The following is a 56,734-nucleotide window of genomic DNA, read 5'->3' as shown; positions in this document are numbered from 1 at the left end:
CGGCATTGTTGACCAGCACGTCGAGCCCGCCATACTGCGCCACCACCGTGGCCACCAGCCGCCGGCAGTCGAACTCGTCGGACACGTCGACGCGCCACACGCCGACGTCGGCGGCCGGGTGCTGGCGGCGGATGCGCTCCGCCAGCGCCTGCAGCATGTCGACACGGCGCGCCGCCAGCGCAAGCCGCGCACCCTGCTGCGCCAGCAGCAGGGCCAGTTCGGCGCCAATGCCGTCGGACGCGCCGGTGATCAGCACGACCTTGCCAGTGAATGGAGCAAAGGCGGCCATGACTTCAATCCAGCAGGTCGGGCTGTTCCTTGACGATGCGGGCGTACAGCGGCTGGAACTGGAACCAGCCCGCCTGCGCGGTGCCGACGATCGAGTACGCCTGGCGCGCCGCGGCGTCGGAGATCACCTTCAGCGGCGCATTGGTGCGCGCGGCGGCGGCCTCGGCCAGCAACTGCACCTGGCATGAGCGCTCCATGGTGATGAACCACCAGGCAGCTTCGTCCACCGTCTTGCCCACTGTCAGCAAGCCATGGTTCTGCAGGATCGCGGCCTTGTTGCTGCCCAGCGCGTTGGCGATGCGCTGGCCTTCGTCCAACTCCACCACCACGCCGCCGAAATCGTCGTAGAGGGCATGATCGTTGTAGAAGGCGCACACGTCCTGCGTCAGCGGGTCGAGCGTGCGGCCCAGCGTGGACCAGGCGCGGCCATAGGTGCTGTGCGAGTGCGCGGCGGCGACCGCGTCTTCACGGGTCTGGTGCACGCGCGAATGGATGGCAAAGGCCGCGGCGTTGACCGGGTAATCACCTTCGACCACGTCGCCATGGTGATCGCAGCGGATCAGGTTGGACACCTTGACCTGGCTGAAATGCACGCCGAACGGGTTGACCCAGAACGTATCCGGAAACTCGGGATCGCGCGCGGTGATGTGGCCGGCCACGCCTTCGTCGAAGCCGAACTTGGAAAACAAACGGAAGGCCGCGGCCAGCCGCTGCTTGCGGTGCAGGCGCTCCTCTGCCGGTGTATCGAACTTCGGCGGGCGCGGCAGTACGCGGTACTTGGCCTTGACCGCTTCGGACAGGCCGGCGGCCATTTCGTCCTGGTCGGCCTGGGGCCTGGTGCTTTCTGCAGGGGCGTTCATGGGGAATCTCCTTGTTCGTAGTTGGTTTGCCCCCCTCTCCCGCGTGCGGGAGGGGTCGGGGGAGAGGGCGGGCGCTCGTTACGCCTGCGTGCCGGACAACACCACGGGCTTCGCTCCAAGTGCCTCCTAGCTAAGCCACCCCTCTCCCCGGCCCTCTCCCCCTGAGGGGAGAGGGAGAGACAGCCGTCGTCATGGCGCGCGGCTCTGGCCCGCTCGGCGGCTTCGGTGCATGCCTCTGGTTAAACCAGCTTGACCAGTTGCTTGCCGAAATTCTTGCCCTTGAGCAGGCCCATGAACGCTTCCGGCGCGCTCGCCAGGCCTTGCGCAATGCTCTCGCGGAACTTGAGCTTGCCTTGCGCCACCGCGGTGCCGAGCTCTTGCAGCGCTTGCGGCCACACGTCCATGTGCTCGGACACGATGAAGCCTTCCACGGTCAGGCGCGACACCAGGATCAGCTGCGGGTTCTTCAGCGGCATCGGCTGGCCATCGTAGCCAGCGATCATGCCGCAGATGGCGATGCGGCCAAAGGCGTTCATGCGGGCCAGCACGGTGTCGAGGATCTCGCCGCCGACGTTCTCGAAGTAGCCATCCACGCCATCCGGGGTGGCTTCCTTGAACATCGTGTACAGCTCCTTGCTGTCCTTGGCCGCCTTGTAGTCAACGCAGGCATCGAAGCCGAGTTCATTGACCACGTAGTCGCACTTGTCCTTGCCGCCGGCAAAGCCGACCACGCGGCAGCCCTGGAGCTTGGCCAGCTGGCCCACCACGCTGCCGACCGCGCCGGAGGCCGCGCTCACCACGATGGTCTTGCCGGCCTTCGGCTGGATGATCTTGTTCAAGCCATACCAGGCCGTGACGCCGGGCATGCCGACCGAGCCGAGGTAGGCCGACAGCGGAATATGGGTGGTATCGACCTTCTGGATGCCGATGCCATTGGTGACGCCCATTTCCTGCCAGCCGAACATGCCGACCACCTTGTCGCCGACTGCGTACTTGGGGTTCTTCGTCGCCACGATCTCGCCAACCGTGCCGCCGATCATCACGTCGCCCAGCGGCTGCGGGGTGGCGTACGACTTGCCCTCGTTCATGCGGCCGCGCATATACGGATCGAGCGACAGGAAATGATTGCGGACCAGCACCTCGCCTTCGCCGATCTCGGGCACAGGCACCTCTTCCAGGCGGAAGTTGTCAGGGGTCACGGCGCCGGTGGGACGCGATGCCAGGACGATGCGCTTGTAGGTGTTCGACATGATGGCTTCCTTACAGTGAAATGGACAAGGACACTCGCCCTTTGCCGTTCGTTGTGGGTCGTTGCCGGCTAGCTGGTCAGCTTGCCGGCTTGTTTGGTTATTTCATCAATGACAGCGCCAGTGCCCGATACGCGCGATGCGTGACGGGGTCGTTGGCGCCGTTGGCCGCGATGGGATGCGAGGCGTAGCGCACGATGGTGAGTTCCGCCTTGGGATCGACGTAAATACGCTGGCCGTGGATGCCACGTGCCTCGAACACGCCGTGGTCGTCGTTCGAGACCCACCACATCGAACGGTAGCTCCAGCCGGGCAAGGTGGCATAGCCAGCCTTGGCAAACTTGGCGGGATCGCCGCCGCGGCGGATGTCCGCCACCACTTCGGCCGGGATAACCTGCTGGCCATTGAAGCGGCCGCCGTTGCGCATGGTCTCGCCAAAGCGGGCCAGGTCGCGCAGCGTGGTATTCAGGCCGCCGCCACCGGACTCGCTGCCGATGCTGTCCACCATGAAGTAGGCATCGTTCTCCGCGCCCATTTTTTGCCAGACGCGCTCGGAAAGCAGCTTGGCCAGCGACTGCCCGGACACGCGCTTGACGATCCAGGCCAGGACTTCGGCATTGACGGTCTTGTAGGCGAAGGCCTGGTCATGCTCGCCTTCCTTCTTCAAGGTGGCCAGGAATTCGTAGAACGTCTTGGGTCCGGCATAGCCGGGCTCGCGCGGCATCATGCCGCCGGCGCGGCTGTAGTCCCAGATCTCGGCCTTGGGCTCGGCATAGTTTTCGGAATACTTGACGCCCACCGTCATGTCCATGACTTCGCGCACAGTCGCATCGCCGTAGGCGGTGCCCGCCATCTCCGGCAGGTAGCGCGTAACGGGCGCGGCGGGATCCAGCTTGCCGTCCGCCACCAGCATGGCAGCCAGCGTGCCGACGAAGGACTTGGTGACCGACATGGCGATGTGCGGCGTATGGTCGTCCAGCGCGCCGAAGTACTTCTCGTAGACGACCCGGCCCTTGTGCATCACCAGGATGCCGTCGGTATAGGTCAGGCCGAGCATGTCGCTGAACGTGCGGCGGGTGCCGTCGGCATCGGTGAACGGCACGCCACCGATATCGCGCTCGGCACGCGGCAGTGCCGAAACCGGGCCGCGCCCGTGCCAGACCGAGGCTGTCGGGACCAGTTCGCGGATATGCGAAAAGCTCCAGCGCGTGCGCGGGAAGCCGTTGCTGGCAGGAGTGAAGCTGATGACCTTGGCGGCTGCGGGAGGAAAGCCCTGCATCCAGCCCGCCGCAACGGGATCGGTGGCGGCCGCGTCCGGGAACACTGGCGCGGCAGGTGCCGCAACCGGCGCGCCGGCCGAAGGAACAGGTGCATTCTGGGCTTGGCCCGGCTGATACATGGCAAGGGCTCCTGCGCCGAAGGCGGCGAGCACGGTCAGTTTCAATCGCCGCGTGGCGGCAATCCGTTCAAACAGCATCTTGTCTCCATTTTTGTTTTACAGCTGCTGCGCGCCGCCGGCTCTGGTGACCCTGCCGGTCTTGTAGCTAATATCCCCTCTCTGCCCCGCGGCCTCAGCCGTCCGCGCCGGTATCCGAAGCGCCGCTTGCCGCCCGCTGCGGCGGCACGCGCTTGACGAACTTGAACGTGCCCGACCCGCGCGACACGGTCTTGCCATCGGCGTCGACGATCTCCGCCTCGCAAAAGGCCATGGTGCTGGTACGGTGCACGCACTGGCCGCGCGCGATGAGCTTGCCGCGGCCAGGCGCCATGAAACTGGTCTTCATCTCGATGGTGACCACCCCGCGGCCATCGGGATCGGCGGCGCGGCCGGCGATGGCCATGGCCACGTCGAGCAGCGTCATCAGCACGCCGCCATGGGCCATATCCCAGCTGTTCTGGTGACGCGTTTCCAGCGCCAGTTCGATCTCGCTGCCCTCCTTGTCCATGCGGGTGCATTGCACGCCGAGATCGGCAAGGAAGGGAATCTTGAGGGGAAATCCGTTGGTTTTAGTCATAGTTGCTAGTGTGGCGAAGACGGTACGGCTGGCCGGCTGGCGAGGCGAAAAAGCCCCGCCCTGCATGAGCCAACCGCATTGGAGCATGGACTTTATACCGCGCTCACGCCGCCATCCACCGCCAGCACCTGGCCGGTGATGTGCTTGCCGGCGGCGCTGGCGAACAGCAGCGCCGCGCCCTTCAGGTCTTCGTCGTCGCCCAGCCGGTGCAGCGGCACCGACGCGCACATGGCATCCACCCCAAGGCGGTCCAGCGAGCCCTGCGTCATCTTGGAGGGGAAGAAGCCCGGCGCCAGCGCGTTCACCGTGATGTTGTGCTCGCCCCACTCGGCCGCCAGCGTGCGGGTAAAGTTCACCACCGCGCCCTTGGAGGTGTTGTAGGCAATGGTTTCCATCGATCCCGGCGGGTTGCCCGCCAGGCCGGCGATGGAGGCCACGTTGATGATGCGGCCATAGCGGCGCGGAATCATCGACAGCTTGCCGATGCGCTGCGACAGCAGGAACACGCCGCGGATATTCAGGTTCATCACCTTGTCCCAGGCTTCCACCGGGTGATCTTCGGCAGGCGCGCCCCAGGTGGCGCCGGCATTGTTGACCAGGATGTCGATATGGCCCAGCTTGGCCAGTGCCTCGTCGGCCAGGCGCACGATATCCGCATCGCGCGCGCCGTCGGCGGCGATCCACTCGGCATCGATGCCAAGCGCCTTGAGGTGGGCTTGCGCCGCTTGCAGCTCATCGGCCTTGCGCGCCGACAGCACGATGCGCGCGCCCTGCTCGCCAAGCGCTTCGGCAATCTGCAGGCCAAGCCCGCGCGAGCCGCCGGTGATCAGTGCCGTCTTGCCCTTCAGGTCGAACAATTGCTGGATGGTGTTCATGGTGTCTCCCGATTTGGTTTGGCGCGCGCGCAGATCGATGCGCGCGCTCGTTCATCTTGCTTGGATGCCGCTCAGAACCAGGCGTCCTGCATGTCCAGCGTGGTGCGGTCCAGCGAGGCCAGCAGGTCTAGCTGCGGGCCCACCTTGGGCAACTCCCAGCGGAAGAAGTACGCCGCCGCCGCCAGCTTGCCGCGATAGAAGTCCTGGTCTTCCTGGCCCTTGGCTCCCGCCAGTGCGGCCTGCGCCACCAGTTCCTGCTCCAGCCACGTCCACGACAGCACGACATGGCCGAAGGCTTCCAGGTAGACCGAGGCGTTGGCCAGCGTCACCGTGGCGTCGCCCGCCGCCCACAACGCCTGCGTGACTTGCGCCACGCGCTTGACGGCGGCGCCCAGCGCCTTGGCGTGGCTGCCCAGCGCGGCATCGCCGCTGGCCAGGGCGCGGCCGATGGTGGCCTGGATCTCTTCGCCCAGCACTTTGAAGGCCGCGCCGTCCTTCATCACCACCTTGCGGCCCAGCAGGTCCAGGCCCTGGATGCCGTGCGTGCCTTCATGGATCGGGTTGAGGCGGTTGTCGCGGTAGAACTGCTCGACGTTGTACTCGCGGGTGTAGCCGTAGCCGCCATGCACCTGGATGGCCAGGTTGTTGGCTTCCAGGCACCACTGCGACGGCCAGCTCTTGGCGATCGGCGTGAGGATATCGAGCAGCAGTGCCAGGCGTTCATGCTCGGCACCCTGCGCAGCACGCTCCTGGTCCACCAGTTGCGCGCAATACAGGTTGAGCGCCAGCCCGCCTTCCACATAGCTCTTCTGCGCCAGCAGCATGCGGCGGATATCCGCGTGCTCCACCAGCCGCACCTGCGGGCTGGCCGGATCCTTGCCGCCGGGGCCGATCGGGCGGCCTTGCGGGCGGTTGCGCGCGTAATCGACCGAATGCAGGTAGCCGGTATAGCCCAGCATGACCGCGCCCAGGCCCACGCCGATGCGGGCCTCGTTCATCATATGGAACATGCAGGCCAGGCCCTTGTGGGCCTCGCCCACCAGGTAACCAATGGCCCCCGCCTTGCCGCCCGGTTTGTACTTCATGCCTTCGCCGAAGTTCAGCAGGCAGTTGGTGGTGCCGCGATAGCCCATCTTGTGGTTCAGGCCGGCCAGCACCACGTCGTTGTGCTCGCCCAGGCTGCCGTCGGCGTTGACCAGGTATTTCGGCACGATGAACAACGAGATGCCCTTCACGCCCGGGATCAGCTTGCCGTCCGGGCCGGGGATCTTGGCCAGCACGAGGTGGACGATATTGTCGGAGAGCTCATGCTCGCCGGCAGAAATCCACATCTTGTTGCCGCGCAGGCGGTATTGCTGGCCGAGCGGCGATTCGCCCTCGTAGTCGGCGCGCGTGGTGATGTCCGACAGCGACGAGCCCGCCTGCGGCTCGGACAGGCACATGGTGCCGAAGAAGCGGCCTTCCATCTCCGGCTTGACGAAGGTCTCCACCTGCGCCGGCGTGCCGTGCGTGAGCAGCAGGTTGGCGTTGCCGATGGTCAGGAAGGGATAGGAGCTGGTGCCGACGTTGGCGCCCTTGAAGTAGGCAAAGCCGGCCTTCTCCACCACCACGGGCAGTTGCATGCCGCCGATGTCGTAGTCCTGCCCGGCGGCCATCAGGCCGGCCTCGCAGAAGGCCTTTAGCGCGGTCTTGACCTCGGGGATGATGCTGACGGTCTCACCGTCGAAATGCGGCTCTTGCTGGTCGTTCTTCTTGTTATGTGGCGCGAACAGGTCGGCGGCGATCTTCTCGCAGGTATCGAGCGCGGCGTCGAAGGTCTCGCGGGAATGGTCGGCGTAGCGCGGAATACGGGTCAGCCCCTCGACCTTGAGCCATTCGTACAGCACGAAGTTCAGGTCACGGCGGGAAAGGATCAGCGACATGGCAGGAAACGGCTCCCAGACTGAAAGGGAAAATCAAAGATGCGCGACCCGTCGGCGGCGGCATCAACTGCAAGCCTCGCGGCGGGGATCATCGCTGTCTCCACAACGGCGCGCTCTCATGGCGCACCGCAAATTCTGTATCTCTAAACGGCGCGGGGAAAGAAAAAGGCGCTCGCGCGCCCGTCTCTTTCCCGCCGTGCCTAGCTGCCTTCGCCCAGGCGGGCGATCAGCGTGTCGCCGATCGCCGGGCGCAGGTAGTTGATCTTGTACTCGGAGGTCACCACCGGCGCGTCCAGCTCGGCGCCGACCAGCACCGGGAAGGGCTGGCTGACCAGCACCTCCCGGCCACGGGCCAGCATCGGGTCGGCCGGATCGCGCACGGTAACGTGCCGCCTCAGAAGACTTCGAACAGGCCGGCAGCACCCTGGCCGCCGCCGATGCACATGGTCACCACCACGTACTTCGCGCCACGGCGCTTGCCTTCGATCAGCGCATGGCCGACCAGGCGGGCGCCCGACACACCATAGGGATGGCCCACCGCGATGGCGCCGCCATTGACGTTCAGGCGGTCCATGGGGATGCCCAGGGTGTCGGCGCAGTACAGCACCTGCACGGCGAAGGCTTCGTTGAGCTCCCACAGGCCGATGTCGGCAACCGTCAGGCCGGCCTTCTTCAGCAGCTTGGGCACCGCGAACACCGGGCCGATGCCCATTTCGTCAGGCTCGCAGCCGGCCACGGCAAAGCCGCGGAACGCGCCCAGCGGCTGCAGGCCGCGGGCCTCGGCCACCTTCGAATCCATGACCACGACCGCCGAAGCACCGTCGGAGAACTGCGATGCATTGCCTGCCGAGACCACGCCGCCGGGCATGGCGGTGCGGATCTTCGACACGGCTTCCAGCGTGGTATCGCCGCGGATGCCTTCGTCGGCCGAGACCGTGACTTCCTTGGTCATCAGCTGGCCGGTCGCCTTGTCGGCCACGCCCGCGAGCACCGTGATCGGCACGATTTCGTCGTTGAACTTGCCGGCTTCCAGGGCCGCGAACGCGCGCTGCTGGCTGCGCACGCCGTACTCGTCCTGGCGCTCGCGCGAGATGTTGTAGCGCTTGGCCACGTTCTCGGCAGTTTGCAGCATGTTCCAGTAGATTTCCGGCTTGTTCTTGGTTAGCCAGCTTTCCTGGATCATGTGGCGGTTCATTTCCTGCTGCACGCAGGAGATGCTCTCCACGCCACCGGCCACGAAGATGTCGCCTTCATCGGCAATCACGCGTTGCGCGGCCATGGCGATGGTTTGCAGGCCGGACGAGCAGAAACGGTTCACGGTGGCGCCGGGCACGGTAACCGGGCAGCCCGCGCGCAGCGCGATCTGGCGCGCGATATTGGCGCCAGTGGCCCCTTCCGGGTTGGCACAGCCCATCAGCACGTCTTCCACTTCGCCGGCGTCGATCTTGGCGCGCGCAATGGCGTGCTGGACCGCATGGCCGCCCAGGGTCGCGCCGTGGGTCATGTTGAAAGCACCCTTCCAGCTTTTGGCCAGGCCGGTACGTGCGGTGGAAACGATGACTGCCTCTTTCATGTCTTGCTCCTCGGTATCTCTGGTATCTGGTGACCTGCGGCGTGCGTTCACGTCCGGCAGTGTCATGCAATATGTCGTTGGCTGGGTTCAGCCGCGTCAGCTCGGGTTGGCTTGGCGATTCTTCGGTTTCAGGACAGCAGCGCAGCCGATTGCACGCGTCGCACGCCCGCGGCTTCCAGGTCTTGCCACGCACGCGCCAGCGACCCGTCGAGGTCGATGGCGCGGCAGGCATCCTCGACCACGACGGCCTCGAACCCCGCCGCGCGGGCATCCAGCGCGCTCCAGGCAACGCAGTAATCCGTTGCCAGTCCCACGCAAAACACCCGGCGCACGCCACGCTCGCGCAGATAGCCCGCGAGCCCCGTCGGGGTGGCGCGGTCGGCCTCCATGAAGGCCGAGTAGCTATCCACCTCGCGGTGATGGCCCTTGCGGATCACCATCTGCGCGTGCTGCACTTCCAGCCCGGCATGCAGCGCCGCGCCGTAGGTGCCCTGCACGCAATGCGTGGGCCACAGGACTTGCTGGCCATAGGGCAACGCCACGGTCTGGAACGGCTGCGTGCCGGCATGGTTGGCGGCAAACGAAACGTGATCGGCGGGATGCCAGTCCTGGGTCAGCACCACTCGCGCAAACGCCGTCGCGAGGCGGTTGATCACGGGGACGACTTCATTGCCATGCGCCACGGCAAGCGCGCCGCCCGGCATGAAGTCGTTCTGCACGTCGATGACCAGCAGGCAATCTTCGGGGCCGTATTGCTTGGCCATGCCGCTACTCCTCGCTTGGTGACCGGTTTGCGATCAGTGATGAGAACCCCGCGCGGCCTGACTGCGCCGCGCGAAATCGCCTTGGCTATGCTTAGCCGTTGAAGCCCTTGCCTTCGCCAGCCAACTTGACCAGCAGCGGGGCTGCTTGCCAGGCTTCGCCGTGGTAGCCCTTGGCATAACGCGCCATCGACTGCGCCACATTGAACAGGCCAACCTGGTCCGCGTACAGCATCGGGCCACCGCGGAACAGCGGGAAACCGTAGCCGGTCAGGTAGACCATGTCGATATCCGAGGCCTTGGAGGCAATGCCTTCTTCCAGTATCTTGGCGCCTTCGTTGACCAGCGCGAACACCAGGCGCTCGACGATTTCCTCATCGGAGATCTTGCGGCGGGTGATGCCCAGGTCCTTGGAATGCTGCACGATCATGTCGTTGACCTGCTGGTTCGGGTACGGCTTGCGGTCGCCCGCCTTGTAGTCGTACCAGCCCGCGCCTGTCTTCTGGCCATAGCGACCCAGTTCGCACAGCAGGTCGGCGGTCTTGGAGTACTGGATTTCCGGCTTGTCGATCGCGCGGCGCTTGCGGATCGCCCAGCCGATGTCGTTGCCGGCCAGGTCGCCCATGCGGAACGGGCCCATGGCAAAGCCGAACTTCTCGATGGCCTTGTCCACCTGCTCCGGCAGCGCGCCTTCGTCCAGCAGGTAGCCAGCCTGGCGGCTGTACTGCTCGATCATGCGGTTGCCGATAAAGCCGTCGCACACGCCCGATACCACGGCGGTCTTCTTGATCTTCTTGGCGACCTGCATGACGGTTGCCAGCACGTCCTTGCCCGTCTTTTCGCCGCGCACCACTTCCAGCAGCTTCATCACGTTGGCCGGGCTGAAGAAGTGCATGCCGACCACGTCTTGCGGACGTTTGGTGAAGGAGGCGATCTTGTTGACGTCCAGCGTGGAGGTGTTCGAAGCCAGGATCGCGCCCTGCTTCATCACTTCATCCAGCTTCTTGAAGACGATCTCCTTGACGCCCATTTCCTCGAACACGGCCTCGATGACCATGTCCGCGTCCTTGATCTCGTCATAGGACAGCGTGGTGGTCAGCAGGCCCATGCGCTGCTCGACCTTCTCTTGCGTGAGCTTGCCCTTCTTGGCGCTGTTTTCGTAATTCTTGCGGATCGTGGCCACGCCGCGGTCCAGCGCTTCCTGCTTGGTTTCCAGCATGATCACCGGCACGCCGGCGTTCAGGAAGTTCATGGTGATGCCGCCGCCCATGGTGCCGGCGCCGATCACGGCGACCTTCTCGATCTTGCGGGTTGCGGTGCCTTCCGGCACGTCAGGAATCTTGCTGGCGGCGCGTTCGCCAAAGAAGGCGTGACGCAGCGCGCGCGATTCCGGCGTGGTGATCAGGTACATGAAGCCCTCGCGCTCGGCCTTCAGGCCAGCTTCGAACGGCTTGAGCGAGGCGGCTACGGCATCCACGCACTTCAGCGGCGCCGGGAAGTTCTTGGCAACGGCTGCCACGGTATTGCGCGAGAAAGCGATAAAGCCTTCCGCGTTCTCGTGCTTGACCTTCAGGTCGCGCACCTTGGGATACGGGCCGGGGTTGGCCGCCGCCGTCTTGGCAAACGCCACGGCTGCGGGCAGCACGTCACCGTCGACGATCTCGTCGAACAGCTTGGTGCCGGCGAATTTTTCGCTGGGGATGGCGTTGCCCGACACGATCATGTTCAGGGCGGCTTCCAGGCCGATCACGCGCGGCAGGCGCTGCGTGCCGCCAGCGCCGGGCAGCAGGCCCAGCTTCACTTCCGGCAGGGCGATCTGCGCGCCCTTCGAAGCCACACGGTAGTTACAGCCCAGCGCCAGTTCCAGGCCACCGCCCATGGCGACGGAATGGATCGCCGCCACGACGGGCTTGCTAGATCCTTCCACGACCTTGATCACCGAGTGCAGCGTCGGCTCCTGGGTGGCCTTGGGCGTATTGAATTCACGGATGTCGGCGCCGCCCGAGAAGGCTTTGCCGGCGCCGGTAATGACGATGGCCTTGACGGCCGCATCGTCCAGCGCACGGGTCATGCCTTCGACGATGCCAAGCCGGGTGCTGAGACCCAGGCCATTGACGGGGGGATTGTCGAGCGTGATGACGGCGACGCCGTCCTGAACCTGATACTGCGCTGTCATGCTGGTTCCTTTGGTAACTAGAACTAGAAGGTGTCTCGGGATTCGAATTCTCGAATTATGTTTTTCCGCGGGGCCCAAAACCACCGCCCGGCCACCGGGGAAGCACTGTGCTTGCCCCCCCTCGGCCCGTGCCCACCCTATCGCGAGCGGATCAAGCATACACAAAATAGCACGGTCGTTCAATTTCATTTTGGGGCTTCGCTGGCACCACCATGCGCCTCATTCATGGCGGATCGCGCCGGCGTGCATTCAGGCTGCCAAAGGCCACCAAAAAGCTAGGGTAAGCCCGGAGTCTCATGACCCCTACAGCACATTATCCAGTTCCTGAGGATGGCCTCTAGTCACAGTAGGCGACTTTCCTGACATAAACCGCCGCAACCCTCGGATTTACCCGGATAACCCGCTAAACTCGCGCCCTTTGCCCGCTCGGGTGCCCCACAAGGCGTCACCCGCTCCGAAGTCGCGGCCCCGCCCGCCGAAGTTCCAGTGACCCTGATGTCTTCCCAACCTCATCCTCACCAGCACCCCGTCGTCGAGCACGACGACCTGCAGCGCAAACTCAAGGCCCGCCACCTGACCATGATCGCCATCGGCGGCGCGGTCGGCACCGGGCTGTTCGTAGCCTCCGGCGCGTCGATCTCCCAGGCGGGGCCCGGTGGCGCACTGCTGATGTACTGCCTGATCGGGCTCATGGTGTACTGCCTGATGACCAGCCTGGGCGAGCTCGCCGTGCATATGCCGGTGGCCGGCTCTTTCGTCACCTACAGCGCGCTGTACGTAGAAGAAGGCTTTGGCTTCGCGCTCGGCTGGAGTTACTGGTTCAGCCTCGCGGTCACGATTGCCGTGGAGCTGGCGGCGGCTCAACTAGTGATGCAGTACTGGTTTCCGCACGTCTCCGGCGTGGTGTGGAGCGCGGGCTTCCTGCTGCTGATGTTTGGCCTCAATGCCTTCTCGGTACGCGGCTTCGGCGAGGCCGAGTACTGGTTCGCCCTGATCAAGGTGGCCACGATCCTGATCTTCCTGGCTGCCGGCCTGATGATGATCTTCGGCATCATGCAAGGTGGCCCGCAGTCCGGCTGGCACAACTTCACGCTGGGCGATGCCCCCTTCGTTGGCGGCATCCCCGCCATGTTCGGCGTGGCCATGATCGCCGGGTTCTCCTTCCAGGGCACGGAAACGGTCGGTGTGGCCGCCGGCGAAGCCGCCGACCCGGCACGCACCATCCCGCGCGCCATCCGCCAGACCTTCTGGCGCATCTTGCTGTTCTACGTGCTGGCGATCCTGATCATCGGCGTGCTAATCCCCTACACCGACCCCAGCCTGCTGCGCAACGACGTCACCGACATCGGCGTCAGCCCCTTCGCGCTGGTGTTCCGCCACGCCGGCCTGGCCTTCGCCGCCGGCCTGATGAATGCCGTGGTGCTGACCGCCCTGCTCTCCGCCGGCACCTCCAGCATGTACGCCTCCACCCGGATACTCTACGGGCTGGCGGTCAGCGGGCGGGCGCCGCGCGCGCTGGCGCGGCTCTCCGCCAGCGGCGTGCCCTACGTCGCGCTGTTCGCCACCACCGCCGTCGGCGCCCTGTGCTTTCTCAGCTCGCTGTTTGGCGACAAGGCGGTCTACCTGTGGCTGCTGAACACGTCCGGCATGACTGGCTTTATCGCCTGGCTTGGTATCGCCATCAGCCACTACCGCTTTCGCCGGGGGCTGGTGCACCAGGGCTACAAGCCGTCCGACCTGGCTTACCGCTCGCCGCTCTACCCGTTTGGACCCATCTTTGCCATCGTGCTGTGCGTGGTGATCGTGCTTGGCCAGAACTACCAGGCCTTCTCCGACGTGCGCGGGCGCTGGCTGGAGATTGTCGGCACCTACATCGGCGTGCCGCTGTTCCTGGTTCTCTGGCTTGGCTATCGGCTGGTCAAGAAGACGCGGCTGATCGACTACGAAGATATGCCGTTCAACTGCAAGCGGGCAGCCGAGGCAGGGCCGGCTGCGGCTTCACTGCCAAGGCACGCGTCCACCGACAGCAATGCCGCATAACGCGCCAGATCCACATTGCCGCCGCTGATGATGATGCCAACACGCTTGCCCTGCAGCGCTAGCCCCGCATAGCGCGCGGCCGCAAGGCCAAGGCAGCCGGTCGGCTCGACCACCAGCTTCATGGCCTGCGCGAACATGCGCATGCATTCAAGCAGCGCATGGTCCGGCACGGCGAGGATGTCGGTCACGCCGCGGCGGATCAGCCCGAACGTCAGCGCGCCAAGATGCTGGGCGCGCGCGCCGTCGGCAATCGTGTCGGGTGGCTCGATATGCACGATGGCGCCACGGCGAAGCGACTGCTGCCCATGATTGCCGGCCTGCGGCTCGACGCCGTACAGCAGGCAACAGGGCGAGAGCTGTTCCTTCACCAGGGCGGCGCCCCCAAGCAGCCCCCCGCCCCCCTGGCAAACGAACAAGGCATCGAGCGGGCCGGTTTCCTCCAGCAATTCGCGCGTGACCGTACCTTGCCCGGCAATGACATCGGCATGGTCGTAGGGCGGGATCAGGGTCATCCCATGTTCTTCCGCCAGGCGCCGCGTGATCGCTTCGCGGTCGTCCACCTGGCGGTCGTACAAGACCACCTGCGCGCCGCAGGCACGGGTCGCCTCCACCTTGGACGCCGCCGCGTCACGAGGCATCACCACCACCACCGGAATGCCAAGCACCTGCCCGGCAAGCGCAATGCCTTGCGCGTGGTTGCCGCCGGAGAACGCGACCGCGCCGCGGCGGCGCTGCCCGGCATCGAAGCGCGCCAGCGCATTGAAGGCGCCGCGAAACTTGAAGGCGCCGGTACGTTGCAGGTTCTCGCACTTGAAGAACAGCTCGGCGCCGACCCAGGCATCCATCGCGGGCGAACGCAGCACCGGTGTGCGCCACGCGTGCCCGGCCAGCCGGCTCGCGGCGGCCACCACATCGTCATAGGTCGGCAGGGCTGCGTGCATCGGCCGACTCACTCCGCCGCCTCGTCGGTGGGACGCTTCCACGCGGCCAGCACCTCGGGCGATGGCGTCAGCGCGAGGTTGATGCCGCGCGTGCCGATCGGCTGCTGGAACCAGCGCTTCTGTAATGCCACCACCTCAGGGCCGGCGAAGACCGAGGTCAACGTCTGGTCGACAAGCTCCTTCCATTCCGGATCGGATTTCGGCAGCATCAGCGCGTTGCGCTCCGTGGAAAGCGCCGGCCCGACGACCGTGTATTGCGACGGGGCCTTTGAATTGGCGCGCAGGCCATACAGCACCACATCATCCAGCACGAAGGCCTGGGCACGGCCGGTCTCCAGCAACAGGAAGGACTCGTTATGGTCCTTCGCGTACACGTCGTTGTAGGCGTACTGGGTCTTGAGCCGGCGCACGTGGCGATCGCCGGTGGAGCCCGCGCTGGTGACCACGACCTTGCCGCGCAGGTCGTTGAGAGATTGAATGCCGGAATCCTCGCGAACCAGCATGCGGACCACAGACACATAGTGCGATACGCTAAATGCGACCTGCTTCTGGCGCTCGACCGTATTGGTGTTGGGCGCGCAGTCCACGGTCACCAGACCGTTCATCACCGCCGGCACGCGGCTCTGCGCCGTCAGCGGCAGCCAGCGCACCTTCAGGTCCTTCAGGCCGAGCTTCTGGCGCGCGGCCTCGGCCACACGCAGGCACAAATCCACGGCGTAGCCCGAAGGCTGGCCCTTGATGTCGGAGAAAGAAAACGGCAGCGCGCCCTCGCGATAGCCCATCGTGATCGTGCCGGATTCCCGGATCTGCTCCAGGATCGGGTTCTGGGCGCGCGCGGACTGGAGGCTGGCCAAAGCAGCGAGGGCGGTCAGCGCCACGAATGCGCGCGCTGTGAATGAGACGGGAAAGGACATGGCAGGTACTCGGGCAAAGTGCGTAGCGTATTGCGCACTCCGCCCCAGCGAAACAATATCTTTCTTATAAGAGCATGCCCGGCATTCTCATAAGCAAATTGCTTTTCCGTGCGATCAAGCCATGCGCGCCGGGGAAGGTATCGCTGGTGCGACCGGTTCGCCGTGACCGGCGGCCACATCGACGCAGAGCGGGTCAAACTCTTCTTCGGTCCCGAGCTCTCCCTCCCATTTGGCAACGACGGCAGTGGCAATGCTATTGCCCAGGACATTGGTCGCCGTGCGCCCCATATCCAGGAACTGATCGATTCCCATCACCAGCAACAGCCCAGCCTCCGGCAAGCCGAACATCGGCAAGATGGCTGCTACCACCACCAGCGAGCCACGCGGGACCGCGGCCATGCCCTTGCTGCTGACCATCAGGATCAGCAGCATGGTGATCTGGTGCCCGAGCGACATATGGATATCGAAGGCCTGCGCGATAAAGACCGCCGCAAACGCCTGATACACCATGGAACCGTCGAGGTTGAAGGAGTATCCCAGCGGCAGGACAAAGCCGACCAGGCGCTTCTTCACCCCGAAGCGCTGCAGCCGCTCGATCATCTTCGGGTAAGCCGCCTCGCTGCTGGCGGTGGAAAAGGCAATCATCATGGGTTCGCGGATACCCTTTGCCAGATCGAACATACGCCCCTTGAGAACCACATAGCCCGCGATAAAGAGCACGGCCCACAGGGCCAGCAAAGCGAGATAGAACGCGCCAATGAACTTGCCATAGGTCACCAGTACGTCAAGGCCCTGCACGGTGATGGCCGCGGCAAGCGCCGCAAAGATGCCGACCGGCGCGAACAACATCACCGTATTCGTGATGCGCAGCATCACGTGCATCAGTTCGTCGACGGACCGCTTCAGGAATTGGCCCGAGCCACCGGTCGTCTTGCCCAGCGCAATGCCGAAGAAAAGCGAAAAGATCAGGATCTGCATGATCTCATTGGTCGCCATGGCCTCGAAGATGCTCTTCGGGAAAATATGCGTGATGAACTCTTTCAAGTTGAGTGCGCCGGTCTTGAGATTCGTGCTTGCGCCGGCGTCCGGCAGAGCCATGTTCAGGCTGACACCGGGTTGCGCCAGGTTCACGAACAGCAGTCCGATGCTCAGCGACACGAGTGACGCGAGGAGGAACCATGTCAAGGCCTTGGCGCCGATGCGGCCAATTGCCTTGGTGTCGTCCATGCTCGCGATGCCCGAGACCAGGGTCGCAAACACGAGCGGGGCGATGATCATCTTGATCATGCGCAGAAAGATCTCGGTGATGATCGAGAAATTCCCGGCAATCGTCTTGGCCGCTGCCGCGTCGGCCGCCATGCGGTGACAGGCATAGCCGACGATGACACCCAGGACCATGCTGAGCATGATCCAGCGGGTAAGTTTGTTAGTGGTTTTCAAAGCTTCGCCTCCTGGCCAGTTTCCAATATCGACGCACAGTGCATCCCGCCCATGTCGATAAGACAGATTATCCAACACTAGATAAAACGTCAACACAATGAAAACCCGAAGTGTTTCGGCAAGATGAGTGCACAGCGCCGGCGACAGGCGCACGCAGGCGCATGCCTTCGGGCAACGGCAGCAAAGCGGAAACAATGGAGGGAATGGAGGGAATGGCCAGAGCGAGGCCAGGCATGCGATAGCGATACCGAGTGGGGATCCCGGTGAAGGCAAACGCCATCGCGCGCGCAGCCTGATGGACAGGCTCACACGAATGGCGATCGGTAGGAATGGTCGAATCTGTTCCTGGCTGTGATGCCGCCGACCCCGGCAATCACGCCGCCGGGGCCAACGTCACCTGCGCCACGCGGCATGGCCGGGCGGTGCCATGCGCACCGCCCGGCCCGCGCGCGGATCGGGCCAATCAGCCAGCAAGCAACGCGGCGAACCGGTCGATATCGATGTTCCCGCCGCTGATGAGGACACCCACGCGCTTGCCTTGCAGTTCGGCCTTCATGGCACGCACGGCGGCAAAGCCGAGGCAGCCGGTGGGCTCCACCACCAGCTTCATGCGCGACGCGAAAAAGCGCATGCAGTCGACCAGCTCGTCGTCGGTCGCGGTAACGATGTCATCGACATCGCGGCGAATGATCTCGAACGTGTAGTTGCCAAGGTGCTGCGTCTGCGCGCCGTCGGCGATGGTCTTGGGTGTCTCGATATGCACGATCGAGCCAGTGCGGAACGACTGCTGGCCGTCGTTGCCAGCGGCAGGCTCCACGCCGTAGATCTTGCATTGGGGAGACAGCGCGCGCGCGGACAACGCGGACCCGGAAAGCAGCCCGCCGCCGCCAAGGCAGACAAACAGGGCATCCAGCTCGCCGGTTTCCTCGAACAACTCCTTGGCGGCGGTGCCCTGCCCGGCGATGACATCCGGGTGGTCATACGGCGGGATCAGCGTCAGGCCCTGTTCCTCGGCCAGCTTGCGGCCGATTGCCTCGCGGTCCTCGGTATAGCGGTCATAGATCACCACCTTGCCGCCGTAGCCCTTGGTCGCGGCAACCTTCGCGGCCGGCGCGTCATGCGGCATGATGATCGTCGCCGGCATGCCGAGCAGGGAGGCCGAGAGCGCGATGGCCTGCGCGTGGTTACCCGAGGAAAAGGCCACCACCCCCGCCCGCCTCTGGCCTTCGTCGAACTTCGACAACGCGTTGAAGGCGCCACGAAACTTGAAAGCGCCCATGCGTTGCAGGTTCTCGCACTTGAAGAACAGCTCAGCGCCCACTTCCTTGTCCGCGGTGCGCGAGCGCATGACGGGGGTGCGGTGCGCGTAGCCCTCAAGCCGCGCAGCGGCGGCTGACACATCATCAAAGGTCGGTAGATTCAGCATGATCGTAAGTCTCGTTTGAGTAAAAAGGCTACCAGGGCCAGTGGATGCTGGTGCCAGCTTGCGCGGTGGCGGCTCGCCGCTGGAGCAGGCGAGCCACGGTCAGGTCCTGCAAGGCCAGGCCTGTCATATCAAAGACGGTAATGTCGGTATCGTGGCGCTCAACTTGCACCTTGCCGCCCAGCACGTCGCCGATTTCCGTGCAAGGCGTATCCGGCGCCCACTGCATTTCGCCGATCTGGCGGGCCTGGTCCCGATCGTCGACAAACAGCCGCGCGCGCGCCAGCAGGCCGTCGGGCAACTCGCGCTTGCCACGCGTGTCCGCGCCCACGCAGTTCAGGTGCGTGCCTGGCTGCACGGCTTGCAGGTCGAACAGCGCACCGCCGCCAGGCGTAGCGGTGATGACTACGTCGCTGCCCGCCACTGCCGCATTGCGCTCAGGGGCATGGGAGATCTCACAGCGCTCGGCAAAGGCGCGCTCGAACGCCGCGTCGGGCTGGCCTGTTACCGTAACGTATTGAACCTGATTGAGCGAGGGCAGCAGCGCAAGGGCAAACGTCAACTGAATCCGCGCCTGCACGCCGGTGCCGAACAGACACAGGCGCTCGCTGTCCTGGCGTGCCAGCCACTGAAGCCCAAGGCCGCCGGCGGCACCGGTGCGCATCGTGGTGACGGCGTTGCCATCGATCATGCACACTGGCCGCCCGGTTGCCGGATCGATCAGCATGATCGTGGCCTGATGCGGCTCGCCGCCCACCTCGCGGTTGGCCGGCCAGAATCCAGCCGCCTTGAAACCCAGCAGGCCTTGCGACTGGACGTCGCCGGACTTGATGCCGAACACGCCACCGGTCGCCAGCGGCTCCCGAACCAGCGGAAAGACACGGCCCTCTGCCTGACTATGCAGGGCAAAGGCTTCGCTCACCGCCTCCATGGCATCTGCCGGCTGCAGCAGTGACTCGACCTGGTTCTTGTCGAGCAGGAGCAAGCGCGCTTCACTTGGCATAGCTGTACACCGTAGCCCGCGACACGCCGAGATGCAGCGCCACGATTTCCATGGCGCGGCGCACCTCCATGAACCCCGCCTTCTTGAGCTCGCGCAGCAACGCACGCCTGTCTTCGGCCTTGAGGGATCGCGGCGTGGTGGCCAGCCGTGCGGCAAACTGGTCGATGCGGGCCCGGATGGCATCTGCGCCGGCCGGGTCGAGCGACTCCTTCATGGCTGCGCCCGCGTCCACGCTGCCAAACTGGCCCAGCACGTTCTGCAAGCTGCGGAACAGCGTCAGGTCGACGTTCATGCACAGGGCGGCCACATAGCCCCCGGCCGAATCCTTGATGCCGATCGACGTGCTCTTGGCCTGCCGCCCGTCGGCGAACTGATTCGCATAGTTGGCGATCACCTGCGGATACTCGGGGTCGGCGATACGGGCAAGGCCCAGCTCGGTTGCGGGGTCTCCCACCTGACGGCCCGACAGGTTGTTATGGATGGCGAGAATGGCGTGCTTGGGGTCCAGCAGATCGTGAACAACCACCTCGCAAAAGGGCGCGAAGGTCTCGCTCAAACCTTGGGCCACCTGCTTGAGTTGCTCGAGCAGCGCTTGCTGCTCGGGCGTGCGTTCTGGTGTACGTTTTTTCATATGGACAGGTTATCCAAATGTAGATAATTCGTCAACATCAGGATTGATCACAACACCGACTGGCAAAAATCTGATCCATCACTTGAAAACTGGCAAAAATCATAAGCGGCTAAGAAAAAACCTCACCACCACCATCTGGCCATCGCCGTATAAAGTTACCTAAAAGTAACTTCTTACAAAAAAGAGGATGCGTCATGCAATAATGCGAAAAAACATGGGGCGATGAGAAAAATATGAGCGCAGTGGGGTATGAGTTTCTTCGTCGAACAGGTGAGTTGACTGCGTTTGCCCTAGCGCAGCCAGCGCGAATACAGCCGGTCACAAAGGTGATGCCAGGCAACGGACTGCTGGCCATTCCGGCACAGGTGGCACCACAATCAGCCCAGCCGCTGGATCACGTTCTGTTCGCCTTGAAGCACGAAGGGGTCAATCTCCAAATCCTGGCTCAAGCGCTCCCAACAATCCCCGCGGCGCAAATGCTTGCAGCGCTGCACCAAACACCTAATGGCCAATACATCCGGGTCGCGGCGTTTCTCTGGGAACACTTCAGTGGCCAGCGGCTTGAGGGTCGGCCGGAGATCACGGTCGGCTATGTGAGCGTATTCGATCCAGCTCGCTATATCACGGGCCCCTCGCGCCGCGATGCACGGTGGCGGGTAGATTTCAACGGACTAGGCTCCCTGGCTTACTGCGCCACGGTCGAACGCACACCGGCGATCGAGGCGGGGATCGCCTCCGACATCCTGGGGCGTGCCAACGCGTTCCTGAAGAGCCTCGGACCTGCCATGCTTGACCGTGCGCTAGCCTGGGCCTATCTGCATGAAACAGAGGATTCCTATGCGATTGAGCATGAGGCCCCGAGCGAAGACAAGGCTCGTGCCTTTGTCCAGCTCCTTCGCCAAGCCCATGAAGGCCAACGCCTTACCGAGGACTACCTGGCTGAATTGCAGTCGTCGACCGTGCTCAACCCGCTCGATCAGGCCGTGCAGTTCCGGGGCGAGCAGAACTGGCTCCGAGGGCCAGGGCGCGGCGCTAGTGGCGTAACGTACGTGCCGCCATGGCCGGAATTGGTCGAGCCACTCATGGACGCGTGGATGGCGTTCGCCAACGACGCACCGAGCCAGACCGACCCCATCGTTGCTGCGAGCATCGCGTCGTTCGGCTTTGTCTTCATTCATCCGTTCATGGATGGCAATGGACGGCTGTCGCGATTCCTCTTTCACAAAGCCCTGTGCACGTCCGGGAAGCTGGCGAAGGGACTGCTCCTGCCTGTGTCAGTCGCCATGAAGCGAAATGAGGCGGACTATCTTGTTGCGCTCCAATCGTACTCACGCCAGGCCCGTGAGCGGGTGAGGGTTACCTGGATCGACGAAGGCGAATACCAGTTCGAGTTCAAGACGGACGATTCGATCTTTCGCTACTGGGATGCCACGCATTGCGTCGAATTCGGTTTCCGGATGGCGGCGCAGGCACTGGATGTGGAGTTGCGCCAGGAAACGGTTTTCCTTGGGCGCTATGATCAGGTGATGCGGCGGGTGAACGAGCGAATCGACGTCCGCGGCAATGATCTGGCGACGCTGGTGGTCATCTGCCTCGACAACGATGGCGTCATCTCCAAGAAGCGGCGCAAGCGTTTTTCCGATCGCGTTCCGCAAGCCTCCTTCGACGTGATTGAAGCGGCTGTCCGAAAGGTACTGGATGACGCTGGCGACGAGGACACCAACAGCGAATGAAGGCGCTGCATAGAGACAGGCACCAGCGCCCCGGCACCGGCGCGGCGTCCGTAATGCAGGCGCCGCGTCATGTCCTTGCCTCAGGCCGGCTCGAAGCGCTCCCCCTTGAATACCCGCACCGGGGCGCCGCGCTCCACCTGATGGTGCAGCAAGCGCCGCTGGGCGCGTTGGGCGAGCGTGCTCTGGTCCGCCTGCTGCGCCAGCTTGTGCGCAATCAGCAACGTGGCAATGCGCTTGTTGGCATGCTGGCTGCGCTCGGACTGCACCCTGACGCTGATGCCGGTCGCCACATGGATGGCGCGCACAGCCGACTCGGTACGGTTCACGTGCTGCCCGCCTGGCCCGGAGGCCCGGCAGGTCTCAAAGCGGATCTCGCCCGCCAGGGCTGGCGACGGCGCAGCGCAACGCGCCACGCCGATAAACCAGTTCTTGCGCGCATGCCGGGGCCGGTAAGGGCTCTGGCAAGTCCATTGCACTGTGCCCTCCCACTGGCGCGCCAAGTCCGGCGCCGGCTCGCCATCCAGGCTCACCAGCACCGAGCGCAGGGTGCCCGCGCGCTCGCCACCCTCCTCGTCGATGATCTCGATCTGCACGCCGCAAAGCGTCGCCTCGTGCAGCAGGCGCCGGAGCGCCCGGCTGACTGCCAGGCAGCATTCGGATGGCCCTTGCGCCGCGGAAAGTTGTAGCAGGATCATCGGCAGCACTCCCCGCTGGTCTTGTATGTGAGCACGGGGCGCAGGCGCGCCAGCGGCCTTGCCAGGCCCGCGTCGCAAAGCGCCGCCACCACGCTCTCGATGGGCTTGTAGGCTTGCGGCGCCTCCTCGTAGATCAGTTGCCGGTCGCGGCAGATCACGCGGCTGTCAAAGCGCGTCCGGCTTAGTTGCTCGACGGTAAAGCGCCCCGACAAGCGGCTCTTGCACTCGCCGCGCATCCATTTGCGGCCCGCGCCGTGCGCCAGCGACAACAAGCTGCGCGCATCGGCGACCGGCTCGACCAGGTAGCTGTAATCTCCCCGCGAGCCCGGGATCACCACCGGGCCGGCATCGGCCGGCGTGGCGCCCTTGCGGTGCAGCCAGCCGGCAATGCCGTCGATCGTGGCCGCGGCCAGGAAGTTGTGGTCGACGTCGAGCACCCGCTCGCCGCCGCCCCGCAGCCGGTCCAGCATGCGGCGCGCGACCAGCTCGCGGTTGCCTTGCGCGAAACGCATCGCCTGCGCATGCCTGGCCAGATAGTCGGCGCCATCCTGGCTGCCGCCGCTCAAGCCACTGTGGCCGAAGCGCTCGATCTGAGCTTGCAGGATTGCCTGGCCGAGCCCGCGCGAGCCGCTGTGCACCAGCAGCACCAGCCGGCGGCGTTCCAGCCCGAGCGCCGCCACCGCGGCTTCGTCGAGAATCTCGTCGATCTGCTGCACTTCGGCAAAGTGATTGCCCCCGCCGATCGTGCCCAGCGCGTGCTCGTGCCCCACGCCTTGCAGCGACTGGCTGGCCACGACCTGCGCCACGGCCTCGGCCCATGACGCGTCGAGCGGCCCATCGATATTGCCGAGCCGCTTCTCCAGCTGGTCCGCGCCGATCCTGGTCGCGTCCAGCTCCGTGCGCCACAGCGCCATGCCGCAGCCGATGTCATTGCCGACCAGCGCAGGATAAAGCCGGCCGCTGGAGAAAAAGGCCGCGCCCACCGGATAGCCCCGGCCAGGATGCAAGTCAGGCATGCCGGCGACTCGCTCCATGCCGGCGAGACTAGCGGTGTGGTGAAGTTGTTGGATCGCGTCGCCTTCGATCCAGGTGTGGTCCGACGCGATCAGCGATACGCGTTCGGACAGATGCTTGATGCCATTGCCCATATACCATCCAGATAAGAGAAAGAATCTGATGTGGCAGGCCGGAGCCGGGCAATGCAACTCACCGCGCAACGCGATGCCAATTTGGCAATGCGCTTGCGCGGCGGAACGATTAAACCTGGCGCGGCCTGCAAGGATGCGTCGACGTTTTCATGGTGTGCTCTCCTTTGCAGTGCGATTGATGAATGAAGGGAAACGATCGTAATGCGCAATGGCGTGATCTGGCAATGTTGACGATCAGATCAGCGCGCGCGGCTGTTGTCAGACCGAGACACTTATCTGTCACGCGAGCGTCACGCCTTCATCACGCCACCGTCACGTGGCCCATGCATCGTAGCGGTCTTTCGACACCACTTTTCTCCTACATGCGCATCCTCCCGTCCGCGACCGTCATTGCCGTTATCGCCGTCACCGCTGCGGCCTGGGCTTTGCCCGCCGCGGCCCAGGCCACAGCCCCTGCCGCTTACCCCGCCACCCTCGCCGGCCACGCCATCCTGCCCGCGCAGAGCTATATCGCCGCGCCCAAGGACGCGCCGCAGGACCTGCAGGAGAGCGGCAAGTTCACCACCGGCGCGCGCGTGGAAAAGATCGGTGCGGTGGAAGGCCAGTCGAACAACCGGCCGACGGGCGTCTCGCTGCCCTTCAAGGGCCAGCCGCTGCAAGGCCATTCCGGCATCAAGCACATGGCGGACGGCAGCTTCTGGGTGCTGACCGACAACGGCGCCGGCAGCAAGGCCAACTCGCCGGACTTCATGCTCTACCTGAATCACTACAAGGTGGACTTCAAGAGCGGCAAGCTCCATCGCCTGGGCACTGTGTTCCTGCACGATCCGGACAAGAAGGTGCCCTTCCGCGTCGTCCACGAAGGCACCAGGCAACGCTACCTGACCGGTTCGGACTTCGACACGGAAAGCTTCCAGTTCGCCGGCGGCGCGCTGTGGATCGGCGACGAGTTCGGGCCCTTCCTGATCAAGGCCGACCTGCAAGGCAAGGTGCTGGCCGTGTACGACACGCTGGTCGACGGCAAGGTCGTCCGCTCGCCGGACCATCCCGCCGTGACCACGCCGGGCGTGCCGGGCGGCGCGGTGGACTTCCAGGTCAAGCGCTCCAAGGGCTTCGAAGGCATGGCCTCATCACCGGACGGCAGCAAGCTCTACGCGCTGCTGGAAGGCCCCGTGTGGAGCGCCGAAACCAAGGATTTTGAGCGTATCGGCGGCAAGGAAGCCCTGCGGGTGCTGGAGTTCGACACCCAGGCCGGCAAGTGGACGGGCCGCTCATGGAAGTACCCGCTGGAAGCCAATGGCAACGCCATCGGCGACTTCAACATGATCGACGCCAGCACCGGCCTCATCATCGAGCGCGATAACGGCGAAGGCACGGCCGACAAAGCCTGCCCCGAAGGCCAGAAGCGCAACGACTGCTTCTCGGATATCGCCAAGTTCAAGCGCATCTACAAGATCGAACTGAGCGACGCCAACGCGGGCGGCCCGGTGCGCAAGATCGGCTACATCGACCTGCTCAATATCGCCGACCCCGACAAGCTGGCCCGCAAGCCGCTCAATGAAGGCGTGCTCAAGTTCCCGTTCTTCACCATCGAGAACGTGGATGTGGTCGACCCGACCCATATCGTGGTCGGCAACGACAACAACCTGCCCTTCTCCAGCAGCCGCGAGCCTAACAAGGCCGACGACAATGAACTGGTGCTGCTTGAGGTCGGTGAGTTCCTGAGGGCGAAGTAATTGGCCTCAGGGCAGTGCCGGCGCACGAGCCGGCGTGGATGGGTGTCCCGGGCTAACGAGGACACCCATCCGGCCTACACTTCCAGCCATTCCTTGCGAATGGCGGCATTGGCCTTCAGGTCCCCAGGCGTGCCCTCGAACACAATGTGCCCGTGCCCCATCACATAGACCCGCTGCGAGATATCCAGCGCGATAGCCAGCTTCTGCTCGATCAGCAGCACCGACACGCCACGCTCCTTCAAGACCTTCAGGTAATCGCCCACCAGCGCGACGATCATCGGGGCCAGCCCTTCGGTAGGCTCGTCGATCAGCACCAGGTCGGGGTCGCCCATCAGGGTGCGGCACAGCGTGAGCATCTGCTGCTCGCCGCCGGAGAGCACGCCGGCTGACGTATTCTCGCGCTCCTTCAGGCGCGGGAACATGTTGTACATGTCCTGCACCGTCCAGCGAGGCTTGGACTGGCGCGGATTGCGCTTCTCCCCGAGCTGCAGGTTCTGGCGCACCGTGAGCGTGGGAAAGATATCGCGGTTCTCCGGCACGTAGCCCACGCCCAGGTGGGCGATCTCGAAGGTGCGCCGCCCGAGGATCTCTTCGTCGCGAAAGCGCACCGAGCCCTCCGCCTTGACCATGCCGAGGATGGCCTTGGCCATGGTCGAGCGCCCCACCCCGTTGCGGCCCAGCAGCGCGACGATCTCGCCTTCGTCGATATGCGCGTCGACGCCGTGGAGGATATGGCTTTTGCCGTAGTAGGCGTGCAGGCCCTGCACGTCCAGCATGCGCTTGCCCATCAGTGCGCTCCCTCAGTAGCAGGTTCGTCCAGGGTCGTGCCCAGGTAGGCTTCCTTGACCTTGCGGTTGGCGCGGATGGCCTCGGGCGTGTCGGTGGCGATGACCTCGCCGTAGACCAGCACCGAGATCCGGTCGGCCAGCCCGAACACCACGCTCATGTCGTGCTCCACCATCACCAGGGTCTTGCCCACGGTGACGCGGCGGATCAGTTCCACCGCATGGTCGGACTCCGAGCGGCTCATGCCGGCCGTGGGCTCGTCCAGCAGGATCACCTCGGCGCCGCCGGCGATGGTGATGCCGATCTCCAGCGCGCGCTGTTCCGCATAGGTCAGCAGGCTGGCCTGGGTGCTATGGCGGTGCTGCAGCCCGATCAGCTCCAGCACTTCGTCCGCCCGCTCGCGCGCGTCGCGCAGCTCGGACAGGCGATGCCAGAACGAATACTTGTAGCCCAATGACCAGAGCACCGCGCAGCGCAGGTTTTCGAACACCGACAAGCGGTGAAAGATATTGGTGATCTGGAAGCTGCGCGACAGTCCCATGCGGTTGATCACGAATGGCTGCAGCCCGCCGATCTCCTGCCCATTCAGCCTGACCGTGCCCGAGCTTGGCGCGAAGCGCCCCGAGATCAGGTTGAAGGTGGTCGATTTACCGGCGCCGTTGGGGCCGATCAGCGCATGCCGCTCCCCCTTGGGGATGCTCAGGTTGACGCCCCGGATGATCTCGGTCTGGCCGAATTTCTTGCGTACGTCGTTCAGTTCCAGTGCGGCGCTCATGCCGTGCCTCCCGCCATTTCGGCCTGTACCTTGTCCCACGTGGCGCGCACCCGCGCGCGCGCGGCGCGGCAAGCCAGCAGGCCGGCCACCCACAACGCTGCGGCCACCAGCCACGGCTTCACCGTCGCGGCGTCGAAGCCGATGCGCAACAGCGACATCTCCGTCCCGTTGGCGCTGTCCACCTGCACCTTGTAGACCAGCTCCACGGTGAGGATCACCGCGGCGAGCAGCACCAGCCCGGCAGCCGCGGCGCGGCCGTAGTCGGGCAACATGGCGCGCAGCTTGCCGCGCGCGAGCAGCGGCACCTGCATCATCAGCAAGCTGGCGATGCCGCCCGGCACGAACATGACCATCAGCACGAAAAACAGGCCAAGGTACAGCAGCCAGGCCTTGGTCAGGTCCGACAGCGCCACCGCGAACAGGATGAACACCACCGCGCCGATCACCGGCCCGAAGAACACGCCCGCGCCGCCAATGAAGGCTGCCAGCAGCACCCCGCCGGAGCGCACCGCACTGACGTTCTCGGCCGACACGATCTCGAAGTTGATGGCCGACAGCGCCCCCGAGATGCCGGCGAAGAACGCCGACAGGATCAGCACCAGGTAACGCACGCGCTGCGTGTTGTAGCCGATGAATTCCACCCGTTCCGGGTTGTCACGCACCGCGTTGGCAATGCGGCCGAGCGGCGTCTGGGTCCAGGCGTACATGGCCACCATCGACAACAGGCACCACACCGCGATCAGGTAGTACACCTGGCGCCCGGGTCCGTAGGTGATGCCGAACACGGGGTCTCCCACCATGCGGTTGGTGGAGATGCCGCCCTCGCCGCCGAAGAAATCCGGGAACATCAGCGAGCTGGCAAATACCATTTCCCCGATGCCCATGGTGATCATCGCGAAGGTGGTGCCGGACTTCTTGGTGGTGACATAGCCGAACAGCACGCCGAAGAAGGCGCCGGCCAGGCCGCCCACCACCGGCAGCAGCGACACCGGCAGCCATACCTTGCCCGCCCCCACCATATTGAGCACGTGGATGGCGATGAAGGCGCCCAGGCCCGCGTACACCGCATGGCCAAACGACAGCATGCCGGTCTGCCCGAGCAGCATGTTGTAGGACAGCGCGAAAATAATCATGATGCCCATCTGGGACATCAGCGTGATGGCGAACCCGCCGGTGAAGAACAGCGGCATCACCAGCATCAGGGCCGCGGTCAGGCCCCAGATCGCCCAGCGTGCCAGGTTCATCGGGCGGTAGCGCATGGTGCTGCCGGTCACAACCGTCTCGCGGCGTTGTTGCATTGTCGTCTCCATGCTCATGCTATCAACCCTCCCTGGTGCCCATCAAACCACGCGGGCGGAAGATCAGCATCACCACCAGCAACAGATACGGCAGTACCGGGGCAACCTGCGCCACCGTGAGCTTCCATAGCGAGGACAGCGGCGTGCTGTCGGTAACCTGCAGGCCGATCGAGCCCAGCAGGCCAGCCAGCGAGGCGTCAAGCGTGACGGCAAAGGTCTGCAGTACGCCGATCAGCAGCGAGGCAATGAACGCCCCCACTAAAGACCCCATGCCGCCCACCACCGCCACCACGAAGATGATCGACCCCACCGCCGCCGCCATCGACGGCTCGGTGATAAAGGCATTGCCGCCGATCACGCCGGCCAGCCCCGCCAGCGCAGCGCCACCACCGAACACCATCATGAACACGCGCGGCACATTATGGCCAAGCGCCTCGACCATTTCCGGATGCGTCAGCGCGGCCTGGATCACCAGCCCGATGCGGGTGCGGGTGAGCACCAGGTAGATCGCCACCAGCATGGCCAGCGACACCACCATCATGAAGGCGCGGTACTTGGGGAACGAGGAGGTGAATACGGTAAACAGCGGCCCGTCCAGCTCTGCCGGGATGCGGTAGGGTACGGCGGCAAGGCCCCATACCAGCTTCACGCCTTCCTCGATCAGGTAAGCCAGGCCGAAGGTGAACAGCAGCTCCGCCACGTGCCCGTATTTGTGCACGGTGCGCAGCCCGAAGCGCTCCACCAGCGCGCCAGCGCCGGCCACCAGCAGCGGCGCGAAGATCAGCGCGGGCCAGAAGCCGATCTTGCTGGCAATGGTGTAGGCGAAGTACGCGCCCAGCATGTAGAAGCTGGCGTGCGCGAAGTTCAGCACGCCCATCATGCTGAAGATCAGCGTAAGCCCGGAAGAGAGCATGAACAGCAACAGCCCGTAGCTGACGCCGTTCAATAGGGAAATGACGAAGAATTCCACAACTTATCCTTCATTCTGACGCACGTGGCCAGTTGGCGGCCACCGATCGGCCGGTCGGAGAACGGGCGCGCGCGGGTGAGCGCCGCCCACCCGAAAGCGGCATGCGTCGCGCCGGGTCGACCGAAGTATGCAGGATCGGGTGGCGCGCCGGAACTGGCCGCGCCATCCGCCGCGCGCGAGCTTAGCCCGGGCGCTTCATCTGGCAGGAAGTCGGCTGCGCTGCCACGTACTGATCCATCAGCGCATCGGTCTTCCAGCCAAAGCCGGTGTTTTCCTGGTCGAACTTGACCTCCTTGCCGTCAACCTTGGTCCAGGTAGCCACCACCAGCGATTGCTGGGCCTGGTGATCCGAGCCGCGCATCTCCACCGTGCCATTCAGGCTTTCGGCCTTGAGGCCTTCGAGCGCCTTGGCCACCTTGACCGGATCCGTCGACTTGACGTCCGTGAACGCCTTGCCCAGCATGGCGATGCCGGTGTATGCGGCCATCACGTAGAAGTCATCGTTGTACTTCTTCTTGAAGCCTTCGATGACGTCCGCGCCCTTGAAGCCCTTGTTGTTGGGGTTGTAGTAGCCGACGTACTTGACGTGCCCGGCTTCCGACGGACCCATGGCGGTCGGCACGCCGGTGGTGGCGGCGTAGTAGGTGTAGTAGTTGGTGCTCAGGCCCGCGTCCTTGCCGGCCTTGATCAGCAGCGCGAGGTCGCTGCCCCAGTTACCGGTGATCACCGTGTCGGCCCCGGAGGCCTTGATCTTGGCCGCATAAGGGGCAAAGTCCTTGACCTGCGCCAGCGGGTGCAGGTCTTCGCCGACGATCTGGATGTCCGGACGCTTGCGCTTCAGGTATTCCTTGGCGGCGCGCGCCACCTGGTGGCCGAAGGAGTAGTTCTGATTGATCAGGTAGACCTTCTTGACGCTGGGATCCTTGGCCAGGTAAGTGGTCAGCGCCTCCATCTTCATGTCGGAATTGGCGTCCAGGCGGAAGTGCCAGTAGTTGCACTTGCCGTTGGTCATGTCCGGATCCACCGCGGCGTAGTTCAGGTAGACGATCTCCTTGCCCGGATTACGCTCGTTGTGCTTGGCCACCGCGTCTTCCAGCGCCAGGCCCACGGAGGAGCCGTTGCCCTGCACGATATAGCGGATGCCCTGGTCCACCGCCTGCTTGAGGATGGTCAGGCTTTCCTGTGGCGAGAGCTTGTTGTCAAAGCCAACCACTTCAAACTTGTTCCCGCCCCCCCAGTTCTTCTGGTTGGCGATGTCCGCGACAAACTGCCAGCTCTTTAGCTGGTTCTGCCCCACCGGCGCCATCAGGCCGGACAGCGGGTCGATAAAGGCGATCTTCACCGTATCGGCAGCCGCAACCCCGGAACCCATTGCCGCGAAAATGGCCGTAGCTGCCACGAGCGGACGCAATCTGATCATGCTTGTCTCCTTCGGTTTTATTGTTGGCTGTGGTTGATCCCGATTCGCGGCGGCGCTCTCTCCCAAGACCGCGCGCGCCGCAAACCTGTCCTGCAATCGCCGGCATCAACGCCCGGCAAGCATTGGCGGCTCTATGGCCGCCTTGGGGTCAGGCCGCCGGCAGGCGGTAGTCCTTGAACTGCTCGCGCAGCTTGAGTTTCTGCATCTTGCCGGTAGCGGTGAGCGGAATCTCGGTGACAAAGGCAACGTCGTCGGGGATCCACCATTTGGCGACCTTGCCTTCGAAGTACGTCAGCAATTCCTCGCGCGTCACCTCGGCGCCGGCCTTCTTCATCACCACCAGCAGCGGGCGCTCGTCCCACTTGGGGTGATAGCAGGAAATGCAGGCCGCCATATGCACCGCCGGGTGGGCGGCCGCCACGTTCTCGATATCGATCGAGGAGATCCACTCGCCGCCGGACTTGATCACGTCCTTGCTGCGGTCGGTGATCTGCATGTAGCCGTCGGGGTCGATGGTGGCCACGTCGCCCGTGGGGAACCAGCCATCCACCAGCGGCGACGCGTCGTTGCGGTAGTAGTGCTCGATCACCCAGGGGCCGCGCACGTGCAGGTCGCCGAACGCCTTGCCATCCCAGGGCAGCTCGTTGCCGTCGCCGTCGACGATCTTCATGTCCACGCCGTAGATCACGCGGCCCTGCTTTTCCTGGATCTTCTGCTGTTCGTCTTCCGGCAGGTCATTGTGGCGCGCCAGCAGCTTGCAGGACGTGCCCAGCGGGGACATCTCCGTCATGCCCCAGGCGTGAATGGTCTCCACGCCGAGCGCCTTGAGCGCGCGGATCATGGCGGGCGGCGCCGCCGAGCCGCCGATCACGGTGCGATTGAAGGTGGAGAACTTGAGATTGTTGGCCTGCACATGCTGCAGCAGGCCCAGCCATACCGTGGGCACGCCGGCCGAGAAGGTCACCTTCTCCTTCTCGAACAGCTCGTAGACCGAAGCACCGTCCAGCTTGGCGCCCGGCAGCACCAGCTTGGCGCCCACCAGCGGCACCGAATACGGCAGACCCCAGGCGTTGACGTGGAACATCGGCACCACGGGCAGGATCACGTCACGCGCCGAGCAGCCCAGCGCGTCCGGCAGCGCCGATGCGTAGGAGTGCAGCACGGTGGAGCGATGCGAATACAGCGCGCCCTTGGGGTTGCCGGTGGTGCCGGAGGTGTAGCACAGGCTGGAGGCCGTGTTCTCATCGAACTGCGGCCACGTGTAGTTGCCGTCCTGCGCGTCGATCAGGTCCTCGTAGCACAGCAGCGGCACCTTGGCTTGCGCCGGCATGTGCGAGCGGTCGCTCATCATCACCCAGCCCTTCACGCCCGGGCAATGCGCCGCCACGCCTTCGACCAGTGGCAGGAAGGTGGCGTCGAAGAACACGTACTGGTCTTCGGCATGGTTGATGATGTAGGCGACCTGCTCTGGGAACAGGCGCGGGTTGACGGTATGGCATACCGCTCCCGAGCCCGATACGCCGTAGTAGATCTCCAGGTGACGATAGCCATTCCAGGCCAGCGTGCCAACACGGTCGCCCGACTGCACGCCCAGCGCGGCGATGGCCTGGGCCAGCTTGCGCGAGCGCAGCTCGCAATCGCGGTAGGTATAACGGTGCAGATCGCCTTCGGTCCGTCGCGAGACGATTTCCGTGCCGCCATAGTGGCGTGCGGCGTGCTTGATGATGGAGGAAATGAGCAGGGGTTCGCTCATCATTTGACCCATCAATGCCATGGAATAGTCTCCTGTAATTTTCGAAATCCGTCAAAAAAACGAACAACCGTTCTATTTTTTGGCCGATTGTTGCCATCCATTGATGAAACGTCAACGGGAATCCGTTGTGCAGCGCCATATCCGGGAGGCCGGCGGGCTGCACCCCGGCACCATGGCGGTGCGCCAGGGGCGGGATTCAAGGGATATCCGGAAACATTGTGGTGACAACGACGGTCAGAGATGCGAATGACGGCGTGGAAGTACAATAACGCCTGCCATGTTGCACCTCAACATGTCGTTTTCCCTAGCCTGCAAGCGCACTTGCGCGAAATCCGACATGCCGGCGCTGCACCGCCCAGCCACCCATAGTGATGCCCCAGTGAACTCTCCCGAGCCAACCGACGCCCCCCAAGCCTTGCCAGACCCCGCCGGCCCCGCCCCATTGAATGCTGCCGAGCCGCGGCCGCCGTTCACTGCCGTGCCTGGCTTTGCGGAACTCGGCCCGCGCTTCTTTACACGGCTCGCGCCGACGCCGCTACCCTCCCCCAGGCTGGTCAGCGTGTCGGCCTCCGCAGCCGGGTTGCTGGGCTGGGATGCGGATGCCGCAACGCAGCGTAGCTTCATCGAAACTTTTGCAGGAAATCACGTGCCCGAGTGGGCAGATCCCCTCGCCAGCGTGTACTCCGGCCATCAGTTCGGGGTCTGGGCGGGGCAGTTGGGCGACGGCCGGGCGATACGCCTGGCCGAGGCGCGCACCGCCTCCGGCCCCTGGGAAATCCAGCTCAAGGGCGCCGGCATGACGCCCTACTCGCGCATGGCCGATGGCCGCGCCGTGCTGCGCTCCTCGATCCGGGAATACCTGTGCTCCGAGGCGATGCAGGCGCTGGGCGTGCCCACCACGCGCGCCATGTGCATCATCGGATCGGACGCCCCGGTGCGCCGCGAGACCATCGAGACCGCCTCCGTGGTGACGCGCCTGGCGCCGTCCTTTATCCGCTTTGGCCATTTCGAGCATTTCGCGGCCCGCGAGGACCTCGGCTCGCTGCGCCAGCTGGCGGATTTCGTGATCGACCGCTTCATGCCCGAGTGCCGCGACGACAAGCAGCCCTACCAGGCCCTGCTGCGTGAAGTCTCCCTGCGCACCGCCGACCTGATGGCCAGGTGGCAGGCCGTGGGCTTCTGCCATGGCGTGATGAACACCGACAATATGTCGATCCTCGGACTGACCATCGACTACGGCCCCTTTGGCTTCCTCGATGCGTTCGACGCCAACCACATCTGCAACCATTCCGATTCGCAAGGCCGCTATGCCTACAGCCAGCAGCCGCAGGTTGCGTTCTGGAACCTGCACTGCCTGGCCCAGGCACTGATGCCGCTGTGGCGAGAGGGCGATGGCAAGGCCGACGCCGAAACCAGCAAAGCGGCCACCGACGCCGCGGTAGAAGCCGCGCGCGCCGCGCTGGATCCGTTCCGCGAACGCTATGCCGCAGCCTTCTTCCAGCAATACCGGGACAAGCTTGGCCTGCGCCCGACGGGCGGCCCCGATGCCGACGACGAGCCGCTGCTGACTGACCTGTTCCAGCTGATGCACGCCCAGCGTGTGGACTACACCTTGTTTTGGCGCAACCTCGCCCGCATCTCCTGCGCCGATGGCAGCCAGGATGCCCCGGTGCGTGACCTGTTCCTGGACCGCGCGGCGTGGGATGCCTGGGCCGAGGCCTACCGCGCCCGCCTGCGTGCCGAGAACTCCGTTGACGCCGTGCGCGCTGTGGCCATGCTGGCGGTCAACCCGAAGTACGTGCTGCGCAACCACTTGGCAGAAACCGCCATCCAGCGCGCGCGCGAGAACGATTTCAGCGAGGTGGATCGCCTGCTGGCCGTGCTGTCGCGCCCGTTCGACGAGCAGCCGGAGGCCGAGGGCTACGCCGCGCTGCCGCCGGACTGGGCAGCCGGGCTGGAAGTGAGCTGTTCGTCGTGAAGGCGCGGCACCACTGCAAGCACCGTAAGGTTTGACAGGCAAGAAACGACCAACTGGCCTCGGGTGACGAAAAGCGGGCTGCGCAACAAGCTGTGCGCCGGCCAAGTCTCCCGGCCAACGAGAAAGGAAAGCCGATTATGACCACGCAAAAAACCGAAGCCGAGTGGCGCGAGCAACTCTCCGACATCGAGTACCGCGTTGCCCGCGAAGCCGCCACCGAGCGGCCCTTCACCGGCCGCTACTGGGATCACTGGGAGCGCGGCACCTACCGTTGTGTCGGCTGCGGCACACCGCTGTTCGAAGCCAGCACCAAGTTCGACGCCGGTTGCGGCTGGCCGAGCTACTTCCGCCCGATCAACGGCGAGGTGATCGACGAGCACACCGACCACACGCACGGCATGGTCCGGGTGGAGGTTCGCTGCAAGGAATGCGGCAGCCACCTTGGCCACGTTTTCGAAGATGGCCCCGCGCCCACCGGTTTGCGCTACTGCATCAACTCGGCTGCGCTAAAATTCGACCAGCGCGACCCTGCCGACCTCAACGCGGGTGACGCCGCGCCGACATCGCCCGACACGCCGCGCTAAGCCCGAACCGCCCGCGCGGCGGTTCGCCGCCAACCAAGCCTTCGACCTTGCGTCGCTCAATCCTGTTCGCATGAAATTCCTGTTCGACCTGTTTCCGGTCATCCTGTTCTTCGTCGCCTTCAAGTTCGCTGGCATCTATGCCGCCACCGGCGTGGCGATCGCCGCCACCGTGGTGCAGATCGGCTGGGTCTGGCTGCGCCACCGCAAGGTCGAGCCGATGCAGTGGGTCAGCCTGGCGATCATCTCGGTGTTCGGCGGCGCCACGCTGCTGCTGCATAACGAGACCTTCATCAAGTGGAAGCCCACCGTGCTGTACTGGCTGTTTGCCGCCACGCTGACCCTGTCGGCGCTGATCTGGCGCAAGAACCTGATCCGCGCCATGCTGGGCAAGCAGGTCACCATGCCGGAAGCCGCCTGGGGCAAGCTCAACGCCGCCTGGGCCGCTTTCTTCGCCGTGATGGGCGTGGTCAACCTCTATGTGGCCTACCAGTTCTCCACCGACGCCTGGGTCAACTTCAAGCTGTTCGGCAGCATGGGCCTGATGCTGGTGTTCATCCTGGCACAAAGCGTCTGGCTGTCCCGCCACATGCAGGAAAACACCCCCGAGTAAGCGCACCGGCGGGCCCAGCCCGCCGCGCCTGCCTCGATTGATCTCCCGGCTCCGGCCGGGCCCCACCAGGATACGCATTCACCGATGGCCGCAGAACCCGCACAAATCGAAGCCCTGCTGCGCGCAGCCCTTTCGCCGTCCAGCATCGAAGTACGCGACGACAGCGCGCTGCACGCCGGCCACGCCGGCGCCGCCTCCGGCGGCGGGCATTACCACGTCACCATCGTCAGCGCGCAATTTGCCGGCAGCACCCGGGTGGCGCGCCATCGCATGGTGTATGATGCGCTGCGCGATCTATTCCCCGCGCAAATCCACGCGCTGGCGGTGACCGCGCTGACTGACCAAGAACTTGAATCCCGCGAAACCTCCCGCGATTCCTCGAGCAACTCTCAGATCTGATTCCATGAAGACCACAGTCCTCTCGTTCAGCCTGGCGGCTGTGCTTGCCGCTGGCAGCTTGCCCGCCCTCGCCCAGAACGCCGCCGTCGTGAATGGCAAGGCGATCCCCTCGGCCAAGCTGGACAAGCTCGTAGCCGGCACCGGACAGCCTCCCAGCGCAGAACTGCGCGACCGTGCCCGCACCATGCTGATCGACCGTGAGCTGCTGCTGCAGGAAGCCAACAAGCGCGGCCTGACCCAGCGCGACGACCTGCAGGAACAACTGGAGCAAGCCAAGCTGAACGTGCTGGCCGGTGCCGTGTTCGAGGACTACGTCAAGACCCACGGCGCCAGCGACGACGAACTGCGCAAGCAGTACGACAAGATTAAGTCCCAGTTCGGCAGCGGCAAGGAATACCACGCCCGCCACATCCTGGTCGAGAAGGAAGCCGACGCGCGCGCCATCATCGCCAAGATCAAGGCCGGCGCCAAGTTCGAAGACATGGCCAAGGCCTCGTCCAAGGACCCGGGCTCCGCAGCCAACGGCGGCGACCTCGACTGGGCCAACAGCAGCAGCTACGTGCCGGAGTTCTCGGCCGCCATGACCGCGCTGAAGAAGGGCCAGATGACCGAAACCCCGGTCAAGACCCAGTTTGGCTGGCACATCATCCAGCTCGACGACACCCGCGACGCCAAGATCCCGACGTTCGAGGAAGTCAAGCCGCAGCTGGTGCAGATGCTGATGGGCGACCAGAACTGGCAGCGCGAGCAGTTCCAGGCAATGATGAAGTCGCTCAAGGACAAGGCCAAGATCCAGTAAGTGGACCCGGGCTTGCCGTGACGGGAAAACCGGCGCCGATGGCGCCGGTTTTCATTTGCGCGAGCGGGATACCGCTGGTTTGCTCCCTTCAGCCTTCCTGCCCGCCAAGCGTTCGCAGGTATCCATGCGCTGCGCCCCGCAGTTGTCGCATCAGCCGCGAGAAATCGATCCCCTCCCCCTCATCGATGCAAGCATGCGAGATCAGGCCATAGACGATGGCCTGCAGCGTCACCGAGGCCTCCTCGACCACCGCGGCCTGCGGCGCGTCGGCCGCGCATAGCAGCGCCCGGCTCCACCCGTTCACAAACCGTGCGTACATCTTCTGGTAGGCCGCGCGCCCCGAGTAATGCCGCTCCAGCAGGTAGATCGGCCCCCAGCGCTCCGGCGTCTCCCGGTGGTGCTCTACGTTGACGGCGATCAGCGCATCCACGATGGCCGCCATCGATTCGCCCCGGCACTGCGCCAGGCAGCCGTCCATCGCCAGCACGATCCGCTTGGCGCGCAGGTGCAGGCATACCTGTGCCAGCTCCTCCTTGCTGCCGAAGTACTCGTAGAACGTCCCCAGCCCCACGCCGGCCAGGTCCACGATGGCGCGGATCGTCACGTGCCCATAGTCCTGCCCGGCCAAAAGCCGAACAAAGGCCTCCTGGATGGCCAGGGAGGTCTGCCATGAGCGCGACTGCACCGGCCTGCGGCGCGGCTTTGCCGGGCCTTTTTGCTGTGGGTTCATGGTGCTCCGAAAGCCGAACATGCAGGCTGGCCATTCTATCTAGAATGACCTTTCGAATCTAACGGGTGGCGGCAAGCCCGGCCGCCCGGCCCAAGGAGACAGCCCGCCATGAACGCCACCCACGCCACCCACGTCATCACCAACCAGGTCCCGGAGCTCAAGGACTACAACCTCTACACCAGCGACCCCGGCATCCGCCGCGCGGTTGCCCGCGCCGGCGCGGGATGGAACGAGGGGGAACTCGAACGCCAGGGCGCGGTGCTCGGCGCCGAGCAAACGATCCGGCATGCGGAAGATGCCAACCGCCATCATCCCGAGCTGCACACACACTCGCGCATCGGCGAGCGCATCGACCAGGTGCGTTTTCACCCGGGCTGGCAGGCGCTCATGACCATTGCGCGCCGCAGCGGGCTGGCCAACCTGCCCTTCGCCGATACGCGCCCCTCGGCCTGGGCTTCCTACGCAGCCTCGCTCTATATGCATAGCCAGATCGAATCCGGCTCGCTGTGCCCCACCAACATGACCCAGGCCTGCATCCCCGTGCTGCGCAAGGAGCCGGGATTGTTCGCCCAGTTCGGCGACAAGCTGCTGACGCAGGCCTACGACCCGCGCGACCTTCCCATCGAGCACAAGCACGCGATCAACGTGGGCATGGGCATGACCGAGAAACAAGGCGGCTCAGACGTGCGCGCCAACACCACGCGCGCCATGCCCACCCGCGGCGAGGGGCGTGGAGCCGAGTACCTGATCACCGGCCACAAGTGGTTCTTCTCCGCGCCGATGTCGGATGCCCACCTGGTGCTGGCGAACACCGAGGCCGGCTCCTCCTGCTTCTTCGTGCCGCGCTGGCGCCCCGACGGCAGCAAGAACCCCATCGAGATCCAGCGCCTGAAGGACAAGGTGGGCAACCGCTCCAACTCCAGCAGCGAAGTCGAGTTCCGCGCTGCCTGGGGCATCATGGTCGGCGAGGAAGGCCGCGGCATTCCCACCATCCTGGAGATGGCCACGTATAGCCGGCTTAACTGCTCGCTATCGAGCGCCGGTTTCCTGCGCCAGGCACTGGTGCAGGCCCTGCACTACGCGCGCCACCGCAGCGCCTTCGGCAAGCCGCTCATCCGCCAGCCGCTGATGGTCAGGCTGCTGGCCGACATGGCGCTGGAGGCGGAGGCAGCCATGCTGCTGGCGATGGACCTGGCCACCGCCTTCGAAGCCACCGACGACCCCGCCCGCCTGGCATGGCGCCGCATCCTCACGCCCGCTTCCAAATTCTGGATCTGCAAGCGCGCGGTGGAGATGACCGGCGAGGCCATGGAAGTGTTCGGCGGCAACGGCTATGTGGAAGATGGCCCCATGGGCCGGCTGTTCCGCGAAGCCCCGGTGAACTCGATCTGGGAAGGCTCCGGCAACGTGATGTGCCTGGACGTGCTACGCGCCATCGGCCGCAACCCGGACGACTACCTGCGGGTGCTGGAACACATGAGCGTGGTCGGCGCGGACGAGCCGCGCATCCAGGCCAGCGTGGCGGCATTGCGCGCGGCGCTGCGCCTGCCCGAGGAAGAGCAGCAGGCCGAGGCACGCCGCACCACCACGCGGCTGGTGCTGACCGCCCAGGCCTGCTTGATGCTCCAGCATGCCGATGCGGCCACAGCCGACGCCTTCCTTGCCAGCCGCTTCGACCCCGAATGGGGCGCCGTCATGGGTATCAGCGCGGGCGGGGGCAATGCCGCGCGCATCGTGGAGCTGGCCTGGGCCGCCTGACGCCAGCATGGCATTGCCGCACCGTGGCCGGGATCAAGCCGCGCAGAGCTCAAGCAACTGCTCGTCGCGAAAGCCCCATTGCGCCGGATCCTCGAACCCCACCACGGTGTCCTCCGTCTCGCGCAGATCGAGCGTCTCGGGGCCGAGGTGAGCGGCCTCGCTCACCGAGTAGAACACCTTGACCTGCGGGCGCAGCGGCTCGTTGTCGTTCTGCGCGAAGACCACCGCCAGCCGTCCGGAACGCAAGCGCAGCACCGTGCCCAACGGATAGATGCCAATGGACCGGGTGAAGGCCTGGAACACGGTACGATCGAACAGCGTATCCACCCGCACCGCCATATACTCCAGCGCCCGCGCTGGTGTCCACGCCTGGTGCCCGGGCCGGTTGGAGGTCAGGGAATCATAGGCGTCGCACACCGCGGCGATCTTGGCGTGCACGCTGATCTCGTTGCCATGCAGGCCAAACGGGTAGCCGCGCCCGTCGATGCGCTCGTGGTGGTGCATGCAGACATCGAGCGGAATATTGCTGTAGAGCTTGGCCTCGTTGAGGACGCGGTAACCCACCGAAGGATGGCGCTGCACCATCGCTACCTCGGCGGCGGTCATCTCGCCCTGCTTGTGCAGCACGTGCGTGGGCACGGAAATCTTGCCGATATCGTGCACCAGGCCCGCCAGCCCGAGCTGTTGCACCGCGGCATTGTCCAGGCCAAGGGTGCGGCCGAGCGCGATCATCAGCGCGCAGACCGCGAAGGAATGCAGATAGGTGTAGTCGTCCCGCACCTTGAGCCGCGCCAGCGCGATCAGGGCCTGCGAATGGCGGGTCAGCGAATTCGATACGGAGTCGACCAGCATCAGGGCGCCCTCCACCTCCAGCGCCCGGCCCATGCGGGCATTCGTGAACATCGACCCGACCACCGCCTTGCCGTTCTTCATCACCTCCCGGGCCAGCCCGAACTCCACCTCCAGCGGCACCCCCGACTGCGGCACGGCGCCGGCCGGCTCGTCCGCGACGGGCTTCACGCTCAAGGATCCCGATGCCGCGAGTTGCGCGGGCGGCGGTACACCCTTGCCCTTGAGCAGATCGATCCAGACCTCCTCGACCTTGGAGGCGATCATCTGGTCGATCTGTTCCTGGCTATTCACCAGGAACCGGGACCGCCAGAAGGGATGCTCCAGCCATGCCCCCCCCACCCTGGCCACGAACATTCCGACTTGAAGCTGTTGGGTCTTGATCCGTTTCAGCATGCCAGCTCCTCGCGTACAGATTGAATAAGGCGTGGCCGCTTAACGGCAAGGAGACGGAATACTTTAGGGCTTCAACGCTTCAACCCTTACCCTGCGGCCGCTTGGCGGCAGGTTTCGGCGCGGCTTCCATCTCCCCGGCCTGGGCGGACTTCATGAAGCTGCTTTCGCTGGTCATCACGCCGACGATCCGCGCGAGCTGGCGGCTGAGGCTGATGTAGGCGTGGCCCATGCGGGCATCGAAGTACAGCGAGTCGCCGCGCGCCAGATGCACCCGTTCGCCGCCGTCGAAATGCACCTCGATCTCACCGGAGAGTACGTACACGAACTCCTCCCCGGGATGGCGCGCGAAATCCTCGGGCCCCGCGATACGGCGCGCGTGCACGGTGCTGACCACCGGAATCATCTGCTTTCCCACCGCCTCGGTGCCGAGGAATTCATAGGAATACGACACGCCCTGGTAGGTCACGCCCTCGCCTGACCGCGTCACGACGGGTCCCTGGAATGGCGCAGTCTTCGCGCCGGCGCCCGCGAACATAGAGCCCATGTCCATCCGCAGCGCTTTGCCCAGCGCGGCAAAATTCTCGTAGCCCAATGCCAGTTGCCCGCGCTCCGCGCGCGAGATGGTGGTGATCGACACGCCCGACAGCTCGGCCAGATGTGCCAACGTCCAGCCAAAGGCCTTGCGCGCACTGCGCAGACGCTTGCCAAAGGTCTCGCGGTCGAGCGTGCGCGACTCGTCGCTATCGTCGCTGCCGCGCCCCGGGGCGATGTGTGTTTTCAAGCCTGCGTCCTTTTTTCCGTTGGAGCGGATGCTATCAGACGGCGCAGCCGGGTACATCCCATGCCGCTCACTTTAGTGCAAAATTTGCGTATCCGCAATTTGCATATTCGCAAATTCTTGAATACACTCACTCGCATTCCAAAGCACCAGCGCCCCACGAGCGCGCTCAGCCCCACCACCATCATGCGCACAACTCACGCTGCTTCGCCGATCTCAGCCGACTACCTCGTCATCGGGGGTGGCATTGCCGGCGCGTCCGTCGCGCACTGGCTCGCGCCGCATGGCCGCGTCATCGTGCTCGAGCGCGAAGCCCAGCCTGGCTACCACTCGACCGGCCGTTCGGCGGCACTTTTCATGGAGAGCTATGGCACCCAGCAGGTACGCGCGCTGACCATGGCAAGCCGCGCTTTCCTGCAGGACCCGCCGCCGGGCTTTGCCTCGCATCCGCTGCTCACCCCGCGCGGCGCGCTCATGATCGCCGGCCCGGGACAATTGCCGCTGCTCGAAGCGCACTGGGAGGTGCTGCGCGCCATGGACCCCGATGCGCGCCGCCTGAGCGCCGAGCAAGCACGCGAGCGCGTGCCGGCGCTGCGGCCGGAACAGGTGCTGGGCGCCGTGTATGAGCCCAACGCCGCGGACATGGATGTGCATGCCATCCACCAAGGCTATCTGCGCGGCATGCGCCAGGCCGGCGGCAAGCTGGTGTGCGATGCCGAAGCCAGCGCCATTGCGCGCGTGCGGGACCACTGGCGCGTGGAAGCGGGCGGGGCTGTATACGAAGCGCCCGTGCTGCTCAACGCCGCCGGCGCCTGGGTCGACGCCATTGCGCGACTGGCCGGCGTGCAGCCGCTGGGAATCGAGCCCCGCCGCCGCTCCGCGTTCATCTTCGCGCCGCCCGCGGACATGGATACGGACCACTGGCCCATGGTCTTCGGCGCCGGCGAGGACTGGTACTTCAAGCCCGATGCCGGCATGTTGCTGGGCTCGCCGGCCAATGCCGATCCGGTCGAGCCGCAAGACATCCAGCCCGAGGAAATGGATATCGCGCTCGCCATCCACCGCATCGAGGAAGCCACATCGCTGTCGATCCGCCGCCCCACCCGCACCTGGGCCGGGCTGCGCTCCTTCGTCGCCGACGGCGACCTGGTCGGCGGCTTTGACGACGCGGCCCCCGGCTTCTTCTGGGTCGCTGGCCAGGGCGGCTATGGCATCCAGACTTCGGCCGCCATGGGCGACACCTGCGCCGCGCTTGCGCGCGGCTTGCCCGTGCCCGCGCATCCCGCATCGTTCGGCCTGACCGCCGAGATGCTAGGGCCCGCGCGGCTGCGCCGCCTCGCTGGCCCGACCTGAATCGCGTCCCCCCCCAAATCGCCAATCGCCAAATTGACCAGGAGTTCACCACCGTGCGTGTATTCAGTGCCTCCCTCGCCACCGAAACCAACACCTTCGGGCCGATGCCGACAGGCCTCGCGTCCTTCAGGGACCGCGGCTACTTCCCGGCTGGCCAGCATCCCGAGCAGATGACGTTCTTCTCCGGCCCGCTGTGGGCCGCCCGGCTGCGCGGCAAGGAGCGCGGCTGGCAGTTGTCCGAAGGCATGGTAGCCGGCGCGCAGCCCAGCGGCACGACCACGCGCCATGCCTACGAAACCCTGCGCGAGGAACTGCTGGCCGACCTGCGCGCGGCGCTGCCCGTGGACATGGTGCTGCTAGGCCTGCACGGCGCGATGGTGGCCGATGGCTACGACGACTGCGAAGGCGACTTGCTGCAGCGCGTGCGCGCCATCGTCGGGCCGCAGGTGGTGATCGGCGCGGAACTCGATCCGCACAGCCACCTGACGCCGGAGATGGTGGAGCACGCCGACGTGCTCGTCGCCTTCAAGGAATACCCGCACACCGACGTGCTGGAGCGCGCCCTGGAACTGGTCGACCTGTGCGCGGCCAAGGTGCAAGGCAAGGTCCGCCCCGTGGCTGCCGTGGTCGACTGCGAGATGATCGTTACCGTTCATACCTCGCGCGAGCCGGCGCGCGGCTTCGTGGACCGCATCCAGTCGCTGGAAGGCCGCGACGGCGTGCTGTCGGTCTCCATCGCCCACGGCTTCTCGTGGGGAGACGTGCCCGGCATGGGCACCAAGGTGCTGGTCTACACCGATGGCAACCAGGCCCAGGCCGATGCGCTGGCCCGCCGGCTGGCCGACGAGCTGATCGGCATGCGCGAGGCGCTCACGGTGCGCTATCCGGACATCGACACCTCGCTCGACGAGGCCCTGGCCTTCGACGGCGGCCCGGTGGTGCTGGCAGACGGCGCCGACAATCCCGGGGGCGGCGCGGCGAGCGACTCCACCTTTATCCTGCGCCGCATGATCGAGCGCGGCATCGCCAACGCCGCCGTCGGCCCGCTGTGGGACCCGATCGCGGTGCGCATCGCCTTTGACGCGGGTGTGGGCGCGCGCCTGGCGATGCGCATCGGCGGCAAGATCAGCCCGCTCTCGGGGGATCCGCTGGACCTGGACTGCACGATCAAGGCCTTGCTGCCCAACATGGTGATGACCGGCCTGTCGAACACGCCGGTGCAGATGGGCGATTGCGCGCTGGTGGAAGCCAACGGCATCGACATCGTGCTGATCACCCTGCGCAACCAGGCGATGGGCACGGATCTGTTCACGCAACTGGGCTGCGACCTCGCGCGCAAGAAGATCATCGTGGTGAAGTCCTCGCAGCATTTTTACGCCTCGTTTTCGACGGTGGCCAAGCACGTGATCTACGCAGGCGCCCCCGGCGCCGTGACGCTCGACCTCACGACCCTGCCCTACCGCAAGGTGCGCCGGCCCAAGTGGCCGCTCGACGCGGCGGCGGCCTGAGCGCCGCGCGCCGGTTAGCAACGGCTACAACCATAACAACGACAACAACGACAACAAGAACGGAGACACGCCCATGAAACCGAATCCCACCCTGCGCACCGCTCTCGCGGCGAGCGCGCTCGCCCTGGCCAGCGTCAGCCTTCCCGTGCTGGCGCAGACCAAGACGCTCAAGGTCGTGGCCCATGCCGACCTGAAGATCCTCGACCCGACCTTCACCACCGCCTACATCACGCGCAACTTCGGCTACATGGTCTACGACACGCTGTTCGCGCAGGACGCGAGCGGCAAGCCGCAACCGCAGATGGTGGAGAAGTACAGCAGTGCCAAGGATGGCAAGCAGTGGAGCTTCACCCTGCGCCCCGGCCTCAAGTTCTCGGATGGCAGCGCGGTCACCGCGGCCGACGCCGTCGCATCGCTGCAGCGCTGGGGCGCGCGCGACAGCCTGGGCCGCGCCATGGGCGACGCTGGCGCCGAATGGAAGGCGCTCGACGCGCGCAGTTTCACGCTCACGCTCAAGGAGCCCTTTGGCATGGTGCTCGATGCGCTGGCCAAGCCATCGGGCTTTCCGCCGGTGATCCTGCCGGAGCGCCTGGCCAGGATGCCCGCCACCGCGCCGCTGCCCGAGGTGATGGGCTCCGGCCCCTTCGTCTTCAAGCGCGACGAATGGGTACCGGGCAACAAGGCGGTCTTCGTGCGCAACCCGAACTACGTCGCGCGCAGCGAACCGGCAAGCGGTCTCGCCGGCAGCAAGAAGAGCCAGTTCGACCGCGTGGAATGGCTCTACCTGCCGGATGCCAACAGCGCCATCGCGGCGCTCAAGCGCGGCGAGGTCGACCTGGTGGAGCAGGTGCCGCCGGACTACATCGCCCCGCTGCGTGCCGACACCAGCGTCAAGATCGGCTCGGGCGGCGCCTACCAGGGCGTGCTGGTGATGAACCAGCTCCATCCGCCCTTCAATAACCCGAAGGTCCGCCAGGCCTTCCTGCAGGCGGTGAGCCAGGAACGCTTCACCGCGGCCATGGGCTATCCCCTGGATATGCGCATGAACTACTGCGCCACCTATTTCATCTGCGGCGGCCCCAACGATACGACGGCCGGCGCCGAGCCGTACCGCAAGGCCGACCTGGCGCGCGCCAAGCAGTTGCTCGGCGCGGCCGGCTACAAGGGCGAGAAGGTGGTGCTGCTGGTGCCGACCGACGTGCCCCAGCTCAACGCCGAGGCCCTGATGGCAGCGCAGACCCTGCGCAGCATGGGCATGAACGTGGACATGCAGAACATGGACTGGGCATCCATCGGTGCGCGCCGCGCCAAGCGCGATGCGCCCGAGGCCGGTGGCTGGAGCATGTACGTGACGGTGGCGGGCGAGTTCGATTCGAATTCGCCGATCACCAACGCCTACCTCAGTGCCGCCTGCGGCAACAGCCTACCGGGCTGGCCCTGCGACAAGCCGCTCGATGCGCTACGCACCGCCTGGATCCGCGAGACCGTGCCGGCCAAGCGCAAGGAATTGCTCGATGCCTTCCAGAAGCGCGCCTATGAGGCCGTGCCCTATGTGAATGCCGGCCAGTACTCGGCCGCCTTCGCGGCGCGCGCCAGCCTCAAGGGCGTCGACAAGCTGTGGGCTGGCATGCCCACGGTCTGGATGCTCGACAAGTAGAAACGACGAACGACGAACGACGAACGAAAAACGAAGAACGACCCACCGAGGAGACACAACGATGGGCTACCTGCTCCGACGCCTGGCCGCGACGCTACCCGTGATGGCGGTGGTCGCCATCGTGGTATTCCTGCTGATCCACTTGTCGCCGGGCGACCCGGCTGCACTGATCGCGGGCGACCTTGCCACGGTCGACGACATCGCCAGACTGCGTGGCGCGCTGGGCCTGGACCTGCCGCTGTGGCGGCAGTTCGTGCTGTGGCTCGGCCGGCTCGCCACCGGCGATCTCGGCACCTCGATCTTCACCCAGGTGCCGGTGGCCCGGTTGCTGGCGCAGCGGCTGGAACCCACGGCCTCCATCGCCGCGCTGACCATGCTGCTGACCTTGCTGGTCGCGGTGCCGCTGGGCACGCTTGCGGCCTACCGCGCCGGCAGCTGGATCGACCGGCTGGTGATGCTGTTCGCGGTGCTGGCGTTCTCGCTGCCGGTGTTCCTGGTGGGCTACCTGCTGGTCTATGCCTTCGCCATCCAACTGCCATGGTTTCCGGTGCAGGGTTATGCGCGCTTGGCCGACGGCATCGGCGAATGGCTGCGCAGCCTGGTCCTGCCCTGCGTCAACCTGGCGCTGGTCTATATCGCGCTGGTGACGCGCATGACGCGCGCCACCGTGCTTGAGGTGCTGCACGAGGACTACATCCGCACTGCGCGCGCCAAAGGCCTGGGCGTGCTGCCGGTGCTGGGCCATGCGCTGCGCAATGCGGCAATCCCGATCGCCACCACCATCGGCATGGGCATCGCGCTGCTGATCGGCGGCGTGGTCGTCACCGAGACGGTGTTCGCGATTCCCGGCGTCGGCCGCCTGGTGGTCGACTCGGTGCAGCGCCACGATTATCCGGTGATCCAGAGCGTGCTGCTGATCTCGGCCGGCGTCTACGTGCTGATCAACCTGATGATCGACCTGAGCTACCGCCTGTTCGATCCGCGCATCAAGTACTGACATCCGGTACCAATCCCATCCTTGCCGCGAGACCTGCCACCATGTCCACCTCCCTGCCCTTGACCGATGGCGCCGCCCCCAGCCCGGCGATGCCGCAGGACCCCCCCTTCGTGCTGCCGCGCTGGCACTGGGCGCGCAAGCACCCCACGCTGATCGTCGGCGCGCTGTTGCTGGCCGCGATTGCCGCGCTCTCCATCGGCGCGCCCTGGATCGCCACCTTCGATCCCCAGGATATCGATCCGCTAGCGCGCATGCAGCCGCCTTCGGCCGAGCACTGGTTCGGCACCGACGCGCTCGGCCGCGATGTGTTCAGCCGCGCGGTCTGGGGCGGGCGCGTCTCGATGGTCGTCGGCCTTTCCGTCGGCCTGCTTGCGACCGTCTTTGGCGTGCTGCTCGGCCTCACCGCGGGCTTCGTGCGCTGGGCCGATTCCTTCGTGATGCGCGTGATGGACGGCTTGATGGCCATCCCCGGCATCTTGCTGGCGATCGCGCTGATGGCCGTCACGCAGGCCAGCCTCACGGCCGTGATCGTCGCCATCACCATCCCCGAGGTCCCGCGCGTGGTGCGGCTGGTGCGCTCGCTGGCGCTCACGCTGCGCGAGCAGCTCTACGTCGAGGCGGCGCATGCGGTGGGCACCCGCCTGCCGGTGATCCTGGCGCGCCATGTGGTGCCCAATATGGTGGCGCCGCTGATCGTGCAGGCCACCTTCGTGGCCGCCGCCGCCGTGCTGACGGAAGCGGCCCTGTCCTTTCTCGGCGTCGGCGTGCCCGGGCAGACACCGAGCTGGGGCAACATGATGGCCGAGGGCCGCAACTTCGTGGCGGTGGCGTTCCATATCATCCTTTACCCCGGCATCCTGCTGGCCGCGACGGTGCTGGCGATCAACCTGCTGGGCGACGGCTTGCGAGACGCGCTCGATCCGCGCCTGGCGCGGCAACTCTGAAAGGGCGCTCACCAATGACGACAATGTCCCGCGTTGCCCTGGCCACCGGCGAGCCGCTGCTCGAGGTGGACGACCTCCACACCCATTTCGACACGCTCACCGGCCCGGCCCGCTCGGTCAACGGCGTCTCGTACACCGTGCGCGCCGGCCAGACGCTTGGCGTGGTCGGCGAGTCCGGCTGCGGCAAGAGCGTGACCGCGCTGTCGGTCATGCGGCTGCTGCCCACGCCGCCGGCACGTATCCGCGGCGCCGTGCGGCTGCGCGGCACCGACCTGCTGCAACTCAGCGAGCGCGAGATGCGCCGCATCCGCGGCAACCGCGTCTCGATGATCTTCCAGGAGCCGATGACCTCGCTGAACCCGGTGCTCACGATCGGCCGGCAGATTGCCGAGACGGTGCAGCTGCACCAAGGTGCAAGCCGTGCCGATGCGCTGAAGCGCGCGGTGGAAATGCTGCGGCTGGTGCAGATCCCCGAGCCCGAGCGCCGCGTCAACGAATACCCGCACCAGCTCTCCGGCGGCATGCGCCAGCGCGTGATGATCGCGCTGGCGCTGGCCTGCAACCCCGAAGTGCTGATCGCCGACGAGCCCACCACCGCGCTCGACGTGACCATCCAGGCCCAGATCCTGGACCTGATCCGCCGCCTGCAGAAAGAGCTGGGCATGGGAGTGGTGATGATCACGCACGACCTCGGCGTGGTGGCGGAATGCTGCGACCGCGTGATCGTGATGTACGCCGGGCGCAAGGTCGAGGAAGCCAGCGTCATCGACCTGTTTGACCGCCCGCTGCACCCCTACACCCGCGCGCTGATGGCCTCGATGCCTTCGATGAATACCAGCAGCCAGCGCCTGGCCGAAATCCCCGGGCTGGTGCCATCGCCGCAGGAAGCACGCCGCGGCTGCGCGTTCGCGGCGCGCTGCCCGCATGCCGACACGCGCTGCGCGCGAGAGATCCCGCAACTCACGCGCCACGGCACAGAGCATGCGGTGGCCTGCTTCGCGATCGAGGAAGGCCGCATCGAATACAACCAGCCAGCCCAGGAAGCCATTGCATGAGCACCCCCACTGCCTCGCCTTTACCCCTGCTCAAGGTCGACCGGCTCAAGAAGCACTACCTCGCGCCGCAGCGCTGGCTGGCACCGCGCAAGCCGCCCATCCAGGCGGTGGACGGCGTGTCCTTCACCGTCGAGCGCGGCGAGACGCTCTCGCTGGTCGGCGAATCCGGCTGCGGCAAGACCACCACCGCCAAGTCGGTGCTGCGCCTGGTCGAGCCCACCTCCGGCTCGGTGCAGCTCGATGGCGAGGAGCTGCTGGGCCTGTCGGCAAACGCCATGCGCCTGCGCCGGCGGGATCTGCAGATCATCTTCCAGGACCCCTACGCTTCGCTAAGCCCGCGCCTGACGGCTGGCGAGATCGTCAGCGAGCCGCTGCGCAATTTCGGCATGCATTCGCGTGCCGAGCGCAGCGAACGCGTGCAGTGGCTGTTCAGCAAGGTCGGGCTGCGCCCGGAGGCGGCCAAGAAATTCCCGCACGAATTCTCGGGCGGCCAGCGGCAGCGGCTGGGCATCGCGCGCGCGCTCGCGCTTAACCCCAAGCTGATCGTTTGCGACGAGCCGGTGTCGGCGCTCGACGTCTCGGTGCAGGCGCAGGTGGTCAACCTGCTGATGGACCTGCAGGCCGAACTCGGCATCGCCTACCTGTTCGTCGCGCACGATCTTGCCGTGGTGCGCCATATCAGCCACCGGGTCGCTGTGATGTACCTCGGCCAGATCGTGGAGCTAGCCGACCGCGACACCTTGTTCAGCGCGCCGCGCCACCCGTACACGGAGATCCTGCTGTCCGCGGTGCCAGTGCCCAATCCGCGCACGCCGGCCCGGCGCCTGCTGCTGCAAGGCGACCCGCCGAGCCCGGCCAACCCGCCGTCGGGCTGCCGCTTTCACACGCGCTGCCCGCTGGCGCAAGCCGTATGCAAGGAACAGTCACCCGCCCTCACCGAACGGCCCTCCGCCGGCGGTGGGCATCAGGTAGCCTGCCACTTCCGCTGACCCGCTGCCCCGCTGACCGACTCGCTACAAACCAAAAAAAGGAACCCGATGTCCAACCCTGATTCCACGCACTACGACCTGCTGATCTCTGGCGGCACCGTGATCGACGGCAGCAAGGCCCCCCGCTTTGCCGCCGATATCGGCGTGCGCGGCGGCCGCATCGCGGCGATCGGCAACCTGACCGGGCACACGGCCGACCGCACGCTGGACGCGGCGGGCCAGATCGTCTCCCCCGGCTTCATCGATGCGCACACGCATGACGACCAGGCCGTGCTGTCGCAGGCCACCATGCCCTTCAAGGTCTCGCAGGGCGTCACCACCGTGATCGCCGGCAACTGCGGCATCAGCGCCGCCCCGTTGCGCGCGGACATGGACCTGCCCATGCCGCTGAGCCTGATCGACTCGCCGGCCGAGGGGCGCTTCACCACCTTCGCGGCTTACCTCGATGCGCTGCGCGCCACGCCAAGCTCCGTCAACGTGGCGGCGATGGTCGGGCATTCGACCTTGCGCGCAGTCACCATGCCGGCGCTGGACCGGCCAGCGAACGCCGAAGAGATCGCCGCCATGCAGGCGCTGGTCGAGGAGGCTATGCAGGCCGGCGCGATCGGCCTGTCGACCGGCACCTTCTACCCGCCCGCCGCCAAGGCAACGACCGAGGAAATCATCGAGGTCTGCCGGCCACTCAGCGCGCGCAAGGCGCTGTACGTGACGCATATGCGCGACGAGTCCGACCATGTCATGCAGTCACTGGAAGAGACCTTCCGCATTGGCCGCGAGCTCGACGTGCCGGTGGTGGTGTCGCACCACAAGGTGCAGAACACGGCGAACTTCGGCAGGAGCCAGGTCACGCTGCCATTCATCCGTGAAACCATGAAGCACCAGTGCGTCTCGCTCGACTGCTACCCGTACACGGCCGGCTCCACCATGATCCGCACCGACCGCGGCATGCTCGAAGGCCGCGTGCTGATCTCCGCCAGCCAGCCGCACCCCGAATGCGCGGGCCGCGATCTCGACGACATCGCCAGGGAATGGGGCGTGGCCAAGGACGAGGCGGCGCGCCGCCTGCAGCCCGGCAGCGCGGTCTACTTCCTGATGGACGAAAACGACGTCCAGCGCATCCTCGCCTTCAACGACACCATGATCGGCTCCGACGGCATTCCCGTTGGCGCAAGCCCGCATCCGCGCCTGTGGGGCACCTTCCCACGCGTACTCGGCCACTATTGCCGCGAGATCGGGCTGTTCCCGCTCGAAACGGCGGTCTGGAAGATGACCGGGCTGACGGCGCGCAACTTCGGCCTGCATCAACGCGGCACGCTGGAGGTGGGCCACCATGCCGATATCGTCGTCTTCAATGCCGAGAACGTGCGCGATGCCGCCAGCTACGAAACCCCCACCCGCCCGGCCGAAGGCATCGACACCGTGATCGTCAACGGCGCCATTACCTGGCAGCACGGCGCGCACAGCGGCGCGCGCAACGGGCAGGTCATCACACGGCAGGCACGGCAGGACTAGCGGGGCGATGGATTGCCAGCCGGCCCCTGCAGGGACCGCTGGCCACACCGCTATCGCCCAGGCGGGGACTTGTCAACCCGTCTAAATTATCCGGCCAATGCCCTCGGACATTCCGCCCAGGGCCCCGCCACACGGCTACAATGGCGCGCCACACGCTTGCCGTTCACACCATGTCCACAACGTACACGCTTGTCGGAATTGCGCGCGCCAAGGCTCACCGCCGTGAGGTCCTGGTTGCCAAGCTGGCCGCACTGCGCCTGCGCGGCGCCATGGAACCCGGCTGCCTGCGCTACCACGTGGGAGAAGACGCCGAGGATGCCGAGGTGTTTGTGCTCTATATGGAGTGGAATTCCAGGCATGCGCTGGAATCGCACCTCAACAGCGAATATGTGCGTGACTTTCACGCCACCCGACAGGAATTTCTTGAGGGCGACATCAATTTCCGGTGGCTGAACGCTGCCTGACGGCCACCCTGGTGCCGCCATCCCAAAGTAGCGCAAAGCCCGCTTTTCCAGCTGAAGCCGAACCCGTCCGCGATGCGGGTTTCCCGGCACGCCTTGTCATTCCCCCAACGCCGATCTATCACTTTGAGTGACGCTCCAACACATCCGGAGCGCAACACCCGGAGTGCATCATGGACGTCAAGGATGGGTTCGTCGGCACCATCGGCCATACACCGCTGATCCGGCTGGCAGGCTTGAGCGAGGAGACCGGCTGCGAAATCCTCGGCAAGGCTGAGTTCCTGAATCCGGGCGGCTCGGTCAAGGACCGGGCGGCGCTCTACATCATCCGCGACGCCGAGCGGCGCGGCGCGCTCAAGCCCGGCGGAACCGTGGTGGAAGGCACCGCCGGCAATACCGGCATCGGCCTGGCGCATCTCTGCGCCGCGCGCGGCTACCGCTGCATCGTGGTGATCCCCGACACCCAATCCCCGGAAAAAATGGACCGCCTGCGGCTGCTCGGCGCCGAGGTGCACCCGGTGCCCGCAGCGCCCTACGCCGACCCCAACAACTACCAGAGGGTGGCCGGACGCCTGGCCCAGGAGACGGAAAACGCCATCTGGGCGAACCAGTTCGACAACCTGGCCAACCGCCAGGCGCACTACGAAACCACTGGTCCGGAAATCTGGCACGACACCGCCGGCAAGGTTGATGCCTTTGTCTGTGCCACCGGCACTGGCGGCACGCTGGCCGGCGTCGCGCGTTTCCTGAAGGAGAAGGAGCGCAACCCGCCCGTGCGCATCGTGCTGGCCGATCCGCACGGCAGCGGGCTGTATGACTTCGTCAAGCACCGCGAGGTCAAGGCCAAGGGCAACTCCATCACCGAGGGGATCGGCTCCAGCCGCGTCACGGCCAACCTGGCGGACACCCCGATCGACGATGCGGTCCGGATCGACGACCAGGCTTGCGTCGACATGGTTTACCGGCTGCTGCGCGAGGAAGGCTTATGGGTGGGTGGTTCGTCCGGCATCAACGTGGCGGCGGCGGCCTGGCTGGCCCGCGAGATGGGGCCGGGCCACACCATCGTTACCCTGCTGTGCGACCGCGGCGACCTGTATGCCGGGCGCCTGTTCAATGCGGACTGGCTGGCGGCCAAGGGGCTGACGCCGCAGCCCGTCGTGTCACGGCACGCGGCGCAGCCGTGACACGGCTACGGCGCCTCTTTCAGGCGCCGCCACAGGGTCGTGGCGCTGATGCCCAACTGATGACAGGCGGCGGCGCGGTTGCCCCCGCATTGCGCCAGCACGCGCCGGATATGCTCGGCCTGACTGACGCGTGCCACGCCCGCGAGCGAGCCGGCCTCAATCGAATCGTCACCTCCCGTACCTCCCGCGCTGCGCAAGCCGCTAGCCAGCGGCGCAGGATCGCCCTGCGGCTCCGTGCCAAATAACTCCGGCGCCGCCGCCTGCAATTCCGCGAGCAAATCCCGGGGTGCCAGCTTGCGCCCCGCCACCAGCACGGCAATGCGTTCGGTCACGTTTTCCAGTTCGCGGATATTGCCCGGCCAGGCATAGCCCGCCAGCCTCGCCCGCACCGCTTGCGGCAGCGGCTGTGGCGCCGGCTGCCCCAGGCGTTCCTGGGCACGGCGGTACAGCAGTTCCGCCAGCTCGGGCAGGTCGCCGGCGCGCTCGCGCAGCGGCGGCATCTCGATGCGCAGGATATTGAGGCGGTAATAGAGATCCTGGCGGAAGCTGCCCTGCCGGACCAGTTCGCCCAGGTTGCGGTGCGTGGCGGCGATCACCCGCACGTTAACCGGCACGGCATCCAGGCCGCCGATCGGCAGTACCTGCTTTTCCTGCAGCACGCGCAGCAAACGGGTCTGCAGCGCGGGCGGCATATCGCCCACCTCGTCCAGGAACAGCGTGCCATTGTGGGCGGACTCGAACAAGCCCGCCTTGCCGCCGCGGCGTGCGCCGGTAAAGGCGCCCTCTTCGTAGCCGAACAGCTCGCTTTCCAGCAGGGTCTCGGGGAACGCCGCGCAATTGACCGCCACGAACGGGAATACGCGGCGCGGGCTGGCGTCGTGCATGCCCTGGGCCAGCACCTCCTTGCCGGTGCCGCTTTCACCACCCACCAGCACGGTGGAATCCACCGCCGCATAGCGCCGCGCCAGTTCGCGCAGGTGATGCATGGCCGGGGATGCGCCAGCGAGGTCGTCCAGGCTGTAGCGCACGCCAGCCGGGCGCGCGCGGCTGCGCGAGCGCAGGCTGCGGTCGACCCGATGGATGGCATTGGCATCCTGCAGCGTCAGCACCGCGCCGGTGGCTCCGCTCTCGGTGACGATGGGGATGCGGTTGACCACCACCATCTTGTCGCCAAGCTTGTGGATGGCTTCGAGCTCCTTGCTGCCGCTTTGCATCACGCCGTCGAGCGAAAGCGCGGGGGCCAGCGCTTGCAGCTTGCGGCCCAGCGCAGCGGCCGGCGCCGTGCCGAGAAAACGCTCCATGGCCGGGTTGTAGGTCTGGATGCGCCCGTCCGCGTCGACCGCGGCCACGCCTTCGTTCAGGTGAGCCAGGATCGTGTTGACGTAGTCGCGCCGGCCGGACTCGATGCGGCGCAAGCGAGCCGCTTCGATCACATCCTCCAGCGCACCCCGCACCGAATTGCCTGAGTACAGGAACACGCCGATCAGGCCGATCTTGTCCGCCAGGTCGGTCACCATGCCCGGCCCTACCACCACCTTCACGCCCTCTTGCTTGAGGGCCTTCACGCGGGCGGCGGCATCGTCCTCGGTCAGGTACGTGTAGGCCGGGATGGACAGCGAAAAAGACCGCACGAATTCGTCCACCTCCGGATAGGTGGCGGCGTGTGTCACCAACGCCACCTTCGGCGAGATGCGCCGCGCCGTCGCCAGCGCGCTCATGACATCGAAGCCGGTCACCTTGACCAGCACCACGGGCACATCGACGTGCTGGCGCAGGTAGGCGCCATTGGAGCCACCCGCCACCACGGCATCGAGCCTGCCCTCGCGCGCTTCCCGGGCGATGGCGCTGGCGGCGGCCGCATAGCCTTTGCCCACGATGCGAAACTCGGCCTGCGCAGCGTAGGCCGGGATCAGGTCGGCAAAGGCCCGGGACAGGCGGCTGATGCCGATCGCCCAGATCCGCGGGCGGGCCGGCGTGGCAGAGCCGGAGGGGGGAATGGGCGGGAGGATGCCGGATTGCATGGAGACGGAAAACGCTGCAGATACGCCGGATGGCGCTAATCTTGAGATTGTGCGCCCCCACGGATTGCATTTCAATATTGAAATGCAGTTCTTTCATTTTTGAAATTCATCACACATCAGCGACGCAACATGGGGGCCGGCCACAAAGCCTCGGGAATCGCCGCCAGCCCAGGCCTGGCAAGGGCACCGCCCTACGCCCGCGCTCCTGCGCAAAGCCCGACGCGCAGCCAAAAACAGGCTGGCACACCCCTTGCGCTTATCAGCGGTCCACTCCTAAAGCGATGATCATGACCTTCTCCACTTCCGACCTCGCCCGCTCCGCCGGCGCCCGTTTCCGCCAGGCCCTGGCCGATGAGCATCCCCTGCAGGTCGTCGGCACGATCAATGCCAACCATGCCCTGCTGGCCAAGCGCGCGGGCTACCGCGCCATCTACCTGTCTGGCGGCGGCGTGGCCGCGGGCTCACTCGGCCTGCCGGACCTGGGCATCTCCAACCTGGACGACGTGCTGACAGATATCCGCCGCATCACCGACGTGTGCGACGTGCCGCTGCTGGTCGACGTGGACACCGGCTTTGGCGCCTCCGCCTTCAACGTGGCGCGCACCACCAAGTCGCTGATCAAGTTCGGCGCGGGCGCGATGCATATCGAAGACCAGGTCGGCGCCAAGCGCTGCGGCCACCGCCCGGGCAAGGAAATCGTCTCGCAGGGAGAAATGGTCGACCGCATCAAGGCGGCCGTCGATGCCCGTACCGACGAGAACTTCGTCATCATGGCCCGCACCGACGCGCTGGCCGTGGAAGGCCTGGACAAGGCCATCGAGCGGGCCGTGGCCTGCGTGGAAGCCGGGGCCGACGCCATCTTCCCGGAAGCCATGACCGACCTGGCCATGTACCGCAAGTTCGTTGACGCCGTGAAGGTGCCGGTGCTGGCGAACATCACCGAATTTGGCGCTACGCCGCTGTTCACCACCGAGGAACTGGGCAGTGCCGGCGTGTCGATGGTCCTCTACCCGCTGTCGGCCTTCCGCGCCATGAACAAGGCCGCCGAAAACGTGTACGCTGCAATCCGCCGCGACGGCACGCAGCAGAACGTGGTCGATACCATGCAGACGCGCGCCGAGCTGTACGAAAGCATCGGCTATCACGCCTATGAGCAAAAACTGGACGCCCTGTTTGCCCAGGGCAAGGCCAAGTAAGCACATCAGCAGCACCCGAACAGCACACGAGCACACGAGCACAGCAACCCCAAGGAGACTCCCCCATGTCCGAAGCGCAACCGCTAGCCGCCCCGAAGCCGAAGAAATCCGTCGCCCTGTCGGGCGTGACCGCCGGCAATACCGCGCTGTGCACGGTCGGCCGTACCGGCAACGACCTGCACTACCGTGGCTACGACATCCTCGACATCGCCGAGACCTGCGAATTCGAGGAAATCGCCCACCTGCTGGTGCACGGCAAGCTCCCCACCCGCGCCGAACTGGCTGCCTACAAGGCCAAGCTCAAGGCCCTGCACGGCCTGCCCGCCAACGTCAAGGCCGCCCTCGAATGGGTGCCCGCCAGCGCCCACCCGATGGACGTGATGCGCACCGGCGTGTCCGTGCTCGGCACCGTGCTGCCGGAAAAGGACGACCACAACACCCCCGGCGCGCGCGACATCGCCGACCGCCTGATGGCCAGCCTGGGCTCCATGCTGCTGTACTGGTACCACTACAGCCATAACGGCCGGCGCATCGAAGTCGAGACCGACGACGA

50 protein-coding genes and 1 pseudogene (1 of these 51 cut by a window edge) are annotated in these 56,734 nt (G+C 65.6%); 22 read left to right on the top strand and 29 right to left on the bottom strand.

Annotated features, from left to right (window positions below):
- The 11 genes and pseudogenes from AC07XB_RS21870 to AC07XB_RS21820 form a co-directional block, all read right to left on the bottom strand.
- Window positions 1-289, bottom strand: partial view of an SDR family oxidoreductase gene (locus AC07XB_RS21870; RefSeq protein WP_150990339.1) — the beginning only. 533 nt of this gene lie to the left of the window's left edge; only the first 289 of its 822 coding nucleotides appear in the window; it begins with the start codon at window positions 287-289; its stop codon lies off the left edge, out of view.
- Window positions 290-293: 4 nt separating this feature from the next.
- Entirely contained in the window at window positions 294-1,148 is an 855-nt protein-coding gene (locus AC07XB_RS21865) for a class II aldolase/adducin family protein (protein WP_492376311.1), read from the bottom strand.
- Window positions 1,149-1,387: 239 nt separating this feature from the next.
- Window positions 1,388-2,398, bottom strand: coding sequence for an NADP-dependent oxidoreductase (locus AC07XB_RS21860; RefSeq protein ID WP_174426383.1), 1,011 nt, complete (start codon window positions 2,396-2,398; stop codon window positions 1,388-1,390).
- 97 nt (window positions 2,399-2,495) lie between these two features.
- Window positions 2,496-3,872, bottom strand: coding sequence for a serine hydrolase domain-containing protein (locus AC07XB_RS21855; RefSeq protein ID WP_492374577.1), 1,377 nt, complete (start codon window positions 3,870-3,872; stop codon window positions 2,496-2,498).
- A 94-nt stretch (window positions 3,873-3,966) separates the two neighbouring features.
- Window positions 3,967-4,410 (bottom strand): PaaI family thioesterase, encoded by a 444-nt coding sequence (locus tag AC07XB_RS21850; protein WP_174426385.1) that lies wholly within the window; start codon window positions 4,408-4,410, stop codon window positions 3,967-3,969.
- 92 nt (window positions 4,411-4,502) lie between these two features.
- Window positions 4,503-5,285, bottom strand: coding sequence for an SDR family oxidoreductase (locus tag AC07XB_RS21845; RefSeq protein ID WP_492374576.1), 783 nt, complete (start codon window positions 5,283-5,285; stop codon window positions 4,503-4,505).
- Between the two features lie 71 nt (window positions 5,286-5,356).
- Entirely contained in the window at window positions 5,357-7,207 is a 1,851-nt protein-coding gene (locus AC07XB_RS21840) for an acyl-CoA dehydrogenase (protein WP_492812624.1), read from the bottom strand.
- A gap of 218 nt (window positions 7,208-7,425) precedes the next feature.
- A pseudogene (locus AC07XB_RS21835) lies at window positions 7,426-7,566 on the bottom strand (phenylacetic acid degradation protein); the annotation flags it as partial.
- Between the two features lie 35 nt (window positions 7,567-7,601).
- Window positions 7,602-8,780, bottom strand: a complete 1,179-nt coding sequence (locus tag AC07XB_RS21830) for an acetyl-CoA C-acyltransferase (RefSeq protein ID WP_492374573.1) — start codon at window positions 8,778-8,780, stop codon at window positions 7,602-7,604.
- Window positions 8,781-8,908: 128 nt separating this feature from the next.
- Window positions 8,909-9,544, bottom strand: a complete 636-nt coding sequence (pncA, locus tag AC07XB_RS21825) for a bifunctional nicotinamidase/pyrazinamidase (protein WP_492812626.1) — start codon at window positions 9,542-9,544, stop codon at window positions 8,909-8,911.
- Between the two features lie 91 nt (window positions 9,545-9,635).
- Window positions 9,636-11,717 carry a 3-hydroxyacyl-CoA dehydrogenase NAD-binding domain-containing protein gene (locus AC07XB_RS21820; RefSeq protein WP_174426390.1) on the bottom strand — a complete coding sequence of 694 codons (2,082 nt, stop codon included), beginning with the start codon at window positions 11,715-11,717 and terminating at the stop codon, window positions 9,636-9,638.
- Between the two features lie 495 nt (window positions 11,718-12,212).
- Between AC07XB_RS21820 and AC07XB_RS21815 the strand changes: the two genes are divergently transcribed.
- Window positions 12,213-13,757 (top strand): amino acid permease, encoded by a 1,545-nt coding sequence (locus AC07XB_RS21815; protein WP_492374571.1) that lies wholly within the window; start codon window positions 12,213-12,215, stop codon window positions 13,755-13,757.
- On the opposite strand, the gene AC07XB_RS21810 is transcribed toward AC07XB_RS21815, so the two are convergent.
- The 6 genes from AC07XB_RS21810 to AC07XB_RS21785 all read right to left on the bottom strand — a co-directional run bounded on the left by AC07XB_RS21810 (window position 13,658) and on the right by AC07XB_RS21785 (window position 20,109).
- The gene (locus AC07XB_RS21810; RefSeq protein ID WP_492829918.1) at window positions 13,658-14,698 is read right to left on the bottom strand and encodes a threo-3-hydroxy-L-aspartate ammonia-lyase; all 1,041 of its coding nucleotides are present in this window, start codon (window positions 14,696-14,698) and stop codon (window positions 13,658-13,660) included. The two genes, AC07XB_RS21815 and AC07XB_RS21810, sit on opposite strands and share 100 nt — an antisense overlap.
- A gap of 8 nt (window positions 14,699-14,706) precedes the next feature.
- Entirely contained in the window at window positions 14,707-15,612 is a 906-nt protein-coding gene (locus AC07XB_RS21805) for an amino acid ABC transporter substrate-binding protein (RefSeq protein ID WP_492829916.1), read from the bottom strand.
- Between the two features lie 114 nt (window positions 15,613-15,726).
- The gene (locus AC07XB_RS21800; protein ID WP_492812672.1) at window positions 15,727-17,052 is read right to left on the bottom strand and encodes a dicarboxylate/amino acid:cation symporter; all 1,326 of its coding nucleotides are present in this window, start codon (window positions 17,050-17,052) and stop codon (window positions 15,727-15,729) included.
- A gap of 463 nt (window positions 17,053-17,515) precedes the next feature.
- Complete coding sequence (locus tag AC07XB_RS21795; protein ID WP_492374569.1) at window positions 17,516-18,478, bottom strand: threo-3-hydroxy-L-aspartate ammonia-lyase; 963 nt, start codon at window positions 18,476-18,478, stop codon at window positions 17,516-17,518.
- Window positions 18,479-18,506: 28 nt separating this feature from the next.
- A complete protein-coding gene (locus tag AC07XB_RS21790) occupies window positions 18,507-19,478 on the bottom strand; it encodes an ornithine cyclodeaminase family protein (RefSeq protein WP_492829914.1) in 972 nt (323 codons plus the stop codon).
- A complete protein-coding gene (locus tag AC07XB_RS21785) occupies window positions 19,468-20,109 on the bottom strand; it encodes a helix-turn-helix transcriptional regulator (RefSeq protein ID WP_492829912.1) in 642 nt (213 codons plus the stop codon). Before AC07XB_RS21785 ends, AC07XB_RS21790 begins: the two co-directional genes overlap by 11 nt.
- A 233-nt stretch (window positions 20,110-20,342) precedes the next feature.
- Here AC07XB_RS21785 and AC07XB_RS21780 point away from each other — a divergent pair, with 233 nt between their 5' ends.
- Window positions 20,343-21,842 (top strand): Fic family protein, encoded by a 1,500-nt coding sequence (locus tag AC07XB_RS21780; protein WP_492829910.1) that lies wholly within the window; start codon window positions 20,343-20,345, stop codon window positions 21,840-21,842.
- An 80-nt stretch (window positions 21,843-21,922) separates the two neighbouring features.
- On the opposite strand, the gene prfH is transcribed toward AC07XB_RS21780, so the two are convergent.
- Window positions 21,923-22,537 carry a peptide chain release factor H gene (gene prfH, locus AC07XB_RS21775; protein ID WP_492829908.1) on the bottom strand — a complete coding sequence of 205 codons (615 nt, stop codon included), beginning with the start codon at window positions 22,535-22,537 and terminating at the stop codon, window positions 21,923-21,925.
- Window positions 22,534-23,685: an RNA ligase RtcB family protein gene (locus AC07XB_RS21770; RefSeq protein WP_492374565.1), complete on the bottom strand. Its 1,152-nt coding sequence runs from the start codon at window positions 23,683-23,685 to the stop codon at window positions 22,534-22,536. Before AC07XB_RS21770 ends, prfH begins: the two co-directional genes overlap by 4 nt.
- A 51-nt stretch (window positions 23,686-23,736) precedes the next feature.
- On the opposite strand from AC07XB_RS21770, the gene AC07XB_RS21765 reads away from it, so the two are divergent.
- Together AC07XB_RS21765 and AC07XB_RS21760 are read left to right on the top strand one after the other, a co-directional pair.
- Window positions 23,737-23,871 (top strand): hypothetical protein, encoded by a 135-nt coding sequence (locus tag AC07XB_RS21765; protein WP_492374564.1) that lies wholly within the window; start codon window positions 23,737-23,739, stop codon window positions 23,869-23,871.
- Between the two features lie 176 nt (window positions 23,872-24,047).
- Window positions 24,048-25,421, top strand: a complete 1,374-nt coding sequence (locus AC07XB_RS21760) for an esterase-like activity of phytase family protein (RefSeq protein WP_492374563.1) — start codon at window positions 24,048-24,050, stop codon at window positions 25,419-25,421.
- A 74-nt stretch (window positions 25,422-25,495) separates the two neighbouring features.
- Here AC07XB_RS21760 and AC07XB_RS21755 read toward each other — a convergent pair whose 3' ends face one another.
- The 6 genes from AC07XB_RS21755 to AC07XB_RS21730 form a co-directional block, all read right to left on the bottom strand.
- Window positions 25,496-26,209 (bottom strand): ABC transporter ATP-binding protein, encoded by a 714-nt coding sequence (locus tag AC07XB_RS21755; protein ID WP_043346656.1) that lies wholly within the window; start codon window positions 26,207-26,209, stop codon window positions 25,496-25,498.
- On the bottom strand, window positions 26,209-26,982 hold the full coding sequence (locus AC07XB_RS21750) for an ABC transporter ATP-binding protein (protein WP_043346660.1): 774 nt from the start codon (window positions 26,980-26,982) through the stop codon (window positions 26,209-26,211). Before AC07XB_RS21750 ends, AC07XB_RS21755 begins: the two co-directional genes overlap by 1 nt.
- Entirely contained in the window at window positions 26,979-28,292 is a 1,314-nt protein-coding gene (locus AC07XB_RS21745; protein WP_043351905.1) for a branched-chain amino acid ABC transporter permease, read from the bottom strand. Before AC07XB_RS21745 ends, AC07XB_RS21750 begins: the two co-directional genes overlap by 4 nt.
- A 10-nt stretch (window positions 28,293-28,302) precedes the next feature.
- Entirely contained in the window at window positions 28,303-29,250 is a 948-nt protein-coding gene (locus AC07XB_RS21740) for a branched-chain amino acid ABC transporter permease (RefSeq protein ID WP_150990296.1), read from the bottom strand.
- Between the two features lie 181 nt (window positions 29,251-29,431).
- Window positions 29,432-30,670 carry a branched-chain amino acid ABC transporter substrate-binding protein gene (locus AC07XB_RS21735; protein WP_492374562.1) on the bottom strand — a complete coding sequence of 413 codons (1,239 nt, stop codon included), beginning with the start codon at window positions 30,668-30,670 and terminating at the stop codon, window positions 29,432-29,434.
- 148 nt (window positions 30,671-30,818) lie between these two features.
- Window positions 30,819-32,444, bottom strand: coding sequence for a 3-(methylthio)propionyl-CoA ligase (locus AC07XB_RS21730; RefSeq protein ID WP_492374561.1), 1,626 nt, complete (start codon window positions 32,442-32,444; stop codon window positions 30,819-30,821).
- A gap of 316 nt (window positions 32,445-32,760) precedes the next feature.
- Here AC07XB_RS21730 and AC07XB_RS21725 point away from each other — a divergent pair, with 316 nt between their 5' ends.
- The 5 genes from AC07XB_RS21725 (at window position 32,761) to AC07XB_RS21705 (ending at window position 36,793) form a co-directional block, all read left to right on the top strand.
- The gene (locus AC07XB_RS21725; RefSeq protein WP_477133974.1) at window positions 32,761-34,401 is read left to right on the top strand and encodes a protein adenylyltransferase SelO; all 1,641 of its coding nucleotides are present in this window, start codon (window positions 32,761-32,763) and stop codon (window positions 34,399-34,401) included.
- A gap of 137 nt (window positions 34,402-34,538) precedes the next feature.
- On the top strand, window positions 34,539-34,985 hold the full coding sequence (msrB, locus tag AC07XB_RS21720) for a peptide-methionine (R)-S-oxide reductase MsrB (RefSeq protein ID WP_492374560.1): 447 nt from the start codon (window positions 34,539-34,541) through the stop codon (window positions 34,983-34,985).
- Window positions 34,986-35,055: 70 nt separating this feature from the next.
- Window positions 35,056-35,595 carry a septation protein A gene (locus AC07XB_RS21715; RefSeq protein WP_174426400.1) on the top strand — a complete coding sequence of 180 codons (540 nt, stop codon included), beginning with the start codon at window positions 35,056-35,058 and terminating at the stop codon, window positions 35,593-35,595.
- Window positions 35,596-35,679: 84 nt separating this feature from the next.
- Entirely contained in the window at window positions 35,680-35,994 is a 315-nt protein-coding gene (locus AC07XB_RS21710) for a BolA family protein (protein WP_150990287.1), read from the top strand.
- A 4-nt stretch (window positions 35,995-35,998) separates the two neighbouring features.
- Window positions 35,999-36,793, top strand: coding sequence for a peptidylprolyl isomerase (locus AC07XB_RS21705; RefSeq protein ID WP_150990285.1), 795 nt, complete (start codon window positions 35,999-36,001; stop codon window positions 36,791-36,793).
- An 88-nt stretch (window positions 36,794-36,881) separates the two neighbouring features.
- On the opposite strand, the gene AC07XB_RS21700 is transcribed toward AC07XB_RS21705, so the two are convergent.
- Window positions 36,882-37,523, bottom strand: a complete 642-nt coding sequence (locus AC07XB_RS21700) for a TetR/AcrR family transcriptional regulator (RefSeq protein WP_492829906.1) — start codon at window positions 37,521-37,523, stop codon at window positions 36,882-36,884.
- A gap of 108 nt (window positions 37,524-37,631) precedes the next feature.
- On the opposite strand from AC07XB_RS21700, the gene AC07XB_RS21695 reads away from it, so the two are divergent.
- A complete protein-coding gene (locus AC07XB_RS21695) occupies window positions 37,632-39,281 on the top strand; it encodes an acyl-CoA dehydrogenase family protein (protein ID WP_492829904.1) in 1,650 nt (549 codons plus the stop codon).
- 33 nt (window positions 39,282-39,314) lie between these two features.
- On the opposite strand, the gene AC07XB_RS21690 is transcribed toward AC07XB_RS21695, so the two are convergent.
- Window positions 39,315-40,526, bottom strand: coding sequence for an HD-GYP domain-containing protein (locus AC07XB_RS21690; protein ID WP_492374556.1), 1,212 nt, complete (start codon window positions 40,524-40,526; stop codon window positions 39,315-39,317).
- A gap of 79 nt (window positions 40,527-40,605) precedes the next feature.
- A complete protein-coding gene (locus tag AC07XB_RS21685) occupies window positions 40,606-41,307 on the bottom strand; it encodes a helix-turn-helix domain-containing protein (protein WP_492812648.1) in 702 nt (233 codons plus the stop codon).
- 183 nt (window positions 41,308-41,490) lie between these two features.
- Here AC07XB_RS21685 and AC07XB_RS21680 point away from each other — a divergent pair, with 183 nt between their 5' ends.
- The 10 genes from AC07XB_RS21680 (at window position 41,491) to AC07XB_RS21635 (ending at window position 52,964) form a co-directional block, all read left to right on the top strand.
- Window positions 41,491-42,657 (top strand): NAD(P)/FAD-dependent oxidoreductase, encoded by a 1,167-nt coding sequence (locus AC07XB_RS21680; RefSeq protein ID WP_492374579.1) that lies wholly within the window; start codon window positions 41,491-41,493, stop codon window positions 42,655-42,657.
- A 53-nt stretch (window positions 42,658-42,710) separates the two neighbouring features.
- Window positions 42,711-44,165 carry a M81 family metallopeptidase gene (locus AC07XB_RS21675; RefSeq protein ID WP_492829902.1) on the top strand — a complete coding sequence of 485 codons (1,455 nt, stop codon included), beginning with the start codon at window positions 42,711-42,713 and terminating at the stop codon, window positions 44,163-44,165.
- A 73-nt stretch (window positions 44,166-44,238) separates the two neighbouring features.
- Window positions 44,239-45,822: an ABC transporter substrate-binding protein gene (locus AC07XB_RS21670; protein WP_492829900.1), complete on the top strand. Its 1,584-nt coding sequence runs from the start codon at window positions 44,239-44,241 to the stop codon at window positions 45,820-45,822.
- A gap of 61 nt (window positions 45,823-45,883) precedes the next feature.
- On the top strand, window positions 45,884-46,819 hold the full coding sequence (locus tag AC07XB_RS21665; protein WP_174428592.1) for an ABC transporter permease: 936 nt from the start codon (window positions 45,884-45,886) through the stop codon (window positions 46,817-46,819).
- A gap of 41 nt (window positions 46,820-46,860) precedes the next feature.
- A complete protein-coding gene (locus tag AC07XB_RS21660; protein ID WP_492812654.1) occupies window positions 46,861-47,763 on the top strand; it encodes an ABC transporter permease in 903 nt (300 codons plus the stop codon).
- A 14-nt stretch (window positions 47,764-47,777) separates the two neighbouring features.
- Window positions 47,778-48,818, top strand: coding sequence for an ABC transporter ATP-binding protein (locus tag AC07XB_RS21655; RefSeq protein WP_492374550.1), 1,041 nt, complete (start codon window positions 47,778-47,780; stop codon window positions 48,816-48,818).
- Window positions 48,815-49,807 (top strand): ABC transporter ATP-binding protein, encoded by a 993-nt coding sequence (locus AC07XB_RS21650; RefSeq protein ID WP_492374549.1) that lies wholly within the window; start codon window positions 48,815-48,817, stop codon window positions 49,805-49,807. Before AC07XB_RS21655 ends, AC07XB_RS21650 begins: the two co-directional genes overlap by 4 nt.
- A gap of 48 nt (window positions 49,808-49,855) precedes the next feature.
- Window positions 49,856-51,319: an N-acyl-D-amino-acid deacylase family protein gene (locus AC07XB_RS21645; RefSeq protein ID WP_492829897.1), complete on the top strand. Its 1,464-nt coding sequence runs from the start codon at window positions 49,856-49,858 to the stop codon at window positions 51,317-51,319.
- Window positions 51,320-51,459: 140 nt separating this feature from the next.
- On the top strand, window positions 51,460-51,783 hold the full coding sequence (locus AC07XB_RS21640; RefSeq protein WP_253931705.1) for a putative quinol monooxygenase: 324 nt from the start codon (window positions 51,460-51,462) through the stop codon (window positions 51,781-51,783).
- Window positions 51,784-51,953: 170 nt separating this feature from the next.
- Window positions 51,954-52,964, top strand: coding sequence for a cysteine synthase A (locus tag AC07XB_RS21635; RefSeq protein WP_477133949.1), 1,011 nt, complete (start codon window positions 51,954-51,956; stop codon window positions 52,962-52,964).
- Between the two features lie 5 nt (window positions 52,965-52,969).
- On the opposite strand, the gene prpR is transcribed toward AC07XB_RS21635, so the two are convergent.
- The gene (prpR, locus tag AC07XB_RS21630) at window positions 52,970-54,985 is read right to left on the bottom strand and encodes a propionate catabolism operon regulatory protein PrpR (protein ID WP_492829895.1); all 2,016 of its coding nucleotides are present in this window, start codon (window positions 54,983-54,985) and stop codon (window positions 52,970-52,972) included.
- A 287-nt stretch (window positions 54,986-55,272) separates the two neighbouring features.
- On the opposite strand from prpR, the gene prpB reads away from it, so the two are divergent.
- Window positions 55,273-56,181, top strand: coding sequence for a methylisocitrate lyase (gene prpB / locus AC07XB_RS21625; protein WP_006163986.1), 909 nt, complete (start codon window positions 55,273-55,275; stop codon window positions 56,179-56,181).
- Between the two features lie 65 nt (window positions 56,182-56,246).
- Window positions 56,247-56,734, top strand: a 488-nt coding sequence (locus AC07XB_RS21620; RefSeq protein ID WP_492829893.1) for a citrate/2-methylcitrate synthase, incomplete at its 3' end; no start/stop codon positions are given.

The organism is Cupriavidus sp. GW821-FHT02F09, assembly GCF_059421605.1.
The sequence above is the reverse complement of the archived record's forward strand: the minus strand, read 5'-3'. Positions and strand labels throughout refer to the sequence as shown.

What these genes read in the sequence shown, in the direction of transcription:
- AC07XB_RS21865 (WP_492376311.1), bottom strand. Translation starts at nt 1,148, where the DNA reads ATGAACGCCCCTGCAGAAAGCACCAGGCCCCAGGCCGACCAGGACGAA.
- AC07XB_RS21860 (WP_174426383.1), bottom strand. Translation starts at nt 2,398, where the DNA reads ATGTCGAACACCTACAAGCGCATCGTCCTGGCATCGCGTCCCACCGGC.
- AC07XB_RS21855 (WP_492374577.1), bottom strand. Translation starts at nt 3,872, where the DNA reads ATGCTGTTTGAACGGATTGCCGCCACGCGGCGATTGAAACTGACCGTG.
- AC07XB_RS21850 (WP_174426385.1), bottom strand. Translation starts at nt 4,410, where the DNA reads ATGACTAAAACCAACGGATTTCCCCTCAAGATTCCCTTCCTTGCCGAT.
- AC07XB_RS21845 (WP_492374576.1), bottom strand. Translation starts at nt 5,285, where the DNA reads ATGAACACCATCCAGCAATTGTTCGACCTGAAGGGCAAGACGGCACTG.
- AC07XB_RS21840 (WP_492812624.1), bottom strand. Translation starts at nt 7,207, where the DNA reads ATGTCGCTGATCCTTTCCCGCCGTGACCTGAACTTCGTGCTGTACGAA.
- AC07XB_RS21830 (WP_492374573.1), bottom strand. Translation starts at nt 8,780, where the DNA reads ATGAAAGAGGCAGTCATCGTTTCCACCGCACGTACCGGCCTGGCCAAA.
- pncA (WP_492812626.1), bottom strand. Translation starts at nt 9,544, where the DNA reads ATGGCCAAGCAATACGGCCCCGAAGATTGCCTGCTGGTCATCGACGTG.
- AC07XB_RS21820 (WP_174426390.1), bottom strand. Translation starts at nt 11,717, where the DNA reads ATGACAGCGCAGTATCAGGTTCAGGACGGCGTCGCCGTCATCACGCTC.
- AC07XB_RS21815 (WP_492374571.1), top strand. Translation starts at nt 12,213, where the DNA reads ATGTCTTCCCAACCTCATCCTCACCAGCACCCCGTCGTCGAGCACGAC.
- AC07XB_RS21810 (WP_492829918.1), bottom strand. Translation starts at nt 14,698, where the DNA reads ATGCACGCAGCCCTGCCGACCTATGACGATGTGGTGGCCGCCGCGAGC.
- AC07XB_RS21805 (WP_492829916.1), bottom strand. Translation starts at nt 15,612, where the DNA reads ATGTCCTTTCCCGTCTCATTCACAGCGCGCGCATTCGTGGCGCTGACC.
- AC07XB_RS21795 (WP_492374569.1), bottom strand. Translation starts at nt 18,478, where the DNA reads ATGCTGAATCTACCGACCTTTGATGATGTGTCAGCCGCCGCTGCGCGG.
- AC07XB_RS21790 (WP_492829914.1), bottom strand. Translation starts at nt 19,478, where the DNA reads ATGCCAAGTGAAGCGCGCTTGCTCCTGCTCGACAAGAACCAGGTCGAG.
- AC07XB_RS21785 (WP_492829912.1), bottom strand. Translation starts at nt 20,109, where the DNA reads ATGAAAAAACGTACACCAGAACGCACGCCCGAGCAGCAAGCGCTGCTC.
- AC07XB_RS21780 (WP_492829910.1), top strand. Translation starts at nt 20,343, where the DNA reads ATGAGCGCAGTGGGGTATGAGTTTCTTCGTCGAACAGGTGAGTTGACT.
- prfH (WP_492829908.1), bottom strand. Translation starts at nt 22,537, where the DNA reads ATGATCCTGCTACAACTTTCCGCGGCGCAAGGGCCATCCGAATGCTGC.
- AC07XB_RS21770 (WP_492374565.1), bottom strand. Translation starts at nt 23,685, where the DNA reads ATGGGCAATGGCATCAAGCATCTGTCCGAACGCGTATCGCTGATCGCG.
- AC07XB_RS21765 (WP_492374564.1), top strand. Translation starts at nt 23,737, where the DNA reads ATGCAACTCACCGCGCAACGCGATGCCAATTTGGCAATGCGCTTGCGC.
- AC07XB_RS21760 (WP_492374563.1), top strand. Translation starts at nt 24,048, where the DNA reads ATGCGCATCCTCCCGTCCGCGACCGTCATTGCCGTTATCGCCGTCACC.
- AC07XB_RS21755 (WP_043346656.1), bottom strand. Translation starts at nt 26,209, where the DNA reads ATGGGCAAGCGCATGCTGGACGTGCAGGGCCTGCACGCCTACTACGGC.
- AC07XB_RS21750 (WP_043346660.1), bottom strand. Translation starts at nt 26,982, where the DNA reads ATGAGCGCCGCACTGGAACTGAACGACGTACGCAAGAAATTCGGCCAG.
- AC07XB_RS21745 (WP_043351905.1), bottom strand. Translation starts at nt 28,292, where the DNA reads ATGGAGACGACAATGCAACAACGCCGCGAGACGGTTGTGACCGGCAGC.
- AC07XB_RS21735 (WP_492374562.1), bottom strand. Translation starts at nt 30,670, where the DNA reads ATGATCAGATTGCGTCCGCTCGTGGCAGCTACGGCCATTTTCGCGGCA.
- AC07XB_RS21730 (WP_492374561.1), bottom strand. Translation starts at nt 32,444, where the DNA reads ATGGCATTGATGGGTCAAATGATGAGCGAACCCCTGCTCATTTCCTCC.
- AC07XB_RS21725 (WP_477133974.1), top strand. Translation starts at nt 32,761, where the DNA reads ATGCCGGCGCTGCACCGCCCAGCCACCCATAGTGATGCCCCAGTGAAC.
- msrB (WP_492374560.1), top strand. Translation starts at nt 34,539, where the DNA reads ATGACCACGCAAAAAACCGAAGCCGAGTGGCGCGAGCAACTCTCCGAC.
- AC07XB_RS21715 (WP_174426400.1), top strand. Translation starts at nt 35,056, where the DNA reads ATGAAATTCCTGTTCGACCTGTTTCCGGTCATCCTGTTCTTCGTCGCC.
- AC07XB_RS21710 (WP_150990287.1), top strand. Translation starts at nt 35,680, where the DNA reads ATGGCCGCAGAACCCGCACAAATCGAAGCCCTGCTGCGCGCAGCCCTT.
- AC07XB_RS21705 (WP_150990285.1), top strand. Translation starts at nt 35,999, where the DNA reads ATGAAGACCACAGTCCTCTCGTTCAGCCTGGCGGCTGTGCTTGCCGCT.
- AC07XB_RS21700 (WP_492829906.1), bottom strand. Translation starts at nt 37,523, where the DNA reads ATGAACCCACAGCAAAAAGGCCCGGCAAAGCCGCGCCGCAGGCCGGTG.
- AC07XB_RS21695 (WP_492829904.1), top strand. Translation starts at nt 37,632, where the DNA reads ATGAACGCCACCCACGCCACCCACGTCATCACCAACCAGGTCCCGGAG.
- AC07XB_RS21690 (WP_492374556.1), bottom strand. Translation starts at nt 40,526, where the DNA reads ATGCTGAAACGGATCAAGACCCAACAGCTTCAAGTCGGAATGTTCGTG.
- AC07XB_RS21680 (WP_492374579.1), top strand. Translation starts at nt 41,491, where the DNA reads ATGCGCACAACTCACGCTGCTTCGCCGATCTCAGCCGACTACCTCGTC.
- AC07XB_RS21670 (WP_492829900.1), top strand. Translation starts at nt 44,239, where the DNA reads ATGAAACCGAATCCCACCCTGCGCACCGCTCTCGCGGCGAGCGCGCTC.
- AC07XB_RS21665 (WP_174428592.1), top strand. Translation starts at nt 45,884, where the DNA reads ATGGGCTACCTGCTCCGACGCCTGGCCGCGACGCTACCCGTGATGGCG.
- AC07XB_RS21660 (WP_492812654.1), top strand. Translation starts at nt 46,861, where the DNA reads ATGTCCACCTCCCTGCCCTTGACCGATGGCGCCGCCCCCAGCCCGGCG.
- AC07XB_RS21655 (WP_492374550.1), top strand. Translation starts at nt 47,778, where the DNA reads ATGACGACAATGTCCCGCGTTGCCCTGGCCACCGGCGAGCCGCTGCTC.
- AC07XB_RS21650 (WP_492374549.1), top strand. Translation starts at nt 48,815, where the DNA reads ATGAGCACCCCCACTGCCTCGCCTTTACCCCTGCTCAAGGTCGACCGG.
- AC07XB_RS21645 (WP_492829897.1), top strand. Translation starts at nt 49,856, where the DNA reads ATGTCCAACCCTGATTCCACGCACTACGACCTGCTGATCTCTGGCGGC.
- AC07XB_RS21640 (WP_253931705.1), top strand. Translation starts at nt 51,460, where the DNA reads ATGGCGCGCCACACGCTTGCCGTTCACACCATGTCCACAACGTACACG.
- AC07XB_RS21635 (WP_477133949.1), top strand. Translation starts at nt 51,954, where the DNA reads ATGGACGTCAAGGATGGGTTCGTCGGCACCATCGGCCATACACCGCTG.
- prpR (WP_492829895.1), bottom strand. Translation starts at nt 54,985, where the DNA reads ATGCAATCCGGCATCCTCCCGCCCATTCCCCCCTCCGGCTCTGCCACG.
- prpB (WP_006163986.1), top strand. Translation starts at nt 55,273, where the DNA reads ATGACCTTCTCCACTTCCGACCTCGCCCGCTCCGCCGGCGCCCGTTTC.